52 protein-coding genes (2 of these 52 running past the window's edge) are annotated in these 57,671 nt (G+C 46.2%); 38 read left to right on the top strand and 14 right to left on the bottom strand.

Translation table 11 applies throughout. From position 1 onward, the window contains the following. The 3 genes in view from QZ371_RS03730 to QZ371_RS03720 are tightly spaced (at most 51 nt apart) and all read left to right on the top strand, a layout consistent with a single transcriptional unit that may run on beyond the window. Positions 1–690: the 3' portion of a pyridoxamine kinase gene (locus QZ371_RS03730; protein WP_295209641.1), read on the top strand. The gene continues 168 nt to the left of window position 1, outside the view; 690 of the gene's 858 nt are visible here — the last part of the coding sequence; its start codon lies off the left edge, out of view; it ends in the stop codon at positions 688–690. Between the two features lie 23 nt (positions 691–713). Next, positions 714–1,229 (top strand): tRNA (cytidine(34)-2'-O)-methyltransferase, encoded by a 516-nt coding sequence (locus QZ371_RS03725; RefSeq protein WP_295209639.1) that lies wholly within the window; start codon positions 714–716, stop codon positions 1,227–1,229. 51 nt (positions 1,230–1,280) lie between these two features. Continuing rightward, the gene (locus tag QZ371_RS03720) at positions 1,281–2,156 is read left to right on the top strand and encodes a DegV family protein (protein WP_295209636.1); all 876 of its coding nucleotides are present in this window, start codon (positions 1,281–1,283) and stop codon (positions 2,154–2,156) included. A 167-nt stretch (positions 2,157–2,323) separates the two neighbouring features. Here QZ371_RS03720 and QZ371_RS03715 read toward each other — a convergent pair whose 3' ends face one another. Further along, positions 2,324–3,943 carry a cohesin domain-containing protein gene (locus QZ371_RS03715; RefSeq protein WP_295209633.1) on the bottom strand — a complete coding sequence of 540 codons (1,620 nt, stop codon included), beginning with the start codon at positions 3,941–3,943 and terminating at the stop codon, positions 2,324–2,326. A 532-nt stretch (positions 3,944–4,475) separates the two neighbouring features. On the opposite strand from QZ371_RS03715, the gene QZ371_RS03710 reads away from it, so the two are divergent. Continuing rightward, complete coding sequence (locus QZ371_RS03710) at positions 4,476–6,248, top strand: SH3 domain-containing protein (protein WP_295209630.1); 1,773 nt, start codon at positions 4,476–4,478, stop codon at positions 6,246–6,248. 109 nt (positions 6,249–6,357) lie between these two features. Here QZ371_RS03710 and QZ371_RS03705 read toward each other — a convergent pair whose 3' ends face one another. Further along, a complete protein-coding gene (locus QZ371_RS03705) occupies positions 6,358–6,531 on the bottom strand; it encodes a hypothetical protein (RefSeq protein WP_295209627.1) in 174 nt (57 codons plus the stop codon). A gap of 416 nt (positions 6,532–6,947) precedes the next feature. Here QZ371_RS03705 and leuC point away from each other — a divergent pair, with 416 nt between their 5' ends. The 9 genes from leuC to QZ371_RS03660 all read left to right on the top strand — a co-directional run bounded on the left by leuC (position 6,948) and on the right by QZ371_RS03660 (position 15,779). Then, on the top strand, positions 6,948–8,210 hold the full coding sequence (gene leuC / locus QZ371_RS03700) for a 3-isopropylmalate dehydratase large subunit (RefSeq protein ID WP_295209624.1): 1,263 nt from the start codon (positions 6,948–6,950) through the stop codon (positions 8,208–8,210). 119 nt (positions 8,211–8,329) lie between these two features. Then, positions 8,330–8,719, top strand: coding sequence for a hypothetical protein (locus QZ371_RS03695; RefSeq protein WP_295209622.1), 390 nt, complete (start codon positions 8,330–8,332; stop codon positions 8,717–8,719). A 41-nt stretch (positions 8,720–8,760) separates the two neighbouring features. Next, positions 8,761–9,240 carry a 3-isopropylmalate dehydratase small subunit gene (gene leuD / locus QZ371_RS03690; RefSeq protein WP_295209619.1) on the top strand — a complete coding sequence of 160 codons (480 nt, stop codon included), beginning with the start codon at positions 8,761–8,763 and terminating at the stop codon, positions 9,238–9,240. Positions 9,241–9,309: 69 nt separating this feature from the next. After that, positions 9,310–9,984: a hypothetical protein gene (locus QZ371_RS03685; protein ID WP_295209616.1), complete on the top strand. Its 675-nt coding sequence runs from the start codon at positions 9,310–9,312 to the stop codon at positions 9,982–9,984. A 1-nt stretch (position 9,985) separates the two neighbouring features. After that, a complete protein-coding gene (leuB, locus tag QZ371_RS03680) occupies positions 9,986–11,068 on the top strand; it encodes a 3-isopropylmalate dehydrogenase (RefSeq protein ID WP_295209613.1) in 1,083 nt (360 codons plus the stop codon). A 56-nt stretch (positions 11,069–11,124) separates the two neighbouring features. Next, positions 11,125–12,126 carry a PP2C family serine/threonine-protein phosphatase gene (locus tag QZ371_RS03675; RefSeq protein WP_295209610.1) on the top strand — a complete coding sequence of 334 codons (1,002 nt, stop codon included), beginning with the start codon at positions 11,125–11,127 and terminating at the stop codon, positions 12,124–12,126. A gap of 51 nt (positions 12,127–12,177) precedes the next feature. Beyond that, positions 12,178–13,863, top strand: a complete 1,686-nt coding sequence (gene ilvB / locus QZ371_RS03670; RefSeq protein ID WP_295209607.1) for a biosynthetic-type acetolactate synthase large subunit — start codon at positions 12,178–12,180, stop codon at positions 13,861–13,863. 81 nt (positions 13,864–13,944) lie between these two features. Beyond that, a complete protein-coding gene (locus QZ371_RS03665) occupies positions 13,945–14,526 on the top strand; it encodes a hypothetical protein (protein WP_295209604.1) in 582 nt (193 codons plus the stop codon). A gap of 71 nt (positions 14,527–14,597) precedes the next feature. Continuing rightward, the gene (locus QZ371_RS03660; protein WP_295209600.1) at positions 14,598–15,779 is read left to right on the top strand and encodes an AI-2E family transporter; all 1,182 of its coding nucleotides are present in this window, start codon (positions 14,598–14,600) and stop codon (positions 15,777–15,779) included. Between the two features lie 92 nt (positions 15,780–15,871). On the opposite strand, the gene QZ371_RS03655 is transcribed toward QZ371_RS03660, so the two are convergent. Next, positions 15,872–16,525, bottom strand: a complete 654-nt coding sequence (locus QZ371_RS03655; protein ID WP_295209598.1) for an HAD family phosphatase — start codon at positions 16,523–16,525, stop codon at positions 15,872–15,874. 381 nt (positions 16,526–16,906) lie between these two features. On the opposite strand from QZ371_RS03655, the gene QZ371_RS03650 reads away from it, so the two are divergent. From QZ371_RS03650 to QZ371_RS03640, 3 genes are all read left to right on the top strand, one after another. Beyond that, positions 16,907–17,563: a hypothetical protein gene (locus tag QZ371_RS03650; RefSeq protein WP_295209596.1), complete on the top strand. Its 657-nt coding sequence runs from the start codon at positions 16,907–16,909 to the stop codon at positions 17,561–17,563. Between the two features lie 73 nt (positions 17,564–17,636). Next, entirely contained in the window at positions 17,637–20,258 is a 2,622-nt protein-coding gene (gene clpB / locus QZ371_RS03645) for an ATP-dependent chaperone ClpB (RefSeq protein ID WP_295209593.1), read from the top strand. Positions 20,259–20,635: 377 nt separating this feature from the next. Next, positions 20,636–22,978 carry a VWA domain-containing protein gene (locus QZ371_RS03640; RefSeq protein WP_295209589.1) on the top strand — a complete coding sequence of 781 codons (2,343 nt, stop codon included), beginning with the start codon at positions 20,636–20,638 and terminating at the stop codon, positions 22,976–22,978. Positions 22,979–23,249: 271 nt separating this feature from the next. On the opposite strand, the gene QZ371_RS03635 is transcribed toward QZ371_RS03640, so the two are convergent. Further along, positions 23,250–23,777: a nitroreductase gene (locus QZ371_RS03635; protein ID WP_295209587.1), complete on the bottom strand. Its 528-nt coding sequence runs from the start codon at positions 23,775–23,777 to the stop codon at positions 23,250–23,252. A gap of 248 nt (positions 23,778–24,025) precedes the next feature. Here QZ371_RS03635 and QZ371_RS03630 point away from each other — a divergent pair, with 248 nt between their 5' ends. The 12 genes from QZ371_RS03630 (at position 24,026) to QZ371_RS03575 (ending at position 33,623) form a co-directional block, all read left to right on the top strand. Further along, complete coding sequence (locus tag QZ371_RS03630) at positions 24,026–25,621, top strand: peptide chain release factor 3 (protein WP_295209584.1); 1,596 nt, start codon at positions 24,026–24,028, stop codon at positions 25,619–25,621. A gap of 117 nt (positions 25,622–25,738) precedes the next feature. After that, the gene (locus tag QZ371_RS03625; RefSeq protein WP_295209580.1) at positions 25,739–26,044 is read left to right on the top strand and encodes a type II toxin-antitoxin system RelB/DinJ family antitoxin; all 306 of its coding nucleotides are present in this window, start codon (positions 25,739–25,741) and stop codon (positions 26,042–26,044) included. 148 nt (positions 26,045–26,192) lie between these two features. Next, positions 26,193–26,942: an N-acetylmuramoyl-L-alanine amidase gene (locus QZ371_RS03620; RefSeq protein ID WP_295209577.1), complete on the top strand. Its 750-nt coding sequence runs from the start codon at positions 26,193–26,195 to the stop codon at positions 26,940–26,942. Between the two features lie 302 nt (positions 26,943–27,244). Continuing rightward, positions 27,245–28,087 carry an aldose 1-epimerase family protein gene (locus tag QZ371_RS03615; protein WP_295209574.1) on the top strand — a complete coding sequence of 281 codons (843 nt, stop codon included), beginning with the start codon at positions 27,245–27,247 and terminating at the stop codon, positions 28,085–28,087. Positions 28,088–28,111: 24 nt separating this feature from the next. Beyond that, positions 28,112–28,573, top strand: a complete 462-nt coding sequence (gene dtd / locus QZ371_RS03610; protein ID WP_295209571.1) for a D-aminoacyl-tRNA deacylase — start codon at positions 28,112–28,114, stop codon at positions 28,571–28,573. Continuing rightward, positions 28,570–28,911, top strand: coding sequence for an ArsC/Spx/MgsR family protein (locus tag QZ371_RS03605; protein WP_295209569.1), 342 nt, complete (start codon positions 28,570–28,572; stop codon positions 28,909–28,911). Before dtd ends, QZ371_RS03605 begins: the two co-directional genes overlap by 4 nt. Positions 28,912–29,031: 120 nt before the next feature. Further along, on the top strand, positions 29,032–29,832 hold the full coding sequence (locus tag QZ371_RS03600; protein ID WP_295209566.1) for an amidohydrolase family protein: 801 nt from the start codon (positions 29,032–29,034) through the stop codon (positions 29,830–29,832). Between the two features lie 40 nt (positions 29,833–29,872). Then, positions 29,873–30,514, top strand: coding sequence for an SH3 domain-containing protein (locus QZ371_RS03595; protein WP_295209564.1), 642 nt, complete (start codon positions 29,873–29,875; stop codon positions 30,512–30,514). A gap of 37 nt (positions 30,515–30,551) precedes the next feature. Continuing rightward, positions 30,552–31,058: a DUF6106 family protein gene (locus tag QZ371_RS03590; RefSeq protein ID WP_295209561.1), complete on the top strand. Its 507-nt coding sequence runs from the start codon at positions 30,552–30,554 to the stop codon at positions 31,056–31,058. A 2-nt stretch (positions 31,059–31,060) separates the two neighbouring features. Next, positions 31,061–31,441, top strand: a complete 381-nt coding sequence (gene acpS, locus QZ371_RS03585; protein WP_295209559.1) for a holo-ACP synthase — start codon at positions 31,061–31,063, stop codon at positions 31,439–31,441. Positions 31,442–31,444: 3 nt separating this feature from the next. Then, complete coding sequence (locus QZ371_RS03580) at positions 31,445–32,995, top strand: NAD(P)H-hydrate dehydratase (RefSeq protein ID WP_295209556.1); 1,551 nt, start codon at positions 31,445–31,447, stop codon at positions 32,993–32,995. A 109-nt stretch (positions 32,996–33,104) separates the two neighbouring features. After that, positions 33,105–33,623: a hypothetical protein gene (locus tag QZ371_RS03575; RefSeq protein ID WP_295209554.1), complete on the top strand. Its 519-nt coding sequence runs from the start codon at positions 33,105–33,107 to the stop codon at positions 33,621–33,623. A 71-nt stretch (positions 33,624–33,694) separates the two neighbouring features. Here the strand turns inward: QZ371_RS03575 and QZ371_RS03570 are convergent, their stop codons facing one another. The 5 genes from QZ371_RS03570 to QZ371_RS03550 all read right to left on the bottom strand — a co-directional run bounded on the left by QZ371_RS03570 (position 33,695) and on the right by QZ371_RS03550 (position 39,032). Next, the gene (locus QZ371_RS03570) at positions 33,695–34,573 is read right to left on the bottom strand and encodes a hypothetical protein (protein WP_295209551.1); all 879 of its coding nucleotides are present in this window, start codon (positions 34,571–34,573) and stop codon (positions 33,695–33,697) included. Positions 34,574–35,202: 629 nt separating this feature from the next. After that, positions 35,203–36,135, bottom strand: coding sequence for an NPXTG-anchored protein (locus tag QZ371_RS03565; RefSeq protein WP_295209548.1), 933 nt, complete (start codon positions 36,133–36,135; stop codon positions 35,203–35,205). 269 nt (positions 36,136–36,404) lie between these two features. Continuing rightward, positions 36,405–37,334: an NPXTG-anchored protein gene (locus tag QZ371_RS03560; protein WP_295209545.1), complete on the bottom strand. Its 930-nt coding sequence runs from the start codon at positions 37,332–37,334 to the stop codon at positions 36,405–36,407. Positions 37,335–37,547: 213 nt separating this feature from the next. Next, entirely contained in the window at positions 37,548–38,309 is a 762-nt protein-coding gene (locus tag QZ371_RS03555; protein WP_295209542.1) for an amino acid ABC transporter ATP-binding protein, read from the bottom strand. A gap of 12 nt (positions 38,310–38,321) precedes the next feature. Next, entirely contained in the window at positions 38,322–39,032 is a 711-nt protein-coding gene (locus QZ371_RS03550; protein WP_295209539.1) for an amino acid ABC transporter permease, read from the bottom strand. Between the two features lie 921 nt (positions 39,033–39,953). Between QZ371_RS03550 and QZ371_RS03545 the strand changes: the two genes are divergently transcribed. From QZ371_RS03545 to QZ371_RS03500, 10 genes are all read left to right on the top strand, one after another. Then, on the top strand, positions 39,954–41,483 hold the full coding sequence (locus QZ371_RS03545) for a MoxR family ATPase (RefSeq protein WP_295209535.1): 1,530 nt from the start codon (positions 39,954–39,956) through the stop codon (positions 41,481–41,483). A 119-nt stretch (positions 41,484–41,602) separates the two neighbouring features. Then, complete coding sequence (locus tag QZ371_RS03540; RefSeq protein WP_295209532.1) at positions 41,603–41,749, top strand: hypothetical protein; 147 nt, start codon at positions 41,603–41,605, stop codon at positions 41,747–41,749. Between the two features lie 226 nt (positions 41,750–41,975). Further along, positions 41,976–43,592 (top strand): ATP-binding cassette domain-containing protein, encoded by a 1,617-nt coding sequence (locus QZ371_RS03535; RefSeq protein WP_295209529.1) that lies wholly within the window; start codon positions 41,976–41,978, stop codon positions 43,590–43,592. 33 nt (positions 43,593–43,625) lie between these two features. Beyond that, positions 43,626–44,411 carry a methyltransferase domain-containing protein gene (locus QZ371_RS03530; protein WP_295209526.1) on the top strand — a complete coding sequence of 262 codons (786 nt, stop codon included), beginning with the start codon at positions 43,626–43,628 and terminating at the stop codon, positions 44,409–44,411. 27 nt (positions 44,412–44,438) lie between these two features. Further along, entirely contained in the window at positions 44,439–44,927 is a 489-nt protein-coding gene (locus tag QZ371_RS03525; protein ID WP_295209830.1) for a GNAT family N-acetyltransferase, read from the top strand. A 138-nt stretch (positions 44,928–45,065) separates the two neighbouring features. Next, on the top strand, positions 45,066–46,559 hold the full coding sequence (locus QZ371_RS03520; protein WP_295209524.1) for a sialate O-acetylesterase: 1,494 nt from the start codon (positions 45,066–45,068) through the stop codon (positions 46,557–46,559). Between the two features lie 191 nt (positions 46,560–46,750). Next, positions 46,751–49,729 (top strand): acyl-CoA dehydratase activase-related protein, encoded by a 2,979-nt coding sequence (locus tag QZ371_RS03515; protein ID WP_295209521.1) that lies wholly within the window; start codon positions 46,751–46,753, stop codon positions 49,727–49,729. Next, positions 49,729–50,994 carry a 2-hydroxyacyl-CoA dehydratase gene (locus tag QZ371_RS03510; RefSeq protein WP_295209518.1) on the top strand — a complete coding sequence of 422 codons (1,266 nt, stop codon included), beginning with the start codon at positions 49,729–49,731 and terminating at the stop codon, positions 50,992–50,994. Before QZ371_RS03515 ends, QZ371_RS03510 begins: the two co-directional genes overlap by 1 nt. 300 nt (positions 50,995–51,294) lie before the next feature. Next, entirely contained in the window at positions 51,295–52,293 is a 999-nt protein-coding gene (locus tag QZ371_RS03505; protein WP_295209515.1) for an aldolase catalytic domain-containing protein, read from the top strand. 185 nt (positions 52,294–52,478) lie between these two features. Then, positions 52,479–54,668 (top strand): right-handed parallel beta-helix repeat-containing protein, encoded by a 2,190-nt coding sequence (locus QZ371_RS03500; RefSeq protein WP_295209512.1) that lies wholly within the window; start codon positions 52,479–52,481, stop codon positions 54,666–54,668. 65 nt (positions 54,669–54,733) lie between these two features. Here QZ371_RS03500 and QZ371_RS03495 read toward each other — a convergent pair whose 3' ends face one another. The 5 genes in view from QZ371_RS03495 to ureC are tightly spaced (at most 45 nt apart) and all read right to left on the bottom strand, a layout consistent with a single transcriptional unit that may run on beyond the window. Next, on the bottom strand, positions 54,734–55,516 hold the full coding sequence (locus QZ371_RS03495) for an urease accessory protein UreD (protein WP_295209509.1): 783 nt from the start codon (positions 55,514–55,516) through the stop codon (positions 54,734–54,736). Next, positions 55,513–56,124 carry an urease accessory protein UreG gene (ureG, locus tag QZ371_RS03490; protein WP_294408944.1) on the bottom strand — a complete coding sequence of 204 codons (612 nt, stop codon included), beginning with the start codon at positions 56,122–56,124 and terminating at the stop codon, positions 55,513–55,515. The genes QZ371_RS03495 and ureG overlap by 4 nt, the downstream gene beginning before the upstream one ends. A gap of 42 nt (positions 56,125–56,166) precedes the next feature. After that, positions 56,167–56,841: an urease accessory UreF family protein gene (locus tag QZ371_RS03485; RefSeq protein WP_295209504.1), complete on the bottom strand. Its 675-nt coding sequence runs from the start codon at positions 56,839–56,841 to the stop codon at positions 56,167–56,169. Between the two features lie 24 nt (positions 56,842–56,865). Beyond that, positions 56,866–57,357: a hypothetical protein gene (locus QZ371_RS03480; protein WP_295209501.1), complete on the bottom strand. Its 492-nt coding sequence runs from the start codon at positions 57,355–57,357 to the stop codon at positions 56,866–56,868. A 45-nt stretch (positions 57,358–57,402) separates the two neighbouring features. After that, positions 57,403–57,671: the 3' portion of an urease subunit alpha gene (gene ureC, locus QZ371_RS03475; RefSeq protein WP_295209499.1), read on the bottom strand. The gene runs 1,444 nt beyond the window's last position; 269 of the gene's 1,713 nt are visible here — the last part of the coding sequence; the start codon falls outside the window, past its right edge; the stop codon is at positions 57,403–57,405.

Below are 57,671 nucleotides of genomic sequence, written 5' to 3'. Positions count from 1 at the left end.
CTTACGGACTTTATGCAGCCTGCCCTCGAGCATTACAAAAAGCTCGATATGAAGTTCGACTGCGTTTACAGCGGATTCCTTGCTTCAAGCGAGCAGATAGACCATTGTCTTGAATTTTTCAAGGCGTTCCCGAACGCTCTCAAGGTGGTAGACCCTGTTATGGGCGACGGCGGAAAGGCTTACAAGACTTACACCAAAGAGCTTTGCAGCCGTGTCAGCGAGCTTGTTGCCGTGGCTGATATTATCACGCCGAACCTTACGGAAGCGGCTATTTTGCTTGGCGAAGAGTACCCGATGTCTTCAATGCGCAGCTCGGAGATAAAATCTTGGCTGGTGAGACTTTCAAAGCAGGGCGCAAGGATAGTCGTTATCACAAGCGTTAATCTTGCGGACGGCGGAATGTCAACAGTTGGCTATGATAAGGAAAACAACAGCTTTTGGAAGATAAAGAACGACTATGTGCCTGCCCATTATTCGGGCACAGGGGATATGTTCACAAGCGTTCTTATCGGCGGAATACTCAAGGGCGACAGCCTGCCTATCGCAATGAACAGAGCCACGGCCTTCACAGAACTGACAGTCAAGACCACATACAGCTATCAGACACCTTGGACAGACGGACTTATGCTTGAGGGTCAGCTCCCTTGGCTCACAAGCTATCAGGAGCTTCGAGATTATACAAATTTGTAATTTTATAAAATAGAGTTGATAAGATGAACAAACTTAACAGACTTAATATCGTGCTCGTGGAGCCGCAGATACCGCAGAACACGGGGAATATCTCCAGAACCTGTGCCGTGACAGGTGCGGTGCTGCACCTTGTGAAGCCATATGGCTTTGAGATAAGCGACAAAAAGCTAAAGCGTGCAGGACTTGACTACTGGGATAAGCTGGAGATACACCAGTATGAGGATATGGACGACTTTTTCGCTAAGAATAAGGGCGAGTTTTACTTTTTCACCACAAAGGGCAGAAAAGTCCATTCAGAGGTGGATTATCCCCAGGACAAAGAGGTCTACATAATTTTCGGCAGAGAGGATAAGGGCTTGCCCGAAAAGCTTTTGTATGAAAACCCCGAAAGTTGCGTGCGCATACCGATGAGGAAAACGCTCAGGAGCCTTAATCTCTCAAACTCCGTGGCGATAGCCTGCTATGAGGTGCTTAGACAATGGGATTATCCCGACCTTGGCAGAGAGGGCAAGCTCACGCAATACACTTGGGACGAGTAGAATTGCGATATACAAATACATAAAAACAAGAATTTACAGGAGGGTGAACTAATGGCAAAGATAAAATTTATCACAGATTCAGCCAGCGATATCACGGCAGAGCAGGAGGCTCAGTTTGACATCAAGATAATGAATTTCAAGGTGGCGATGGGCGACAACAGCTATGTTTCAAGAGTTGATTTCGACAACGAAAAGTTTTACAAGATGATGGACGAGTTTGACGGCATTCCTGTTACATCGCAGGTGACGGCTTTTGAATACAGTGAGGTGTTTGAGCAGCTTTATGCCGAAAAGTACACGGACGTTATCAATATTACAATAAATTCTAAGGGCTCAGCCACATTCAACAATGCAGTTATGGCGGCAAATGAGTTTTACGAGAACCACCCCGAGGCAAAGGGCGTTTTCACCATTTACAATATCGACAGCGAAAGCTATACAGGTGCATATGGCTATCCTATCCTTCAGGGTGCGATAAAGGCGGCAAAGGGCGTGCCTGCGGCTGATATTGCGGCGTTCATCGAGGATTGGGTGAAAAATTGCGTTATATTCTTTGCACCATACACGTTGAAGTATGCAAAGAAGTCTGGCAGGATCCCGTCTGCGGCGGCATTTGTTGGCGAGGTTATGGGTCTCAGACCGATTATGAGGATACACGATCACGCAATTGTGACGGAGACGAAGGTCAGAGGTGACAAGGCTATCGTGCCGAAAATCCTCGATCTGACGGTAAAGGAAATGATACCGCAGACCCCGTACAGCATTGTTTACGGCAGCGACGAGAGCGTTCGTGACGAAATGGCGCAGGCTATGACCAAAAAGGTGGGCTATCCGCCTGCTGAGTGTTTTCAGATCGGTGCGGCTATTGCGATAAACGCAGGGCCAAAGGTAACGGGCGTTATTTTCAAGGCACGTTCGGGCAAATAAAAATCATATAGCATATAATTAAAAGGCGGCATATGTCGCCTTTTTTGTGCCTTTGAGAATTTATAAACAAACAAAAAAAGAAGGAAGCCTTTTGGGGAGGCTTCCTTCTTTTCGTATTAGAGGCTAATCAAATTGAAAAATTTGTTTGATCGCTTTGATTACTTGTATTAGTCGTTCTCTTTGTCTGCGACTTTGTTGTAAATAACAGAGAAAATCGAGAAGAGAACATAGCCAGCGGCGATAACTGTCAGAACGTCCATTGTGATGGTCACGCCTGTGTTCGGGTTAGCCGTTGAGGCGTCCTGAGAAGCCTGTGAAGAGGCCTCGTCCACGATCTGCTGTATCTTTTCGGTTGCCTGCGATGAGGTGAGCTCTGCGGAGCTGTCCTCGCTGACTGTTGTTACAACTGCGTTAGCTGTCTCGGAAGTTGTTGTGTCATCATTCTGTGAAGCAGAGGTGTCCTCTGTTTCCTTAACTGTTGACTGTGAAACAGGCTTTGTTGAAACCGCCTCAGTCTCGGAAACTGTCTCGGAAGGGTTTGTCTCAGCGGCAGCTGATGTTGTTACGGCCGATGTGCTTGCAGGCTGGTCAACAGGTGTGATCTCGATAGATGTTATCTCAAATGTTGAATTTGCCTTTTGATAGTAAAGCTGGAGGTAAACAAGGTCGCTGGAAGTGTTGGGGTCAAGATTTGTGTATACCCAACTGTCTGCGCCGCCTGTTGTCTTTGCGCTCTGAGCTGTCCACTCGTTGTTGACGAGCATTCCGATTGCTCCGCTTGCGCCCTGTGACTTTACGTTGACTTTGATATTGTAATTCTTGGAATAATCTGTTATGTAGTCTGAAAGATTGAAGCCGTACTGCAAAACCGTTTCGCTGTTGAAGTCCGTGCCCTCCTGCTCGTGAGAGAAGAGAACTTCGCTTGGTGCGGCCGATGTAGTTGTATCTGCGGTAGTTGTTGTGGCAGCAGTCGTTGTAGTAGCCTTAGTTGTGGTGGTTGTAGCCTTGGTCGTGGTCGTGGCAGTTGTTTCCTTTGCAGTCTGCTTTGTGACATCTGTTGCAGTTGCAGCAGAAGTTGTTTTCTCTGTTGCCTTTGTTGTTGCGGCGGAAGTTGTCGACTTTGAAGTCTCGGACTTGCTTTCAGTCGTTGTTGTGGCTTTAGTAGTTGTTGTAGCTTTGGTAGTTGTTGCCTTTGTGGTGGTCGTAGTCGCCTTAGTGGTCGTCGTGGTCTGAGCAGCGCCGGCGCTTACTTTAAGCGGTGAAGAAGCCGACGGAGCGGAGTACGAAACGGCCTTGTAGCTGCCGCTTGCCTCTGCAACCATTGTGTCAACGTCAACCCAGTAATTGATATCGCCCGTAACGCCGTCCTTTACCTTGAAAGTTGCAAGAGCAAGGTCGGTATTTGACTTGACGTTTGAACCCGTGAGGTTTGCGCCGACGATCTTGATAGTGCCCGATGAAGCAAGATAGTTCGTGATGACAGAGAACTTGCCGCCAACATTATAAGAGCTGTCCATTTCATCGTCAGTCGGAACGTAAACTGTTACCTTTTCTGGGTCGTAATGCAGATTGATGGTGAAGCCTGCAACGCCAGTGCTGTCAGGCTCAAGGCTTGCTGTGACGTTTATGGTGTCACCGGCGTTGACATTTGCAGCGCTGGTCTTGAGCTTTATCTCATTGCCCCCCGAGGCGGAAGCCGCCGTTGAAACTATGCCCGAGAGCATTAAAAACGCCGTTGCCACGGAAAGGGCTATCTTGTTGATCTTTAGTTTTTTCATTTTCCTCATTTGTTTCCCTCCATATCTGAGATATGCAGAATTATGCAGTAAAATTACACTTTTCTGACGTTTATTTAATTCACTTAACTATTATGTCGAACACTTGTTGTCTTTAAATTGTAACATTTTCGTTTAAAAAGTTACGAAATTTGTTACTTTTGTGTATTTAGGATTATAACATATTATAATATCACTCGTCAATAGTCAAAACAGCGAAAATAAGGGCGGTTTTTTGGATATATTTTTTTGCTGGAAATTATCCGCCACAATATATATGGTCGGGCGGCGCTGAAATACGCTAAATAGGCTGTAATAACTCTGTAACCTTTTGCAAGATACTGCGAAAACGTATTTGTAAACTTTATATGAACGAAAAAACTATTGACAAACGCCGCCAAAATGTTCTATAATAAGAGTGAATTTTTGTACTTAACATAGCCAAAAGAAAAATAAAGGCAGAAAATAGTACACTTAGCAGGACATTAAAATCAATTGTGTAAAAATGTAAAAAACGGCAAAGGTCTATTCTGAGGTGAAAGAGTTGGGAATCAAAATAAAGAGAAATATAAAGCATAAAATACTTGCGTGTGCGCTGTCGGCAATGCTGGCGGTGACGTCGGCTGGGGGCTGTTTTACGGCTTCGGCGGCTTCAAGCGGCGTTTGCAATGCAGATGTGCTGAACGTCCGCAGCGGCGCAGGCACGGGATATTCAAAGACTGGTACTGTCAGCTATGGCGACGAGCTCACCATTTTGGCCGAGGTCACGGACGCTTCTGGGGCAAAGTGGTATAAAATAAGCTGCGGCTCGCTGACGGGTTATGTGTCTGCGGCTTATGTGACGGTGGGCGCTTCGTCAAGCACGGGCGCAGGGCAGTCGGACGCAGATTTTGAAAGCTATATGACAAAGCAGGGCTTTCCCGAAAGCTACAAGCCATATCTGCGGACTTTGCACAGCCAGCACCCTAAGTGGATATTCACAGCGCAGAAGCTTGGGGTGGATTGGAATACGGCGCTGAAAGAAGAGTGCATCGTCGGCCGAAACCTTGTCCATTCATCGGCGCTGGCTTCGTGGAAGTCAATGGAAAAGGGCGCATATGACTTTGACGGCGGCTATTGGTACGGGCTGGACGGCTCTTGGGTGGCGGCTTCAAAGGAAGTCATTATGTATTATATGGACCCGAGAAATTTTCTTAATGATACATACATTTTTATGTTTGAAAATCAGTCTTATAATCCGTCCTATCAGACCGAAAGCGGCGTAAAGACCATTCTTGCGGACACATTTATGAAAGGCAATTACACCTGTCCTGATACAGGGGAGGTAAAAAGCTATTCGGCAACATTTATAGACGCTGCGAAAAAGTCGGGCGTGTCCCCTTATCATCTTGCTTCAAGGTGTAGAAACGAGCAGGGCGTAAACGGCGCTCCCCAGTCGTTGGGTACTGTCAAGGGCTATGCGAATTATTTCAACTTCTTTGACGTGCAGGCCTATGCCACTTCCACAATGACAGCGGCTGAAATGGGCTGCAAATACGCAAAGACCACAAATCCTACATATCTTCTCCCTTGGACGAACCAGTATAAATCTATCGTGGGCGGCTCGATCTTCCTTGGAACTGGCTATATCACAAAGGGGCAGGATACTCTTTATTTGCAGAAATTTGATATGGTGGACGGCGGAAACGGACTTTATTATCACCAGTATATGACCTGTGTTTTCGGACAGGCAAACGAGGCTATCAGCCTTAAAAACGCCTATTCGCAGGATATTTTGAACAGCGCAATGGAGTTTAAGATACCGATATATAACAATATGCCCGACAGCCTTTGTCCGAAGCCAACAAGCAGCGGCGATAACAACAACTATCTTAAAACGCTGAGCGTTTCGGGCACGAGCATTTCTCCGAAATTTAACAAATTCACCACAAGCTACACCGCAACTGTCAGCGCTGAAACTTCCACAGCGACCATTAACGCCAGCGCTCTGGGCGGAAATGCGAAAGTTTCGGGGGCAGGCAATGTAAAGCTCAAAGAGGGCGAAAACACGGTCAAGATCGTCTGCACGGCGGCAAGCGGCGTAAAGCGCACTTATACTGTTAAGATAACACGGAAAAAAGCTTCGCAGACTTTGCAGAAAGGCGATATCAACGGCGACAAGTATCTCACGGTCGTTGACGCTCTGCTTATCCTGCGATACAGCGCAGGCAAGACCACTCTTGACAGCGCACAGCTCAGCCGTGCGGATATGAACGGCGACGGCAATGTCGACGTTGTTGACGCATTGACCCTGCTCAAGCAGATAAGCCAGAGCTGATGATCTCAAATACGACAGAGGGGCGAACATTGTTCGCCCTTGTTTGTTTTGCGTAAGGTTATGTAGGGGCGACCTTAGGTCGCCCGTGACAATGCGGCATTTTGCGATGCTACTTCATCATCATTGAAATGCCGTCCATTACGTCGCCCATTGCACGCAAAGCTTTGCCCGTGCGGCTCTTGAGCATTTTCTTTTCCCTTGATGTCGCCTCCGTTACCGCATAGACCACCGTGCCTGCTGCGATACCCATTGATACGCCTGAAATGATCGACTTCATCTTCATTTTTCTTTGCCTCCTTTTCGCTTTCTGATATTATTATCTGCCCGATCGGCGGCGATATGTCAAGCAAAGATAGTCAGAAATAATGGCAGCGCAAGCTTTGAATGAGAATATCAGCAAATTTTTTTTACAATTGTATTCAAGCGGATAAAAATATGCCCCTTGGTGATAATATTTTTGTGATGATAAAATTATGAAAACGATTATCCTGCGCTGATACGCATTTTCTGATTTTTGTGTTATGATCAAAATTTTGATAACTAAAACGTTTCATATAAATATTATTCATAGATATATAATAAATATGTATTTGCATTAATGGGAAAAAGGTGTTATAATGTTTAGGTATGAAAATATAATGGGTTTAAAAGGCGGTATTTTGAGATATTCCTTTGCCCTAATGTAAGGAGTAATCTTTTATGGGTATGACAATGACTCAGAAAATTCTGGCGGCTCACGCCGGTCTTGATGAGGTCAAGGCAGGTCAGCTTATTATGGCTAACCTCGATCTCGTTCTCGGCAACGATGTTACATCTCCTGTTGCTATCAACGAATTCAACAAAGCAGGCTTCACCAATGTTTTCGATAAAAACAAGGTGACTATGGTTATGGATCACTTTACACCTAATAAGGATATCAAGTCGGCTACACAATGCAAGACTTGCCGTGACTTTGCCTCTAAATATGATATCAAAAATTATTACGATGTGGGCGATATGGGTATCGAGCACGCTCTGCTCCCTGAAAAAGGCCTTGTAGCTCCAGGCGACTGCGTTATCGGCGCTGACTCCCACACTTGTACATACGGCGCTCTCGGCGCATTCTCAACAGGTATCGGCTCAACTGATATGTGTGCCGGTATGGCAAAGGGCAAGACTTGGTTCAAAGTTCCTGCCGCTATAAAGTTCAATATCGTGGGCAAGCTTCCTAAGTATTCCGCTGCAAAGGACGTTATCCTTCACATCATCGGAATGATCGGCGTTGACGGCGCACTTTACAAGTCAATGGAATTTACAGGCGAAGGTCTCAAGAACCTTTCTATGGAGGACAGACTTTGTATGGCCAATATGGCTATCGAGGCCGGCGCTAAGAACGGTATCTTTGAAGTTGACGATGTTACACTTGATTACATCAAGGATAAGGTAGACAGAGAATACAAGATATACAAGGCTGACGATGACGCTGAGTATGAGGCTGAATATACTATCGACCTCAGTCAGATCAAGCCGACAGTTGCATTCCCTCATCTTCCTGAGAACGCAAGAACATTTGATGATATCCCTGAGATCAAGATAGATCAGGTAGTTATCGGCTCTTGCACGAACGGAAGGATTGAGGATATCAGATGTGCGGCTGAGATACTCAAGGGCAGAAAGATAGCTAAGCACGTTAGATGTATCGTTATCCCTGCTACTCAGAAGGTATATATGCAGGCAATGAAGGAAGGTCTGCTTGAAATATTCATCAATGCAGGCTGCGCAGTTTCAACACCTACCTGCGGCCCTTGTCTTGGCGGACATATGGGCATTCTTGCAAAGGGCGAAAGAGCCGTTGCAACAACTAACAGAAACTTTGTAGGACGTATGGGTCACCCAGAGTCCGAGGTATATCTTGCTTCACCTTACGTTGCGGCAGCTTCCGCTGTAACAGGCAAGATCTCACAGCCTTCGGAAATTATGTGATGATCTGAGAGAATAAGTCCTGCGGATAAAGTTTTAGGGGATTTCTTTTTGGGGATAATTTGATATCGGAAAGAATTTGGGGCTTTCCGTGTGATGATTAGATTAGGGAGAGATACTTAATGAAAAACTATCTTAGGGAAATATTCTCAGATATACTTCTCAGCATTGTAACAAAGAAGTACGGAACTTCGCTCAATGACAGCCAGCGTGAAGAAAAGGCGGAAGAGATCATTGAGGAGCTGCGTGAGAAGAACACCTTTACCGTGGAAATGACGCAGGCGCTTATCGACAAGAAGGGATTCAATGCCTTCTATCCTTCAAATATCGGAGGAAAGCCTGTTTATGCGCTGGTCAAAGAGGGAATGTTCCACAAGGTGAAGATCTGCTATTTTATAACAAGAAACAAGGACACCATAGACGGCGATTATCTTGACCTCATTTATGAGGAACTGAGAAAGCAGGCTATCGGTGAGAATGTTTTCGGCTCGCCTGAGTTCAAGAAGGGCTGATCGCCGACGATAACAAACTTATACGAAAGGAGTTTTCAATTATGAAAGCTTGCGGAAAAGTACATAAATACGGAGATAACGTTGATACAGACGTTATTATCCCTGCGAGATACCTCAACACTCCGAATATGGAGGAGCTTGCGCAGCATTGTATGGAGGATATCGACGTTGATTTTGCAAAGAACGTTCAGAAGGGCGATATAATGGTAGCAAAGTCCAATTTCGGCTGCGGTTCGTCAAGAGAGCACGCTCCTGCCGCTATCAAGGCAAGCGGTATCTCCTGCGTTATCGCAAAGACTTTTGCGAGAATTTTTTATAGAAACGCTATCAATATCGGCTTGCCGATAATCGAGTGCGAAGAGGCTGCTGAAAAGATCGAGGACGGCGACGAAGTCGAGATCGACTTTGACAGCGGTATCATCACAAACAAGACCAAGAATGAGACATACAAGGGTCAGTCATTCCCTGAATTTCTCATCAATATCATCAACAGCAACGGTCTGCTCAATTCGCTGAAATAATAGTATACCACGTTTTTAAGGGGGATACCGCAAGGTATCGCCCTTGAACCATTTAAAGGGGTGAGGCTTATGAAACTGAAAAAAGTGTGCGCCGCATTGACGGCAGGGGTAATGCTCGTTTGTATGGCAGGCTGTTCTAAGAAAGAGGATGACAGCAGCAGTAGATTTGAATACGACGCCGATGACTTTATGCCGTTTATGGTAATGGTCGACGGCTTCAAGGTCGATCTTCTTCAAAGCGCTGCCGATATCAACAGACAGCTTGGCGGAAATTTCGCCAGGGGACTGACCGCAGGGGATAACGTTGTGCTCAAAGAGACCAGCTCCGAGGACGACGGCACGGTAACAAAGCGTACCTTCGCCTGCAACAAGCCCGAGATAAACGGGGCGAAGTTCTCCACTTTCAACGGCCTTTGGGCGAATGTTGACGAAGCAAGCATTGACGGTATAACAGAGCCAGAAAGCATTAAAGTCAAGGGTTCGGACGGGCTTTCTTACTACTGGTCGTTTTATATGGACGGCGAGGAGATAGATTACAGCGAAGTAAATTTTGAGGGAACTGACACGGCGGACACCCTTATGCAGTATCAGCTAAAGGGCAAAATGGCGGAATCATATTGCAGGCAAAAGCTCGAGGACGGCGACTGTGAGGTCGTCACCAGCATTCTTTTTATGACGGCTGAACAGCAGAGCTATTCCTGCGAGATAACAGTTTCAACATTGGATAAACAGGAGGATAAATAATATGGAAAAGAAGATAACAGTTATCAAGGGCGACGGTATCGGTCCTGAAATAGTTACAGAGGCACAGAAAGTTCTTGACAAGGTGGCAGAAAAATTCGGTCACAAGTTTGAATATACAGATATCCTTATGGGCGGCTGTTCCATCGACGCCTGCGGCGTTCCGCTGACAGATGAGGCTGTGGAGATCGCAAAGAACTCAGACGCAGTTCTGCTTGGCTCTATCGGCGGCAACACCTCAACTTCACCTTGGTATAAGCTTGCGCCAAACCTCAGACCTGAGGCCGGTCTGCTCAAGATCAGAAAAGAGCTTGGACTGTTCGCTAACCTCCGTCCTGCAAATCTTTATCCTGAGCTTAGAGAAGCTTGCCCGCTCAAGGACGATATCATCGGCGGCGGTTTCGATATGATGATTATGAGAGAGCTTACAGGCGGACTTTATTTCGGCGCAAGAAAGACAGAGACAGTCGACGGACTTGAGACGGCTGTTGATACTCTTACATATAACGAGAACGAGATCAGAAGGATCGCTAAGCGTGGCTTTGATATCGCAATGAAGAGAAGAAAGAAAGTCACAAGCGTTGATAAGGCAAACGTTCTCGATTCTTCAAGACTTTGGAGAAAGATAGTAAACGAAGTTGCAAAGGATTATCCTGAGGTAGAGCTCGAGCATATGCTGGTTGACAACTGCGCAATGCAGCTTGTAAGAGATCCTAAGCAGTTCGACGTTATCCTTACTGAGAATATGTTCGGCGATATCCTTTCCGACGAGGCTGCAATGATAAGCGGTTCACTCGGTATGCTGGCTTCTGCTTCACTTAACGATACAAAGTTCGGTATGTATGAGCCTAGCCACGGTTCTGCACCTGATATCGCAGGACAGGACAAGGCTAACCCTATCGCTACTATCCTTTCAGCTTCAATGCTTCTGAGATTCTCATTCGATATGGATAAGGAAGCTGACGCTATCGACAACGCTGTCAAGAAAGTTCTTGAAGCAGGTTACAGAACAGGCGATATTATGTCAGAGGGTATGAAGCTCGTTGGCTGCAAGGAAATGGGCAGCCTTGTGGCAGATATGATCTGATAGACAATAAAAAATCATCCTACAAATTCAAATTTTGCGAAACGGTGATCTAAGGAATGTTTTACTATATTTATGGTGCTACTGACAAGGGCAATTACCGTGAACAGAACGAGGACTGTATTTTAATAGACCACGAGGTCATCAACAGCGGCAGCTATGAATCAACTGTCGCTGCTCCTTTTATTGCGGCGGTGTGCGACGGCGTCGGCGGAGAAAACGCAGGGGAGGTGGCTTCGGAGCTTTGCCTGCGGCATTTGTCTATCCTCGAATACGGCTCGGCGGTGGATATGAAAAAAGCGCTGCTCGATGTTCACGGAAAAATAAAGAAGCAGGGCGTGCGTGCGGAAAACGCCGCCAATATGCAGACGACCCTTTGCTGCCTTGCGGTCGATGAAGAGGGCAAGAGCCTGTGCGTGAACGTTGGCGACAGCAGAATGTACCGCTATGTGAATGGCACGATAAGGCAGATATCTGTCGACCAGTCCTATGCAAGATATATGTACGAGCACGGACGTATCGACGATGTTTCAGAGCTTGAACCCCAGTATCAGAATGCGATAATATCTTCTCTCGGCAGCACGCTCAACGACCCCGATATCGCTCAGACGCCACTTGTGGCGGATTTTGGCAAAGAACCTGACGATATGATAATAATAGTATCGGACGGTGTGTCGGATTATGTTTCTGAGGAAGAAATGGTGGTGGGGCTTGGCCTTGACTTATCTTTATCGGAAAAGCTGGGGGCTATTATGGAGCTTGCGCTTACAAACGGCGGCACGGACAATGTTTCTATCGTTGGCATAAAGCCTTATCTTGACGATGAGGAGCTTAAAACGCTGACGATGAAGAAGGCCGTTGAAAAGACCGTCAGCGTGCAGGATATGCTCGATAAGAAAAACGACGTGCAGGAAGAGGAAAATGTCCCACGAGCTGACGGGGATAAGCCGTCAGAAAAGGCTGAGGACAAGCCCAGCCAGCAGGCTTTGGAGTTTGAAAAGACAGTCGACGACCTTATGCGACAGGTCAATGAAAGTCTTGACTTTTTACGGCACATATAGTATAATGTTATATTGATATAATTTATTTTTGGTATTTTGGAGGAAAGTATAATGTTACTTAACGGTTCTGACGTTATCATCGAATGTCTGCTTGAACAGGGCGTTGACACCATTTTTGGCTATCCCGGCGGCGCTGTGCTCAATATCTATGACGCTATCTACAAATATTCTGATAAGATAAACCATATTATCACCGCTCACGAGCAGGCTGCCTGCCACGCTGCTGACGGCTATTCAAGAACGACAGGCAAGACCGGCGTTGTTCTTGCAACTTCCGGCCCGGGCGCTACAAACCTTGTAACAGGTATCGCCACGGCTTATATGGATTCTATCCCTATGGTCGCTATCACGGGCAACGTTACAAGAAATCTCCTTGGTCTTGATTCGTTCCAGGAAGTGGATATCTGCGGTATCACAATGCCTATCACAAAGCATAACTATATCGTGAAAGACCCAGACCAGCTTGCTGATATCATCAGAGAAGCTTTCTATATCGCAAACGAAGGCAGAAAAGGTCCTGTACTCATTGATATCCCGAAGGATATCACAGGCGCAATGATCGAATACGAAAAGAAAGAGCCTAAGAAGATAGTAAACCACAATCCTGAGGGAATCAATGATGAGATCGCTGCTGCGGCTGAGCTTATCAAGAAGGCTGAGAAGCCTTTCATCTATGCTGGCGGCGGTGTTGTATCTGCTGACGCAACAGAGGAAATGGCTGAGTTCGCAAGAAAAGTTGACGCACCTGTTTCACTTTCTCTTATGGGTCAATGCGCACTTGACAACACTAAGGATTGCTATATCGGAATGCTCGGTATGCACGGCACAAAGACCGCTGCAATGACCCTTGAAGAGTGCGACCTTATGATCGTTCTCGGTTCAAGATTTTCCGACAGAGTGCTTTGTAATGCAAGCACTTTCGCAAAGGGCAAGAAGATAATACATATTGAGATAGACCCTGCTGAGATCGGCAAGAATATCGACGTTTACAGCCACGTTACAGGCGATGTAAAGTACATTCTTGCAAGACTTAACGAGCTGCTGCCTGATATGAAGCACCCTGAGTGGATGGCACAGGTTATGGATTGGAAAAAGCAGTATGCCCTGAGAATGGTCCCGATCGAGAGCGAGGACGAAGTTCTTCCACAGGATGTTATTGAGGAGCTTGACAGACTTACAGACGGCAAGGCTATCATCTCAACAGAGGTCGGTCAGCACCAGATGTGGGCTGCACAGTATTATAACTTCAAGTGCCCAAGAAGCTTTGCTTCCAGCGGCGGACTTGGCACAATGGGTTACGGCTTTGGCGCAGGAATGGGCGCAAAGGTTGGCAATCCCGACAGAACTGTTGTAAATATCGCAGGCGACGGAAGCTTCTTTATGAACTGCAACGAGCTTTCATCACTTGCCAAGCATAAAATTCCGCTTATCGAGCTTGTTTTTGAAAACGACGTCCTCGGAATGGTAAGACAATGGCAGAGACTTTTCTATGGCAAGAGATTTTCTCAGACAAATATAGAAAGAGGTACTGACCTTATGAAGCTCGCCGACGCATTCGGTATCGAGGGCGTAAGGATAACAAGAAAAGAAGAGATCAAGCCAATGCTGGAAAAGGCGCTGAGCTGCGGAAAGCCTTGCCTTGTGGACGTTATCATCAACAAGGATATAAACGTTCTGCCAATGGTTCCTGCCGGGGCAGATGTTTCTGAGCCGATTATGAATATCAAGCTTGACTGATAAATATATAATAAATAACAGAAATATAATAGAAGATCATAGAGGGAAAGATTTCATTTCATTTTTATGGGGGTAATCATAATGGTAAGATATCCAAATGCTGCAAGCGGCATAAAGAAAGTGTTTTTGGCAAAGGTAATAGCGATCGTAGGCGTTGTGCTGGCGTTCATACCGCTGCTGGGCATATTCCTTGGCCTTGGCTGTTCGATAGCTGCCTGCATACTCAATATTATGGGTATTATGGAAGCTTCAAAGGACGATGAGGGTTATCATAGTGCGCTGGTGTTCACAGTCGCAAGCGTTATCGTAAGCGCTATCAAGGTGTTCGTTTCAAGCGGCAGCGCTTTTGCAAAAGTGCTTTCCTATGCGGATGATATTTTCCAGATACTTGTGCTTTTCTATGTTTGCACAACAACGGCAAGACTTCTCGGCAATGCTGGCAATATGGCGCTTTCAGCTAAGGGCGACAGGGTTTGGAACATAAACAAGACCTGCCTTATCATCATCGTGGTTTGCGCCGTACTGGCTTTCATTCCGCTGGTGAATATCCTTGCGGCTCTGACTTCTATCATCGTTGCGCTGGTAATGCTTTACGCTTCGATAGTTTATTTGGTATTCCTTTATCAGAGCGGCGAATATTTGAGCCTTAACACTAATTTCTAAAAAAGTCTAAGGGCTGTACGGCGATCGGCTGTGCAGCCTTTTGTGTAATGTCCAACATTTAAGGAGACAAAATGAAATTCACAAAGAAATTCAAGGAAAACGCCCTGCTGGTCATACTTGGCGTGGCACTTTTTTGGGGGCTGACCAATTATGCAATGCTGCTGAAAGTTCTCGGCTACTGCATAAAGATCTTGAAGCCTGCCATATTCGGTGCGGTGATAGCCTTTATCCTCAATGTGCCGATGTCGGGCATTGAAAAACGGCTTTTTAAGACCCCGAAAAAGGGAAAATACAAGGGCACTGTGGAAAAGTTAAAGCGCCCTTGCTCGATCGTTTTGACGTTTTTGCTTTGCCTCGGCGTGGTGGCGCTTGTGTGCTGGCTTATTATCCCGGCGCTTATCAAGACTTTCTCGCAGCTTTCGGATGATATCCCCGTGCTTGTGAACTCAGTCTCAGACAAGCTCCGCAACAGCCCAGAGATATCCACTTGGCTTGAGCGTGTGAACCTTAACGCTGACGATATCATAAAGAAGATAACAAGCTGGCTGAAAGACGGCGTTGTCATACTCAACACGCTGAATTCAACTGTAAGCTTTGTAAGCTCCCTCTTCTCGGGCATAATAAACTTCTTCTTGGGACTTTGCTTTGCAGTTTATATGCTTTCCGCAAAAGAAAAGCTCAAAAGTCAATGCAAGCGCATCAGCACGGCGTTCCTCCACGAGGGCATTACAAGGCGCATAAGCCGCATTTGCAGACGAAGCATTGACACCTTCGGCAACTTCCTTGTGGGACAGACCACCGAAGCGATCATTCTCGGAACGATGTGCGGCGTCGGAATGGCGATATTCCGCTTCCCGAACGCCATACTCATCGCCATACTTGTTGCCTGCACGGCGCTTATCCCGATAGTGGGCGCATTTCTCGGCTATGTGGTGGGCTTCCTGCTCATCTGCGTGACGAACTTCAAGCAGGCGATACTTTTCCTCGTGTTTATGTTCATTATACAGGCTATCGAGGGCAATTTCATCTATCCGAAAGTCGTGGGCAATTCTGTGGGACTGCCGTCCCTGTGGACGCTTTTCGCCGTCACCATCGGCGGAAATATGTTCGGCATATTCGGAATGTTCATCGCCGTGCCTGTATTCTCGGTGATATACTGCACGGTTGGCGAGATAGTGAATTATCGCAATGAAAAAAGAACATCAAAGCCGACTGCGGCGGAGCTTCCCGAAAGCGAGGACGCTGACAGTTAGGGCGAAAAATCATAGACATAAAAAATGGACTTCGTGATAAAAGTGATATCACGGAGTCCGTATTAGTTTGTGAAAATTTGTATGTGCGATGGTCACATCAAGTTTTTTATAACGTCGATCACCTGCGAAAGATCATCACAGCAGGCGAAAAGCAGCTTTTTCGTATCTTCATCGGGCTGGGAAAGATCGGGTACCATCACAGGCATTGCCCCTGCGTCATAAGCCGAGCGTATGCCGTTGGGCGAATCTTCAAGAGCTATGCACTCCCTTGGTGCAAGTTCAAGAGCCTTTGCGGCGGTAAGGTAGATATCCGGCGCAGGCTTGCCGTTCGTTATCATATTGCCGCATATGACCTTATCAAATCTGTCAAAAATATTTATGGACGAAAGATACATTTTCGTCCGCTGAAGATCGGTTGCGGTGGCAACGGCAAGCTTCAAGTCGGTGGAAGCAAGATAATCAAGAAGCTCATCAAGTCCTTTTTTCTTTTCGATACCGTTCGCTTCAATGTATGCGTTCATAAGCTCAATGCGCTTGCGGCGCACTTTCTGATAATCAAAATCATCGCCGAAAATGCCTTTCAAACGTGGCTCTGCGTACTTTGCCGCAAGGGAGCGTATGCCTAAAACGTGCTCCTTTGTCATATTGAAGCCGTAAAAAGCGGCGGCCTCGCCCCAAAACCTTGTCAGAAGCTTTTCGGTATCCACCATAAGCCCGTCCATATCAAAAATTATGCCTTTGAGCATTTTTATCACAGCCTTTTTGTGTTTTTAATTTTTTATCATTGGTAATGCTATTATATCATATCGTGGGGGATTTTTCAAGATAATTATAGTCCGACAAATGTAGGGGCGACCTGCGGTCGCCCGTGGCTCGGCGGCTTTTTGTATAAAAATATTGGTCTTGTTGACCCTTTTACGAGTTTTGCACCTTTTAGGGCAAAATAAGGTCAAAATATATTGCAAAGTGCACAAATTGGGGTCTTGTCAAAATAATTTCTTTGTATATGTATATGATTCGTAATTAGAATTATATAATCCTATTGACAAATTATTTAAACGTGGTATAATAAGTTACAGTAAGAAAAGTGAAAGTAAAAGTACAAGCGGAAAGGACTGAGGACAAAAATGAACAAGAACGTTTATAGCCTTGTGCTGGCGGACGATGTTGTGGAGGCGGTGGACAGGCTGGCTTATACGCTGAACACCAGCCGTTCAAATCTTATAAATCAGATATTGGCTGAACACGTTCAGCTTCTCACCCCCGAGAAGCGAATGAGGGAGATATTCTCAAGGATAGAAGAGCTTATGGACAGCAGATTTCAGTTGCTCGATCAACCTTCGGACGCTATGATGTCCATAAAGAGCCCTTTGAAATATAAATACAAGCCTACCATAAGATACAGTATCGAGCTTTCGAGAGATTTTCACGGCAAGGTGGGCAGGCTGAAAGTTTCGTTCAGAACCCAGAGCGCACAGCTCATCTCAATGCTGGACGGATTTTTCAGACTGTGGGCAGCGCTCGAGCACAAGTATCTTGCCAAGCTTTTCACAAACGGCGTGCCTTATGAAATAGCAGAGGGGCGCTTTACAAGAGATTTTTATGCACCTTCTCAGTCGGAGCTGACCGATGAGGAGATTGCTAATGCAATAGGCGTCTATATTCAATGTATGGACAGCTGTATTCAGCTTTACTTTGATAACGCCGATGAGCCTGAAACTGCGGCTCGCAAGGTGTCGGAGGTATACACCTCTTATCTGAAAAAGGGCGTTGTCATTCTTTAACAGGCGACCATGGGTGTATTGCTCATAGTCGGCTGACAAATATAGCTTATGGATTATGCAGGGAGGTAATTTTATGAATGCACAGAAATTGACACAGAAATCATTGGAAGCTTTGCAGGAAGCGCAGAGCATTGCCTCGAGAAATTCAAATCAGGCGGTCGATCAGGAGCACCTTATGCTGGCGCTGCTTTCACAGGAAAACGGCCTTGTGCCGCAGCTTTTTGTTAAAATGGATATATCTCCCGAAAGCGTTGAGGCTGCGCTCACAAGAGCGGTGAACGATATCCCGAAAGTAACTGTCGGCGGAAGAGAGCAGGGCTCTGTATATATTTCAAGCGACCTTGACAAAGCCTTTGCCGAGGCTGAGTCGGAAGCTTCACGAATGAAGGACGAATATGTTTCCGTCGAGCACCTTGTTATGGGCATTATGGATAGCCCAAACAAGGCGATGAAGGAAATTTTCAAGACCTTTGGACTTAATAAATCAAAGTTTCTTAAAGTTTTGCAGTCGGTAAGAGGCAATGCGCAGGTAACGAACCAGAACCCAGAGGAGACCTATGACGTGCTGAAAAAGTACGGTCAAGACCTTGTTGAGCTGGCAAGACAGAACAAGCTTGACCCTGTTATCGGCAGAGACAGCGAGATAAGAAACGTTATAAGGATACTTTCAAGAAAGACCAAGAACAACCCTTGCCTTATCGGTGAGCCTGGCGTTGGTAAAACAGCCATTGCCGAAGGCCTTGCCCAGCGTATCGTCAGCGGTGATGTGCCTGACAGTCTGAAAGACAGACAGGTGTTCTCTCTTGATATGGGTGCCCTTATCGCAGGCGCAAAGTACAGGGGCGAATTTGAGGAAAGGTTCAAGGCGGTCGTTGAGGAGATAAAGAAGTCAGAGGGCAGGATAATCCTGTTCATTGATGAGCTTCACAATATCGTAGGCGCAGGAAAGTCAGACGGCGCAATGGACGCAGGCAACCTGCTCAAGCCAATGCTTGCAAGGGGCGAGCTTCATTGTATCGGTGCGACGACACTTAACGAGTATCGTCAGTATATCGAAAAGGACGCAGCCCTTGAAAGACGTTTCCAGCCTGTAATGGTTGACGAGCCGACTGTCGAGGACACTATCTCTATACTGCGTGGACTGAAAGAAAGATACGAAGTTTTCCACGGCGTAAAAATTCAGGATCAGGCGCTTATTGCGGCGGCTGTCCTTTCAAATAGATATATCACGGACAGATTTTTGCCTGATAAGGCTATCGACCTTGTGGACGAGGCTTGCGCACTTATCAGAACTGAAATGGATTCAATGCCGACCGAACTTGACGAGATAAGACGTAAAATTCTCCAGCACGAGATCGAGGAGACCGTGCTCAAAAAGGAGAACGATAAGCTTGCCGTTGAGCACCTCCACGAAGTTCAGAAAGAGCTTTCGGAAATGCGTGAGAAGTTCAACGAAATGAAGGCAAAGTGGGAGAACGAAAAGTCCGCTATCTCGAAAGTTCAGAAGCTCCGTGAGGATATCGAGCAATGCTCAAAGGATATCGAGAGGGCAGAGCGTGAGTACGATCTCAATAAGCTTGCCGAGCTCAAGTACGGCAAAATGGCCGATTTGCAGAAGAAGCTTGCTGACGAAGAAGCTAAGGCCGAGCAGTCAAAGACGAAGAACACGTTGCTTAGAGATAAGGTAACGGAAGAGGAGATAGCAAGGATAATCTGCCGCTGGACGGGTATCCCTGTTGCAAAGCTTATGGAGGGTGAGCGTGAGAAGCTGCTCCACCTGCCTGATATCCTCCACGAAAGAGTTATCGGTCAGGACGAAGCCGTTGAAATGGTATCAGAAGCCATTATGAGGTCTCGTGCAGGCATTGCAAATCCAAACCAGCCGATAGGTTCGTTCCTGTTCTTAGGCCCGACAGGCGTTGGTAAAACTGAGCTTGCAAAGACTCTTGCGCAGGCGCTTTTTGACGACGAGAACAACATCGTTCGTATAGATATGTCGGAGTATATGGAGAAATTCAGCGTAAGCCGTCTGATTGGAGCGCCTCCGGGATACGTTGGCTATGAAGAAGGCGGTCAGCTGACGGAAGCTGTCAGAAGGAAGCCTTATTCAGTCGTTCTGCTGGACGAGATCGAAAAGGCGCACCCGGACGTTTTCAATATCCTCTTGCAGGTGCTTGACGACGGACGTATCACCGATTCCCAGGGCAGAACTGTTGACTTCAAGAACACTATCATAATCTTGACCTCAAACCTTGGTTCGCCGTATATCCTCGATGGCATCACACCCGAGGGCGAGATATCGCAGGAAGCAAGGGACAAGGTTGACGCTCTGCTGAAACAGCAGTTCAGACCGGAATTTCTCAACCGTCTTGACGAGATAATCTACTACAAGCCCCTTATGAAAACTGAGATCTACAAGATCGTTGATCTTATGATCGGCGAACTTGCAAAGAGACTTGAGGACAAGCGTCTTGGTATCGAGGTAACAGACGCCGCAAAGGAAGCCATCGTAAATCAGGGCTACGATCAGAACTTCGGCGCAAGACCTTTGAAGAGATTTATCCAGCGTAAAGTGGAAACACTTATCGCAAAGAAGATAATCGCTGACGAGGTGGAGCCTGATTCTATCCTTCAGGTGGATTATGACGGAGAATTCAAGATAAACGTTATCTATCAGACACAGGTGGAAGAATAAACCATAGAACTTGAATGATATGCAAAAATCTGAACAGGCGCTTAAATGCGTCTGCTCAGATTTTTTTTGCACATTTGCTGAAATATGTCAGATTATGTGTTATATTGACTTAATCGGTTTCGTAAAGAGAGAGTAAATGTATATTGGTTAAATGATTTAGTGTGAAACGCTGTGTGGAACACAAAAAAGCAGGGCTGATTTTGTGTATAATTTTGTGGATTTTTACTTGCAAAAAGGGTGCGAATATGCTAAAATATTAATATCATACTGTGGATCAAAATTTCAGGTTAAACGTTTAAGCTATAACACCAAACGTTCATCTGGAATAGTATGAGGAAGGTAATATATGTGATAGATACGGGGGATAATCAATAACTATGAAGTCAAATTTTGCTGACACTAATGCCTTTATCGAAAGTATGAACAGAGGCAAGCGAAAAAAGAAGATAACTCTGCTGGTGCTTTGCATAGTGCTGGTGGTGCTTGTTGCCGCCTGCGTTATCGTGGGACTTAGGATAAGAGAGAATAACCGTATCGCTATGGCGAAATCTGTTATTTCAAAGCTCGATATCAGCACCACTTTCAAGGAGTCGGAGTTTGCCGATGATCATGACTGGGACGGCGACGGCATTAAGAACGCCGACGAGATAAGAAACGGCACAAATCTTCAAAGCGAAGATACAGATAACGACGGCATAAGCGACGGCGATGAGATAAAGCTTGGCACTAACCCGCTTTCCGCCGATACCGACGGCGACGGACTGCTTGACGGCTATGAGCTTATGGCAGGCACGAACCCAAGGCTTCCAAAGTCTGACGGTGAGACTAACGACGCTCAGCGGATATTGACTGTTGAGAAAAAGGCTGGGGACTGCACACTTGAGATCAAGGGCGACGCAAATGCCGCAAGCGCAACGCTTGTGGAGCTTGACCTCTTCGGTATCTCTTCAAACGCTAGTATCGTCACAAAGGCTTATGACGCTTATTCCGATTATAAATATAACTCGGCTGTTATGACTTTCAAGATCGACAGCGACAAGCTCAGCAAAATGGGCTATTCTTTCGACGATCTGACAGTTCTCAAATTCGATTCACGTTCGACTAATTACACAAAGGTGGAGTCGAAGGTCAACAAGAGCAAAAAGACAGTTTCCGCTTCTTTGACAGAGCTTGGCACTTATGTTGTCGGCGTTGAAAAAACTGTCAATGACGACGCAACCACAAGAATTGCTTTCCTTGTTGATAACTCGGGTTCGATGTATTCGAAGGAGCAATGCGTGACTTCATCTGAAAATGACGTTGACTTCAAGCGACTTGACTTTGCGCAGAGCCTTATCGACAAGTTAGAGGACAGCTATCAGATAGGCATTTCAAAGTTCACAGGAACTTACACAAAAATGGTGGATTTCACCACAGACCGCTCAAAGCTCAGCGAAGCCCTTGCCAAGATCAAGAGCGATGCAGAGGTATTTGACGGAACCCACAGCCAAACAGCTTTGAAAAAGTGTATGGACGAGTTCAAAGCAACTTCCGCAGGCAAGTACAGAAACATTATCGTAATGCTCACAGACGGCGAGTCGGACGAGTTCAATCCTTCAAGCGTTGAAACGCTGGCAAAGATCGCTGACGATAAGAATATCATCATTCTCACAGTCGGCCTCGGCAGAGAAGTTGACAGAGAATGGCTGCAAGAGCTTGCTTATTCCACAGGCGGAAAGTATTATTCAGCCTCCGACGCAAACGCCCTTAACGACGTTTACAAGCAGATAGTTACCACCCTTAATTACGATATAGTTTCCTATTCAAACGCCGATGACAACGTGAGAGGTTATTCTCTTTACAACACAGGCTTTGATCCAAAGGTAAACGGCTTCTCGTTCAAGAATTTCAGAACCACCACCGCCGCAAGCGTTGACTTCGGTATGGCGATTATGGCAAGAGACTGGTATCTCGGCAACGTCAAGACAAAGCTTGGCAGCATAAAGCCTTCCGATTCAAGCGAGCTCAAGGTCAATGCTGAGGGCTATGACATCAGCAGCACAGACTTCGGCAAGGAATATGAAAACAGAACGCCGCTCAGCAAGATTACTTCCGACCTGTTCGCAGGCACTTATGCGGACGTTACAAAGTATCTTGATTATTCAGGCGACGGCAATGTGCTGACCCTCAATGACGATTACAAGTATGACAGCAAGAACAAGGGCTGGAAAAAGACCCCGACAAAGATCTCGGGTGGCAATCTCCGCTGGAAAAAGGTCGATTTGCTCAACCTTGATATCGCAAACAGCTATGATAAGATAGCAGGCGGCTATTCAAAGAATGACGCTGAGTTCGCAAAGGCACTTTACAGGCTCAACGCCCTGCAATGGGACGATTCATCATCTGAATACAACCTCAACAACGACAGCAAGGGCTTTGAAAAGCTTGAAAACCAGCTCAGCCTTGGCATACCGGTCGTTACAACTATTGACGGTACGCACACAGTAAACGCTATCGGACTTATCCAGGATTCGGATTGCCACAGAAAGTATATCTTGCAGATATATGACAACAACTATCCGGGCGAGACAAAGCAGCTTTATATCGAAAAGCTACCAAAGTGTACACTTGAAGTTGACGATGACGGCAACGCAAAGGTAACAGGCACGACCTTTGAATACTCAGCAACATATGAGGGCAAGCAGGTCGGAATCGAATTTTCTGACGTTGACGAGCATTGATTCTAAAAAATAAAACGCAAATAATAAAGGCAGGCAAATGTCAATATGTTTGTCTTGGTTTATCGAAAGAAGTAACGGGCGAACGCTGTTCGCCCCTACATATAATTATGTGTAGGGGACGGCGTCCTCGACGTCCCACTTGTTTGGGACAACTCGATATTCAAAAGACTATGTATATCACATTCGCCTGTTTTATTTTGCGCAAAAATAGAACGCCGCACAAAGCATAGCAGCCTTGTGCGGCGTTTTTATAAGATAAAGGAGTGAAAAATTATTTGATGTAATATACCCAGTTGGCTTTCTTGTCGTGAGGCTTCGGATAATCGCCGTCAGCATAGCCAAGTGCGCAATGGCCGATACCCTCGTAATCGCCCTTAATGCCAAGAGATTCAAGGATAGCCTTGCCTTCGTCAGACTGGAACTCTTCCTTTGCACGATGTATCCAGCAGCTTCCAACTCCCTCGTTATGTGCGGCAAGCATAAGGTTGCCCATAACAAGGCTGCCGTCATAAAGATACGTCGGGCAGGATTTATCTGCCAGCACGATAAGCATTGCAGGTGCGCCATAGAACGGGTCAAAACCCTCTTCCCAGCCGCCGATCTTTCTGTTCATCTCGGCGATCTTATCACGCATTTCCTTGTTTGTAACGGCTATGATGATAGGAGACTGCATATTTCTGCCTGTCGCCGAATAAGTGCCTGCGGCGATGATACGGTCGATAACTTCCTGCGGTATCATATCGGGCTTATATTTTCTTACGCTTCTGCGTGTTTTCATAAGTTCAAGCAATTCTTTCATAATACAGACCTCCTTTAAGGTTTTGTTCGATAATTTGTGATAATTTGTTTATCTTTTCGATAAAACACACATTTTGTTTACAAGATAATTATAACACATATCCGTCCCATTGTCAATGGAGAGAAAGCTGACATAATTAATAAAATATCTATTGTATCTTTTGGCATATTGTGATACACTAATTGAGTATGTAAACATATAAATAGTAAAAATTCAAATCAAATATATGGATATATGGAGGAATCAATTTGGGCAAGCTGGAAGACGAGATCAAACGACGCAGGACATTTGCGATCATTTCGCACCCTGACGCGGGTAAAACCACACTTACTGAGAAATTTCTGCTTTACGGCGGAGCTATCGCCCAGGCAGGCGCAGTAAAGGGCAAGAAAAATTCACGCCACGCTGTTTCGGACTGGATGGAGATCGAAAAGCAGAGAGGTATTTCAGTCACTTCCTCTGTTATGCAGTTCCAGTACAAAAATTATTGTATTAATATCCTCGACACCCCCGGTCACCAAGACTTTTCCGAGGACACATATCGTACCCTTATGGCGGCGGACTCTGCCGTAATGGTCATCGACGCTTCAAAGGGTGTCGAGAATCAGACGAGAAAGCTTTTCAAGGTCTGCGTTATGAGGCATATCCCGATCTTTACTTTCGTCAACAAAATGGATAGAGATTCGAGAAATCCTTTCGATCTTATGGAGCAGATAGAGTCTGAGCTGGGTATTCAGACATATCCTGTCAACTGGCCTATCGGTTCGGGCAAGGATTTCAAGGGCGTTTACGATCGTGACAAGAAGCACATCATTTCATTTGAAGCAAGCGGCGGACAGCACCAAGTCGCAGCCACAGAGGTCGATCTTTCCGACCCGTCACTTGACAGCCTTATCGGCGAGGATCTTCATTCAACACTTTGCGACGATATCGAGCTTCTTGACGGCGCAAGCTATGAGTTTGACATCGAAAAAGTCCGCAAGGGCGAGCTTTCACCAGTATTCTTTGGTTCTGCGCTGACAAATTTCGGCGTTGAGCCGTTCCTTGAAAACTTCCTTGAAATGACAACATCGCCGACGCCGAGAAATTCATCTGAGGGCATAATCGACCCATTCGACCCTGAGTTTTCAGCATTTGTGTTCAAGATACAGGCTAATATGAATAAGGCGCATAGAGACCGTATCACGTTCCTGAGAATTTGCTCGGGCAAGTTTGACAAGGATATGGAAGTGCTCCACGTTCAAGGCAACAAGAAGCTGAGACTTTCCCAGCCCCAGCAGATAATGGCACAGGAAAGAGAGATTATCGACGAGGCATATGCAGGTGATATCATCGGCGTGTTCGACCCTGGTATTTTCTCCATCGGCGATACTATATGCTCGCCAAAGAAAAAGTTCGAGTTTGAGTCGATACCGACATTCGCCCCCGAGCACTTTATGCGAGTAAGGCAGAAGGACACTCTCAAGAGAAAGCAGTTCGTCAAAGGCACAACGCAGATCGCACAGGAAGGTGCTATCCAGATTTTCCACGAGCCGGACAGCGGTATGGAAGAAGTTATCGTCGGCGTTGTTGGCGTGCTCCAGCTGGAAGTTTTTGAGTACAGAATGAAGAATGAGTATAACGTTGAGCTTTTCAAGGAAGGCCTGTCATATTCATACATTCGTTGGATAGACAACAAGGACATCGACCCTAAGACATTGAAGCTTTCCAGCGACACAAAGCTTGTGAAGGATTTCAGAGACAATTATCTGCTGCTTTTCACCAGCGAATGGAATATCCGCTGGGCGCTTGAGCGTAACGAAGGCTTGCAGCTCTCCGAGTTCAACAGGGGCGATCTGCAATAATTTTACTATGGATCTCAAAGCCGCACTTTCGGGTGTGGCTTTTTTCTTGACATTTTAACGCAAATGTGTTATAAATGTATTAGAAACGTGATACAATATCTGAAAGGAGCGATTGATATGGCAAACACAAAAACTGAAACTCTGCATATCAGAGTAAATGAAAATGTTAAGGAAAACGCTGAAAACACCCTTGGTATGCTGGGAATTTCCATTTCGGAAGCGGTGAATATGTTCCTCTGTCAGGTCAATTTGGTGGGTGGTATCCCATTTGAAGTGAAGCTGCCTGCGCCTGAGCGTGTTATCGTCAGAGACAAGGCGGAATTTTATGAAAAGCTCAAGCAGAGCCGGCAGGATATAGCCGAGGGCAATTGCACCCCAGCAGAGGAAGCTTTTGACAGGCTGGAGAAAAAGTATGGCTTATAAACTTGCGTAGGGGAGATTGTGTCAAAAAGTTTGCGATAAAAAATGTAAATGCGTTGTTTAGGTTTGCTTGCAGTAATAAAAATGATGTTGTCCGCATAACTTGTACAAAGAGACAAGGTTTGTTCTCAAAAACAAGGAGGCTGGGATAATGTTCAGAAGATTGCAGAGTTTATTGTGCTGTGCGGTCATAGGCGCTTTTGCGGTGATATGCTGGTACGGCAGAGAAAGCGGACAGGCGGTTATGACGGCGGCGAAGGTTGGAACTTCTATGGAGAAGCCCGTCGTGGTCATCGACCCAGGGCACGGAGGTATGGACGGCGGCTGCGTTTCGGTGGACGGCACGGCGGAAAAGGGTATCAATCTTGCCATTTCCGAAAGCCTGCGTGATAGCCTGCGCCTGCTGGGATATGACGTCATTTGCACCCGTGAAAGCGACGTTTCGATATACGACAAAGGCACGGAGGGCTTGGGCGAGCAGAAAAAGTCAGATATGAAAAATCGTCTTTCCATATTCTCGAAATATTCCGAGGGCATTTCCGTTTCCATACACCAAAACCAGTTCACCGACAGCAAATACAGCGGTGCGCAGATGTTTTATTCGGCGAAAAACACCGAGGGTCAGCGCCTTGCAGGGGTTATGCAGCAGCAGTTCGTTTCGCTTTTGCAGCCCGACAATATGCGTGAAACAAAGCCCGTCGGCGACGAACTTTACCTGCTCAACAACACCGACAATCCTGCGGTGATGATCGAGTGCGGCTTTTTATCCAATCCCGAGGAAGCGGCAAAGCTTGAAAGCGCCGAGTATCAAAAGCAGGTGGCTTTCACGGTGCTCACGGGCATAACCGAATATCGTGGGCAAAGTGCGGATAAGTCGGCAAATTCAGCGGCGGAAGATTGACCCAAAAGCAGCAAATCAACGGGCGACCACAGGTCGCCCCTACAAAAAAGCTACGTATTTACGAATTTGTAGGGGACGTCGACGTCCCCTTGGATGGCGTCCTCGACGCCCCACTTATATCGAACTGCTGAAAATTAGACCACTAATGTCTGTTTATATTTTTCAACACCAAAAGTGCAGATCATTCCGACCTGCACTTTTTTTGACAATATGCGAAATATATGCTATAATAAATATGTATGCAGACCGATCGGGACGCTTTCTGTCGGTCGTAAAAACTGAGATCATTGGAGGTCATCATTATGTTATATGAGATAAAAAAGGGCAATGTTTCCATTTCTGCCGACACTTTCGGCGCTGAGCTTCATTCTATCAAACTGGACGATAAGGAATACCTTTGGCAATGCGGCGACGCTTGGAAGCGTTATGCGCCGATTCTTTTCCCTTTCATCTGCTCGCCAAAGGACAGAACTTACAAGGCTGACGGCAAGGAGTATCACCTCAAGGCTAACCACGGCTTTGCAAGGGACAGCGAGTTTGAGTTCGCAGGCAAGACAGATAATTCCATTAGCTTCACCCTCAAGGACAGCGCTGAAACTCTTGCGCAGTATCCATATCACTTTGAGCTGACTGTTACATACACAGTCGAGGGCAAAAAGGTCATAGTCAAGAATTCTGTCAAGAACACCGACAGCAGGGATATTTATTTCTACCTCGGCGGACACCCTGCCTTTATCTGCGATATTCAGGGCGGAAAGTGTGTTGTTGAATATGAAAAGCCTGAGACGATCGTCCAGCCAACGCCAAATGGCGACAGAACTGTCCTCGATAACGAAACAACTTTGCCGCTTAACAGAGCGCAGTTCGACTTTGACGTTATTATGAAGGACAAGCCGAATTCAAAGGCCGTTACCCTTAAAAAGTCAGACGGCGGATATGTAAAGCTGTCTTATCCTCAGTCTGAGTGCATTGCGGTTTGGACTTCAACAGGTGATGAAAGAGCGCAGTTTATCTGCCTTGAGCCTTGGACGAGCGTGCCTGTTTATGAGGACGACGCTTTCGAGGATATCGAAAAGAAGCCCCATGCTGTTAAGCTTGGAGCTGGAAGCACATTCGATTACAGCTACACTATCGAGATCGGCTAAAAAATTTATCGAAAGGAACAGCATATGAAAGCAGTAATTCAGAGAGTTACCCACGCAAAGGTGGAGGTCGAGGGCAATATCACGGGGGAGATCGACAAGGGTTATATGATACTTTTCGGCGTTGGCCAAGAGGACACCGAGGCCGACTGTATTAAGCTTGCGGACAAGATATCAAAGCTGAGGATTTTCGCCGACGAAAACGGCAAGACAAATCTGTCGATCAACGACGTTGGCGGCGATATCCTTTGCGTTTCGCAGTTCACACTTTATGCGGATTGTCACCACGGCAACCGCCCGTCATTCATCTATGCAGGCAAGCCCGATGAAGCAAACAGGCTTTACGAGTATTTCTGCAAGGTGTGCGAGGAGAAGATATCGGGCAAGGTCGAAAAGGGCGTTTTCGGCGCAGATATGGCGGTATCGCTTGTTAACGACGGCCCGTTCACTATCGTCCTTGAATGTAAGAACGGAGAGTTTTTGGTATGAATATACAAATATTCGGCAAGTCAAAGTCCTTTGATACTAAAAAAGCGGAGCGGTATTTCAAAGAGCGTGGGGTCAAGTTCCAGTCTGTTGACCTGCCCACAAAGGGTCTCAGCAGGGGAGAGCTTAATTCAGTCCTTGCGGCGGTTGGGGATATCGAAAAGCTTATCGACCCAAAAGCAAAGGGCGAGCAGGCAATGCTTATAAAATATCTCGGCAGCCGTGATGAAAAGATCGAAAAGCTGCTTGAATACCCTGAACTTTTTGCGGCGCCTATCGTGCGAAATGGCAAGAAAGCCACGGTGGGTTATTGCCCCGATGTGTGGAAAGAATGGGACTAGGACGATATTAGCAGCGCTTTGCAACGTGAAAATGGTGTGAAATTTAGCCCATTGTGTTGAAAATCGGCGCAGAATGTGGTAAAATAGACTTGAAAGATTATCGGAAAGAGATGTATTTTAATGGTTATTGATTTTCACGTTCACGCTTTCAATCCAAAGATAGCAGAAAAAGCCGTCGGCAAGCTGGAGCAGGTCAGCGGCATAACGCCTTTCACAAGAGGCCTCACGGAAGAGACCATCAAGCGCTTCGACGAATGGGGCGTTGACAAGGGCGTGCTGCTTTCTATCGCCACAAAGCCAACTCAGCAGACTGTCATAAACGACTGGGCGGCGGAGCAGGACGGCGGAAGATTTATCAGCTTCGGCAGTATCCACCCCGACGCTGAGGATATCGAAAGCGAGCTGGAGAGGATAAAAAAGCTGGGACTTCACGGCATAAAGCTTCACCCCGATTATCAAGGCTTTATGATAGATGATGAGAAAATGGACAGCGTTTATGACGCTGTCGAGCAGACAGGTCTGCCCGTCATATTTCATTCTGGCTATGACTGCGTTTCCCCTGACCTTATCCATTCAACCCCCGAAAGAGCGCTGAAAATGATAAAGAAGCACCCGAAGCTCAAAGTGGTGCTGGCTCACCTTGGGGCGAATATGATGTGGCAGGAAGTGCTCGACATTCTTGCAGGCGTTGACGGCGAGGTCTATTTCGACACGGCTTTTACGACCGAATGTCCAGACGATCTAATGCAGCTTATTATCCAAAAGCACGGCGCCGACAGAATACTCTTCGCAAGCGATTGTCCTTGGGATAGTTCCTACCTTATCAAGGAAAAAATACTGAAACTCAGCGGCATATCTGAGAGCGATAAAGAAAAAATACTGGGGCTCAACGCTATGCGCCTGCTGGATATCAAGGAATAAAATGCAAATTGTGTAAAAATCAAGAGGAATGATAAATTATATGCAAAGTATACAAAGCATACTTAAAAAGATTTTGGCTGCGGCTGCGGCGGCTCTGCTGACGGCAGGAATGGTATCTTGCGCATTTTCGGCGGAAAGCTCCGTGGCGGATACCACCACCACAAGGGCGACAACTGAGCAGCGTCTTATCGAGACCACGAAAACTGCCACGCAAAACGGCAAGTATGATGAGGACGACGAGGATTACGAGGGCTACACCACCACCTCTTCGGTGACGGCGGGCACGCTGGAAAACCCCGACGTGAGCATTGACGACGGCTACGATCAGGACATAATCGCAACGGCAACAAAGCGAACCACCACCACGACCACCACAACAACGGCGGCCACCACCACAAAAAAGATCACCACCACAAAGTTCAAAAAGGACGCCCTCAACCCATTGGCGGACGAAAACAAGTACCCAGATTCGATACCATTTCTCGTCAAGTCGGATACTACATATCTCAATCTGCGCTATGGTCCATCGCAAAAATACGATGTCATAATGAAGATACCGAACGAGAAAAAGATCGAAGGCTATGGCGAAAAGCTTGACGGCGACGGCAATATATGGGTGTATGTCAAGTATGACGATCAGAGCGGCTGGGTGATGAAAGAGTTGCTGGGTGCGGTGGAATAATAAATAGTAATAGTAAAAAATCAACGGAGGATAAATAATGGACAGCTTTAAGGAACAGATAGTTCGCAAACTTCCAACACAAAATGACAAGCTTCAGAAAATTTTCATAATGATCGGCAGCGTTGCGCTGGCTGCGCTTTGCTTTATTTTCCCATTCGGAACGCAGTTTTCCGTGATCGGAATTTTTCTTGCGGCGGCTGCGCTTTACGGCGGATATTATCTTATAACGAAGCTCGATGTTGAGTATGAGTATATTTTTACCAATGGCGAGATCGACGTTGACAAGATCACGGCGCAGCGTTCAAGAAAGCGCCTTATCACGTTCAGATGTGGCGCAGCAACAGATTTTGGCGTTGCGGACGACAATTTCGAGGTGGAGGACGGCAGAACACAGGTGCTTGCCTGCGCCTGCAACAGCGAGCTGACGGACTATTATATCAGCTTCAACCACAAGAATTTTGGCGAAACAACGGTGATCTTCACCCCCGATGAGGATATGCTCGCACTTATCAAGCCTGCACTTCCAAGAACGCTGAGGAAATAAAAATGAAAATATTTGTCGGAACGGATATCATAGAGATCGAACGGATCAAAAAAAGCTGTCAGAGCCGACGTTTCTGCGAAAGGGTTTACTCCGAAAAGGAGCTGACCCTTTTTTCACAGAAAAAGAACCCCTACGAGTCAATGGCGGCAAACTGGGCGGCAAAGGAAAGCTTCGGCAAGGCGCTTTCGACAGGTGTGGAGGGCTTTGGGCTAAATGAGGTCAGCTGCCTGCGTGATGAAAACGGCTGCCCGTATCTTGAGCTGACGGGCAACGCTTTGCGCATAGCAAAGGAGCGTGGGCTGACTTTTTCTGTTTCATTATCCCATATAAAGGATATCGCTACAGCGGTAGTGATCGCATACAAAACAGACAGCGAGGTGTAAAAAATGAGATTATTGACAGTTGAACAAATGACTTTTTGCGAGCACGATGCCGAAAATTACGGCGTTAGCCTCGGTGCGCTTATGGATAACGCAGGGGCAAAGCTTGCCGACACGATACAAACGGCGGCGAAAAAATTTGGCGATAATGTAAAGATCGTCCTGCTTGTGGGTAAGGGCAACAATGGCGGCGACGGACTTGTTGCGGCGCAGCGGCTTTTTGAGCAGGGCATTGCTACTGAGATAGTCCTCTGCTGCGGCGAGCCTGACACCGATCTTTCGTCGGCGGCGTATAAAAATCTTGACAAAGCCGTGCCAGTCATAAGCGACAGGGAGCAGGCTCTCGAGAAGATAGCAAGCGCTGATATCATCGTGGACTGCATTTTCGGCACGGGCTTCCACGGGGCGCTTCGTGATAACGTCAAGCTAATTTTCGCCGCCTGCGCAAAGTCAAAAGCCTATAAGATTGCCTGCGACCTGCCCTCGGGCACAAATGCACGCAACGGCGAGGCGGACGAGCTGAGCTTTAAGGCGGACGAGACCATAACTTTCCATATGAAAAAGCTTGGTATGTCGGTATCGCCTGCGAAAAATTTTGTGGGCAATTGCCATACTGCTGATATCAACATTCCAAAGGAGTGCTCAGAAAAGTTGTCGTTAAACATACAAATGCTGGATATCCACACAGCGGCGGGTTATCTCCCAAAGCGACCAAGTGACGGACATAAAGGCACGTTCGGCAAAGTCGTCAGCGTATGCGGCTCGGAGCGCTATATCGGTGCGGCAGGACTTTCAGCACTTTCGGCAATGCGCACGGGAGTAGGGCTTTTCGAGCTTTGCACGGCAAAAAGCGTTGTGAACTCCCTTTCATCAAAAATCTTGGAGTGTACCTATGCCGCAATGAAAACCGATGATGACGGCTTTATGACCTCTGTCAACGCCGAAACTATCCTTGAAAAGTGCAGGGGAGCGAAGTGCCTGCTTGTCGGCTGCGGACTTGGCCACACCGCCGAGACCGAAAAGCTTGTGGCGAAGCTTGTGGCAAATGCCGAAATTCCGCTGATTATTGACGCCGACGGAATAAATTCACTTGTCCCGAATATAGATGTACTGTTGAAGAAAAAAAGTCCTGTTATATTGACCCCTCACCCGGGGGAGCTTGCAAGGCTTTGCGGCGTGACGGTGCAGGAAATCAAGACGTACAGGTTCGGCTATGCACAAAAACTTGCGGAAAAATACGGCGTGACAGTTCTTGCCAAAAGCGCCGAGACCTTTGCCATCGACCCGACCGGTGAAGCCTATGTCATCGATCAGGGCAACACTGCGCTTTCAAAGGGCGGTTCGGGGGATATGCTGGCAGGCATAACGGCGAGCTTGACGGCACAGGGCGTTCAGCCTGTCAAAGCGGCTGCGCTGGCGTCATTCCTGCTTGGATATACTGCGGAGCTTGCGGCGTCTGAACGTTCTGAGCGTGGAATTATCGCACAGGATATTCTTGCGGCGCTGCCCGATAGTCTGTACGTTCTTGAAAATATCGCAGGCAGAAAACAGGGCTGACAGGCTTATTAAAGGCAACAAAAGGACTTTCTTCAACTGAGGAAAGTCCTTTTTAATTTTTATTAGTAATTTTAATATTAGAAATTTAGGGAACGAACGGAGGAAAACTATGAGGATTTGGGCTGCAATAGGGAAGCTGACCGCCTGCGGAGCAATTCTTGCACTGAGTTTGGGAATGTTCACAGGCTGCGCAAAGAAGGGCAAGGACACGGAGCTTGTGAAGGTGGACGAAAATTTCAGCGGCAAGGCGGTCATAACCGTTGACGGCACGGAGTATTCGGCGGATATACAGCGTGGCGGTTCGGATATGTGGCAATGGGAGTTTTCCGCTCCGCAGACTGTTGAGGGTATGGCGATAAGTTGCTCGGGGAATAGCGCAAGGCTGGAATTTATGGGGCTGAGCTATGAGACCGACAGGGACAATATCCCCGAAAGCTCCGCCGTTACGCTGACCTCTGCTGCTATCGACAAGCTTATCTCGCAAAAAGGCTGTACGGCGGTGGTGAATGACAAAGGCGTTACCACAGTCAGCGGACAGGTGAAAGGGCAGGACTTCTATGCAAAGTTCAAAGGCGACAAGCTGCAAAGTCTTGACATCTCCACAGAAGTGTCTGTGAAGTTTAAATAGTAAATTTTGCATACAAAAAAGCCTGTACAGCAAATACTGTACAGGCTATATGTACATCAAATGATAAGAGCTTACTGGAAGTTCTTGAGAGCGATAACATTACCGTCCTCATCTTCAAATCTGATGTCAGCGATGTAGAAGCAAGCATCGTTAGGAATGCTCCATCTCATAAGTGTGAGATACTGTGAAGATGTTGCGTCAACGAACTGAGCTGCTGGCTTGATGCCAGGTCTCATAACGAGCTCATAAGAACCCCACTCAGATGTCCATTCAGCCTCACCGAACTCATAGAGCTGGTTCCAACCAAGATTGTCAACATCAGCGCCAGGCTGTGTAACGAAAGCGCCCATAAAGTTACCAGGAACAAGTGACTCTGTGCCGTCGTCAGCTGTGAAGTTGCCAACTGCCTTTGTTACAACGTCCATCTTAACTGTGAAGATCTTAGGAAGATCCTCTGTCTGACCCTCGAAGAGCTTAGACATATCAAATCTGATCTTAGGGATCTTGTAATCGCCGTAATCGTCCTGATCGAGAACTGTTACCTTCATCATTGGTACGCCGGCAACTTCCTCAACTGTGAATTCACAATGGGACTCGTCTGTGCCATCGAAATCATTCTCTGCCATACAAGCAAGACCGTAATCTTCAGCGGTCTTATCTGTTGAGAACTTGAGCGAAGCGTCAGCATAGTTAGCGAGTGTCTCAGGCATCTCAGAGATGTCCTTAGCAACAGCGGCGTCAGAAGAATCGCCAGCGCCAGACTCAGTAGCTGTGGAATCAGCGGCAGACTCAGCGGCAGCGGTTGTAGTTGTAGTTGTCTCAGGGGCAGCTGTTGTAGTTGTAGTAGTTTTTGCATCAGCCTTTGATGAAGAATCATCAGAACTTCCGCAAGAAGCGAACATAGCACTTGTAAGTGTAAGTGCAAGAGCGCAAGCTAAAAGCTTTTTCATTTTAATAACCTCCGTTTATTGTACGGAACCGTTTAACACGGTCCTACTATATTTACCTTTGTATTATAGCATAATATCCAGCTATTTTCAATATCCTATTTGCACAATTAAAACACACTTTTTAGTACATTTTACACAGAAAACGATTACAGAATAGTGCAGTATATACAAATAAGTTAGATGTAAAATAAACAAACCAAAGAAAGTAAATAAAGCATCTCTTGACTAAATCATCAGCCAAGGGGCTATTTTAGTATTTTAAATGAAAGAGCTTTTCGTAAATTACGATTAGTCAGCGTTTGGCTCGTCAACAGTTACCTTAGTAGCAGCCTCAATATTGTAAGTGAAATATAAGTTCAATATTAAGTATATTAACTTTATTACTTGTCTATCGTAACATATTATTGATATAAAAACAGTAGATTATTTGCAACAATTTGTGCCAATAATTATTCATACGCTTTTGACAGATAACGATTACTTCTCCGTGAAATGACAAAAACGGAGCCTCCCACACTTCTGCGGAAAGCTCTGAAAAATCCGTATATCAATTTTTTACTCAACACTTAATTGAGAAGATCACTTCTCAGGGAAATTTTCTAGAAAGAAATTACTTTCTCGAGAGAAATTTATTTTCTCTTTGATACTACAACAGCAGCAGCGCCAGCGAGAGCTACGCCTGCAAGAGCAAGACCAGCTGTTGCGCCTGTGTTAGCTGTGTTGTCAGAAGCAGCTGTTGAAGATGTGGCAGCTGTTGAGTTAGCAGCCTTTGAAGTAGTAGCAGCTGTTGAGTTAGCCTTAGAATCTGTCTTTGAATCGGACTTGCTGTCAGTCTTTGAGTCTGTCTTGCTGTCAGTCTTTGAATCTGTCTTAGAATCTGTGTTGCTGTCAGCCTTTGAATCATTGCCGCCGAGAGCTGATGTGTCGAGGATACCTACACCCTTCTCATCAACTCCAGAGAATGGGATAACGGAATCGCCGTCAGCAGTAATGTTCCAAGTACCATTCTCAAAGTGACCGAACTGAATGTTAAAACCAACGTTGTAAACAGTCTTTGTTGACTCGTCAGCAAGAGTTACTTCTTCTTCGTTGATCTGACCGCTGCCAGCTTCAACCTGTGCCTTGATGTCAGAACCCTTCACCTTGATCGTATAAACGCCATTGTCGTTTGTGCAATCATAGCCGCCAACATAGTTGCCGTCTTCATAGATAGCCTGTGTTGTGTAGTCTGTTTCATCAGCATTGTTGATTCTGAGTACGCAGTAAGAACCGCTCTCGTTAAGAGCAACACCATCGTCGCCAGCTTCCCAAACAGCGTTTGTTGTGTCAACTGTGAATGTGAGTGTTACATCAGAGAGTGCAGCGTCTGTTGAGTAGAACTGTACCCAGCAGCCGTTCCATCTTGAAGCTGTGTCCATATTGTCGAATGCGAGGACTTTCTTCTGCTCCTTTACTTTCCAGTCCTGAATCCAAACTCTTGAATCTGCTGCAGATACGGACATTACTGTTGTTGCTGCCATTGTCAGTGCAGCAACGCTTGCCAAAATCTTAGAAATCTTCATAATCTAAAATCTCCTAAAAATATATTTTTAAGTTAGCTAACTTGACCAAGATCGTATTAGCTAAACTTAAATTCTTAAATTATCCAATACTTAAATTAACTTTGTCTAAAAACAAAGATATCGCAGAAAGACCTCAACATAACAAAAAATGATGAAGAATGTCTCTCTGCGATAGTTCTACGGGAATCGACTAACTTATATGTATATTAGTCAATACAATTTTAAAAATTACTTCCTCAAAGAGAAATTACTTTCTCAAAGAGAAAATATTATTTTCTCTTTGCTACAACGATAGCAGCACCAGCGAGAGCTACGCCTGCGAGTGCAAGACCAGCGGAAGCGCCTGTGTTAGCTGTGTTGTCAGAAGCAGCTGTTGAAGATGTAGCAGCTGTTGAGTTAGCAGCCTTTGAAGTAGTAGCAGCTGTTGAGTTAGCCTTAGAATCTGTCTTTGAATCGGACTTGCTGTCAGTCTTTGAGTCTGTCTTGCTGTCAGTCTTTGAATCTGTCTTAGAATCTGTGTTGCTGTCAGCCTTTGAATCATTGCCGCCGAGAGCTGATGTGTCAAGGATACCTACACCCTTCTCATCAACGCCGGAGAATGGGATAACAGAATCGCCGGAAACTGATACGTTCCAAGTAGCCTTATCAAAGTGACCGAACTGCATATTGAAACCAACGTTGTAAACTGTCTTTGTTGACTCGTCAGCAAGTGTAGCTTCTTCTTTGTTGATCTGAACTCCGCCTGTTTCTACATCAGAAACGAGCCAGCTGCCAGGAATTGTTACTGTGTAAACGCCGTTGTCATTTGTGCAGTTGAGAGCGCCAACAGAGTTGCCTTCCTCAAACTGTGCGCCGTGACCAGTTGTTTCATCATCTGTGTCGCCGGCTCTCATAATTGTGTATGTACCGGACTCGTTCATTGGAGCGCCGTCGTCACCTGTCTGCCAAGTAGCGTTTGTTGTGTCGATTGTAAATGTAACATTTACATCAGAAAGGTTTGCGTCTGTTGAATAGAACTGGATCCAGCAGCCGTTCCAAGCAGTAGCAGTATCCATATTATCGAATGCGATAACCTTCTTCTGCTCCTTTACTTTCCAGTCCTGAATCCAAACTCTTGAATCTGCTGCAGATACGGACATTACTGTTGTTGCTGCCATAGCAAGAGCAGCACAACCAGCCAAAATCTTTGAAATTTTCATTGTGATCTCCTCCATATTAGGTTAATTTAAGTATTGAGTATGAATTGTTATTCAATCCTAGTTATATTATAACAGACTTTTGTCCGAAAATCAAGTGGTTTTTGCATTTTTTATTCCAAAAAGTGTTGAAATTTCTAACAATATTGTCATAGGCTTTTTGTGTATTTATCACAGAAAACGTTATCATTTTTTGTTACCAACAACAAAATGCCACTATCTGTCATTAAATCTCTGCAAAAATTGCTTCGTCCTCTCGTTCTGTGTCTGACCGAAAACCTCTTCGGGCGTGCCCTCTTCAACGATATAACCCTCGTCCATAAAAATGACGTGGTTGGCAACGTCTCTTGCAAAAGCCATTTCGTGGGTGACGATGACCATTGTCATTTTCTCTTTCGCAAGCTCCTTTATGACCTTGAGTATCTCACCCGTAAGCTCGGGATCAAGTGCGGAAGTCGGCTCGTCAAAAAAGAGTATCTGCGGCTTCAAAGCCAGCGCCCTTGCAATGGAAACACGCTGCTGCTGACCGCCCGAAAGTTCGCAGGGGTAAGACTTGCCCTTTGTTTCAAGTCCCATTTTCTTGAGAAGTTCCTCGCAGTTCTTTCTTGCCTCAGCCTTTGATCGTTTCAAGACGTGCACAGGGGCTTCGATGATGTTCTGTTCCACAGAAAAGTGTGGAAATAAATTAAAATTCTGAAAAACAAGACCGATCTTAAGGCGGATATCTCTAAGCGTTTTCGCAGGGGCATAAACAGCCTTGCCGTTTTCGGTGTGGAACATATTCACACCGTCAACGTTTATCTCGCCGCCGTTTGCCTTTTCAAGCTGGTTTATACATCTGAGCAGAGTAGATTTACCGCTGCCTGACGGTCCGATAATCGCCACAACTTCGCCCTTTTCGACGTTGAAAGAGATATCTTTGAGAACCTTTAGGCTGTCAAAGCTTTTGGAAATATTTTTAACTTCAAGAATAGCCATAAGAGTTCCTCCTTATTTATAATAGTCGAATTTCTTTTCGATAACAGCAAAAATTATCGTCACGATCGCATTGAGCACGAAATAGAAAGCGCCTGCGATAAAAAGCGGAGTTATCGAGCTGTAAAGGTTCATCTGCTGCTTTGCTTTCATCGTTATCTCCGCAAATGCGATAACATTGGCAAGGGAAGTGTCCTTTACAAGAACGATAACTTCGTTAGCCGTCGCAGGGACAACACGCTTTGTGACCTGCGGCAGGATAATTCTGAAAAAGGTCTGAACCTTCGTCAAACCGAGCATAGAAGCAGCTTCGTATTGACCCTTTGGGATAGCCTCGATACCGCCTCTGAAGATCTCGGCAAAGTACGCCGCATAGTTGAGGACGAAAGCCGTCACAAGGGCGATGAACATATAGTTCGGGTTGTTTTTTACGTTGGTGAGAATGTCATAAATTCCGCCTGTCTTGCCGCTTTTGGCAGCGCTTGCAATAATAAGCGGCACAGCATAATAAATAGCAATAATTTGCAGCATAAGCGGCGTGCCACGCATAATAAGTATGTAAAGATTAGTCAGCCAAGAAATTGGCTTGAAGCGGCATTTTTTCAGCATAGTCACAAGAACGCCGACAGGGATAGATAAGATCAGCGTCCAAGCGAAGAGCTTTAGGGTGTTGGGGAGAAACTCGAGTAAGATCTCGGTGACCTTTTTAACTTCCTCAAATGTCATTGAAATTCATTCCTTATAAAATAGTATAGTTATTTTTGTCTGCTTTCATAGTATCATTTTAGCATATTAGTACATTATACTACACTTTGGTGCATTTGTCAATGCAAAAGTTAAGTGAGGAATGAGGAGTGAGGAATGAGGAATTAAGGTATCGCCTAACGGCGATATTTTTGTAGGGGCGCACATCGTGCGCCCGTGATACCCGTTGTACATTTGACAATAAAAATACTCAATGTGGTTTTAACAAACGGGCGAACACTGTTCGCCCCTACATAAATTAATCATAAACGATTGTGCAATCTCGATAATTTTGCAAGCCACAATTTGTGCAAACAAATGATTTATTATTTAATTTGGCAACAATTAAGCAATTATTGCATTTTTTATGCAACTTTTCGCCGATTTTTCGGGATAAGTAGAAAGACATTTGCAGAGTGGCAAGGGAAACTTGTTGGACGGGCGGTGATGGCTCCGAGGTGAAGAGTCGGCTGGCGCATCTAAGGACTTGCACCCAAATGTTGAGACGAAATCATAAAAATGCGTGTGCGCATAATTTTAAAGCGCAGCTTTGTGACGTAGCCTCCGCACGGAAACTTGACAATTGAATATTTACAGAAGAGGAGTCGTTAAGGTCATTTCGCCGTTTTTATAAGCTATCAGAAAACGATTAAGCCCAACATTTTCAAATTGCTGCTATACTATGGCTATAACTGCATTATTTCGATGTTAAAAAATATGACTTTGATACAGAATAACTAAAAAAATCAGCAATGATTGTGTATGTTGCCAAAACTGAAAGGGGCTATTGACTTTAAATTGGAGATAGTATATAATGAAAAAGTAAGATGTTTTAAGATATGCAGGGCGTTTGTTCATATTTTCGGAATCGTTTTTCGTGCCTGCATAAAGGGAGAATTGACTATGAATATTAAAGAAGCAAAGCAGCAGATACTCAATGCTATACAGGCTTACCTTATTAAAGATGAGTTCGGCGATTATCGTATAAGCATTGAACATCAGAGACCTGTTTTCCTGCTGGGTGCGCCTGGTATCGGTAAAACAGCTATTATGGAGCAGATCGCTCAGGAAACAGGCGTCAGCCTCGTTACTTACTCTATGTCTCATCATACGAGAGAGTCCGCATTGGGTCTGCCTGTTATCGTACATAGAAATTATACCGGCGCTGATGTCCAGATATCAGAGTATACGATGAGTGAGATCGTGGCTACGCTTTATGATACTATCGAAGCGACCGGCATTAAGGAAGGTATCCTATTCCTCGATGAGATCAACTGCGTGTCGGAGTCTCTTGCCCCTGCAATGCTCCAGTTCTTGCAGTATAAAGTTTTCGGACTTCATCAAGTCCCTGCCGGCTGGGTAGTCGTTACCGCAGGTAACCCACCTGAGTTCAATAAGTCCGTTTCTGAGTTCGATATCGTTACACTCGACCGTGTTAAGAGAGTTGAGTGTCAGCCTGATTTCGGCGTTTGGAAAGAATATGCCTATTATGCAGGCGTTCACCCTGCTGTTATTTCTTACCTTGAGCTCCACCCAGACCATTATTATATGGTAGACGCAAGTGACAAGAACAATTATCGCTTTGTTACTGCCCGTGGCTGGGAAGACCTTTCGGAAATGATGCAGCTTTATGAGGAGAGCGGTATACTCGTTGACCACGCCCTCGCTGCTCAGTATGTACAGAACCCTGAGTTCTCAAAGAGCTTTGCCGAGTATTACGACAGATTTAACTACTATCGTGAAAAGTATGACGTTGACGCTATCCTCGAGGGCGGCATAACAGAGCAGAACGTTGCCGACGCAAAGGCTGCCGATACAGAAGAAGCCGTCGCTCTTATGAACCTTCTTATGGACGGTATCACATTTACGATGAGAAGCTGTATCCAAATGGAAAAGATGATAAGACAGATACACCCAAGAATGGAAGATGTTATCGTCAAGATCAATAACGGCCTCTCCTGCCGTCAGATCATAAGTGAGCATATTATGGACTGCAACAAGAGCCTTGACAAGGCTGTTAGAGCTAGAAATATCTCACCTTCAAATAAGAAGATACAGCATTGGATAATCCACAATCTTGAAGCATACCTCGACAAGTGCACAAACGAGGGTCGTGACAATAAGAACCGCTGCACGGTCATCTTGCAGAACGCTTTCAACAACCTGCTCCACGGCGCAAAGAACGTTACACAGCAGGCAATGACAGGCCTCAAGTATTCGCTGGATTTCCTCGAAATGTGCTATGGCGCAGACAGTCCGATTATGAAGAAGTTTATCGAAGAGCTGAAGATCAACTGCCACACCACAAGCTTCATCGAAAAGTACGGCTCAGAGCAGTATTACAGACTTGCAGGCGAGCCTGCAAAGCAGCCTACATACAATAATCTCTATGAGCTCAATCTTGCAGATTGCCTTACAGAGGACGAACAATAGTATATCAGAGAGACGGCTTCGGTCGTCTCTTTTCTTTTAATTCGCGTAGGGCTGGATTTTATCTGTGAATTGTGTTATAGTGAACATATTATAAATATTGAAACGGAGATAGGTCAATAATGAGTAATGAAACATGTGAAAAAGAGATCGTCTCTTCTGAAATATTGGAAAAGCTAAAATCGGCACAAGCACAAATAGATAATGGCGAGGGCGTTGACGGCGATGAGGTGCTGAAAGCTTTAAGAGAAAAATTCGCCGCCCGCTAAATATGCGCTTAAACACACAATATAATGTAGGGGCGACCTTTGGTCGACCGCAAACCGTCGCAAAAGCAGCAAAACAACGGGCGAACAATGTTCGCCCCTACATCAGATGTATTTGGACCCGTTTGAATAAAATTTAAGAATATTATTTACATTATCCGCTGGACTTTGCGCTTATACTGTGCTATAATAAAATAGTATGTATAAATATTGAAATAGGAGAGTTAAAATGATAACAGTTTCAAACGTTAGTCTTTCATTCGGCGGTCAGCTTCTTTTTAAGGACGTTGATCTTAAATTTACCAACGGCAACTGCTATGGCATTATCGGTGCCAACGGCGCAGGAAAATCTACTTTTCTGAAGATCATCTGCGGCGAGATCGAGCCGACAACGGGCGAGGTATCTATCTCCAAAGAGGACAGACTTTCTGTGCTCAGACAGGATCACTTTGCCTTTGACGAATACACAGTTCTTGAAACTGTGATTATGGGCAATAAGCGCCTTTATGAGATCATGAAGGAAAAGGACGAGCTTTACGCAAAGGAAGATTTCTCCGAGGAGGACGGCGACAGAGCAGGTCAGCTTGAGAGCGAGTTCGCAGAGCTCAATGGCTGGGAGGCTGAGTCGGACGCTTCTAAGCTTATCCAAGGTCTGGGACTTTCTGAGGATATCCTTTATTCGCAGATGTCAACTCTTTCGGGTAATGAAAAGGTCAAGGTGCTTCTTGCGCAGGCGCTTTTCGGCAACCCTGATATAATTATGCTGGACGAGCCTACGAACCACCTTGATATCGACGCTATCCGCTGGCTGGAGGACTTTCTTGCGGATTATTTCGGAACAGTTCTTGTTGTATCTCACGACAGACACTTCCTTAATAATGTGTGTACTCATATCGTTGATATCGACTATACAAAGATCAAAATGTATGTTGGTAACTATGAGTTCTGGTATGAGTCATCACAGCTTATGCAGCGAATGATGAAAAATCAGAATAAAAAAGCTGAGGAAAAGATCAAGGAATTGCAGGAATTTATCAACCGCTTCTCTGCAAACAAGTCAAAGTCAAAGCAGGCGACTGCAAGAAGAAAGCTTCTTGATAAGCTCACAGTTGAGGAAATGCCTGCTTCATCGAGAAAGTATCCTTTCATCGGCTTTAATATGGATAGAGAGCTTGGCAAGGACGTGCTGAAGGTCAATGGTATCTCAAAGACTGTTGACGGCGTGAAGCTGCTGAACAATGTGTCTTTCACTCTTGGCAGAACAGATAAAGTCGCATTTATCGGCGAGTCTGAACAGGCTATCACAATGCTTTTCAAGATACTTGCGGAAGAGGAAGAGCCTGATGAGGGCTCTATCAAGTGGGGCGTTTCAACTTCACGTTCTTATTTTCCTATTGACAACTCGGCGTACTTCAACGACAATGACGAAAGCATTGTTGACTGGATAAGACAGTATTCAACTTCCGAGGTAACAGACACCTATCTCAGAGGTTTCCTTGGCAAAATGCTTTTCTCGGGCGATGAGATATACAAGCCTGTAAAGGTGCTCTCGGGCGGCGAAAAGGTTAGATGTATGTTCAGCCGTATGATGCTCTTTGGCTCAAACGTTATTATGCTTGACAGACCGACCAACCACCTTGACCTTGAATCTATCACAGCGGTGAACAACGGCCTCAGAGATTTCAAGGGCGTTGTAATATTCGCTTCCCACGACCACGAGATCGTGCAGACTGTTGCCAATAGGATAATCGAGATCACACCCGACGGCTGTATCGACAGACAGGGCACTTATGAGGAGTTCCTTGACTGGAGACGTGAGCGTGGTATGAAGTCATTTATCGAATAATTCATTCGTTTCTTATATTTCGGAGATGATAGTATGGAAAAATTCGGCTGGAACAGCAGCACATATCTGAAATTCAAAGAAGAGCGCACTCAGCCCTCGAGAGACCTTGCAGCGGCGATAAAGCTTGAAGCGCCCAAACGCATTGTCGATATCGGCTGCGGCCCCGGAAACAGCACGGCGGTGTTAAAAGCAAAATATCCCGAGGCGGAAGTTATCGGCGTGGATAATTCTGAGAATATGCTTGAAAAAGCAAGGGTGAATCATCCCGATATAACTTTTGTTTACTGCGACGTTTCAAAGGGCTTTGAGGGCGTGGAAGAGCTTGAGGGCGGTTTTGACGTGGTGTTCTCAAACGCCTGCATACAATGGGTGCCAGATCATCACAAGCTTATCCCGAATATGCTGGGGCTGCTCAAAAAGGGCGGCGTAATGGCAGTTCAAGTGCCGCTGACCGAGCGTCAGCCTATGCACAAGGCGCTTAATGATATTGCAAAGCTTGGCAAATGGCAGGGCAGATTTCCCGATCTTGGCAGCTATCACACGCTTTCGGCCGAGGAATATTACGATATTCTCACGGAGCACGCAGACTATTTCAGAATGTGGGAGACCACATATTATCACAGGCTGAACGGCTGCGAGGGCGTTATCGAGTGGTACCGTGGTTCTGCGCTGAGGCCTTATCTTCAGCGGCTTGACGAGGTCGAGCAGAAAGAGTTTAAAGCCAAGCTTCTTGAAATGATAAAAGACAGCTATCACGTTCAGAAAAACGGCGAGATAATATTCAGATTTCCGAGACTTTTTTTCACGACTTCGGTATAAAGAGAGTAGGCTGTTAAAATGGCAAAGATGAAAAATGTTACTGTAAGAGGTTACGATATCGACGACGTGCCTGCAATGTCGGAAATTTGGAACGAGGTCGTTACCGAGGGCAACGCATTTCCGCAGAAAGATACCCTTGACTATGAGGGCGCTGTAAAGTTCTTCGCTTCGCAGACATTTTGCGGCGTTGCGGAATATGACGGCGAGGTCGTTGGAATGTACATACTTCACCCCAACAATGTTGGCAGGTGCGGACACATTGCAAACGCAAGCTACGCTGTCAAGAGCACTTGCCGTGGAAAGGGCGCAGGCAAGGTGATCGTTGAGCATTGCTTATTTATGGCAAAGCAGAAGGGCTTCAAGGTCTTGCAGTTCAACGCTGTTGTGGCTTCAAACGTCAAGGCGATAAAGCTTTACGAGACTTTGGACTTTGTGAAGCTCGGTACTGTTCCGGGCGGTTTTGAGAATAAGGACGGAGTTTTTGAGGATATCATTTTGCTCTATCACACGCTTTGAACTCTGTTAGTGAGGAATGAGGAATGAAGGTATCGCCTGCGGCGATCTTATCCTTGTTGCGAACTTCGTTCGCTTTGACCTCTCGGTCGCTTTTGTTGATATTCTTTAGATAAATTATAGAAAGGTGTAGAAAATAGTATGTTGAAAGTTGCTAATATTTTTTCCAATGATATGGTGCTCCAGCGTGATAAGAACATTGTTGTATGGGGTCTTGGCGATGAAGAGAGGACTGTTACTGTAAGCCTTAACGGCGTGACAGTTACGACGCAGGTGCGTGACGGCAAGTGGGTCGCTATCCTGCCGCCGATGAGTGCTGGCGGAGAGTACGAGATGACCGTTACTGACGGTTGCACGGAGAGAAAGTTCTGCCGTGTTATGATCGGCGAGGTTTGGTTCTGCGGCGGTCAGTCAAATATGGAGCTTGAGCTTCAAAACGCAAAGGGCGGCAAGGAGATACTTGAGACCTTGACCACCGACTGCAACGTCAGATTTTACTACACTCAGAAGCGTGGAACACTTGACGAGATGTTCTATGAGGACGAGAACAACACCGCTTGGGCGCAGGCTTCAAAGGACAATTCGAGAGCTTGGAGCGCTGTTGGATTTTTCTTTGGCCGCAAGCTTGCCGCTGACCTTGGCGTGACTGTTGGTCTTATCGGCTGCAACTGGGGCGGAACTTCCGCTTCTGCTTGGGTGGACAGGGCGACCCTTGAGGGCAGCGAGGAGCTTAAAAGCTACGTTGAAGAATACGAAAAGCGCAACGAGGGCAAGACTGTTGAAGAGCAGATCAAGGAATACAAGGCTTATCAGAAGTTCGAGCGTGAGTGGGACAGAAAGTACGGCGAGCTTCTTAAAGACGACCCTTCAATGAGCTGGGAGAAGGCAAACGAGATTCTCGGCGACAAGAACTGGCCGGGCCCGATCAACTGCGTGAACCCATTCAGACCAAGCGGACTTTACGAGACAATGGTTATGAGAGTTTGCCCATACACTATCAAGGGCTTCCTTTATTATCAAGGTGAGTCGGACGACCACAAGCCCGACAGTTATTACACCCTGCTCACATCGCTTATCAAGCTTTGGAGAGAGAAGTGGGGCGATGACGAGCTGCCGTTCATCATCGTTCAGCTGCCGATGTTCAAGTACGCAGCCGACCCCGATTACAAGCATTGGTGCAAGATAAGAGAAGCGCAGATGAGGGCTTTCAAGACGGTGAAGAACACGGGGATAGCTGTTATTTCCGATTGCGGCGAGTTCAACGAGATACACCCGAAGGACAAAGTTCCTGTCGGCGAAAGACTTTGCTTGCAGGCTGAAAAGCTTTTCTATAGAATGGACGTAAAGGCGTTCGGCCCTATCTACAAGTCCCACATTTTCAGAGACGGCGGCATTGAGCTGAGCTTTGACCACGCCGAGAACGGCTTTGTTGTAAAGGGCGAGGCGCAGGGCTTTGAGATCGCAGGGGCAGACGGCGAATTCGTCACCGCTGATATCACTATCGACGTCGGAAAAATTTTCATCAAGTCTGACAAGGTTTCGCAGCCGCTCCACGCAAGATACAATTGGTTCAATTATTGCGATGTGACCCTTTACAATGAGACGGGAATACCCCTTGCACCATTCAGATTTTAATATATTTGATATTTTTTGACAGACAAAGAGACGGACAGCGGGTTCGTCTCTTTTTTGTGGCGATATCGGATATATGCAAAATATAAATGTTATCAATTATCAAATAATTATTACCCGAAAGCACTTGTAATTTGCAGAAAAGTGTGTTATAATCATTATGTATATTTGAATTTAAGCAGAGAGGATCGACTATGAGTAAGATTTATGACCTTGGTATCGACGTAGGCTCAACGACTGTCAAGACGGTCATTCTTGACGACGGTGAGTTTATTTATAACAAATATGAAAGACACTTTTCAAAGGTAAGAGAAACGGTGGCGGAGCAGCTTAAAGCTATCAAAGCGCTTTACCCCGATGATAAATTCAAGATAGCTATAACAGGCTCGGCTGGTCTCGGTATCGCCGAGGCAAGCGGCATTTCATTCGTGCAGGAGGTTTTCTCTGCATTTATCGCCGTAAATAAGAAATATCCAAAGGCCGACGTTGTTGTCGAGCTGGGCGGTGAGGACGCTAAGATAATCTTCCTCACAGGGGGCGTTGAACAGCGTATGAACGGCTCCTGCGCAGGCGGCACCGGCGCATTTATCGACCAAATGGCAGGACTTTTGGGCGTTACTCCAGACGAGATGAACGACTTGGCGCTCAAGGCTGAAAAGACTTATCCTATCGCTTCAAGATGCGGCGTTTTCGCAAAGTCAGATATCCAGCCGCTTCTTAATCAGGGCGCAAGAAAAGAGGATATCTCTGCTTCTATCTTCCAGGCAGTTGTAGATCAGACGGTTTCTGGTCTTGCACAGGGCAGAAAGATAGGCGGACAGGTGCTTTTCCTCGGCGGACCGCTTACATATTTGAGCGCACTCAGAAAGGCTTTCAGGACTACGCTGAACCTTGATGAAGAACACGCTATTCTTCCAGATAAGTCCTCCTGCTATATGGCTTTCGGTGCGGCGCTCCACGCTGACACGCTGGCTGAGGAAATGACTATCGACGAAGCTATCGACAAGATCACCCACGCAAAGGCAAACGACAATATCGTTGTGGGCAAGCCACTTTTTGCCTCCCGTGAGGATTACAATGAATTTGTGGACAGACACAGAAAGTCTGACCTTAAATATGAGGATATAAGAACTTACAAGGGCGACGCTTATCTCGGTATCGACGCAGGCTCGACCACCACTAAGCTTGTTCTTATCACCCCCGATGGCAAGCTGCTTTATCAGCATTACTGCTCAAATAAGGGTCAGCCGCTTGATATGATCGCTGCAAAGCTTGAAGAGATATATGACCTTGCAACGCCTGAACTGAACATCAAGGCTTCCGCTGTAACAGGTTACGGCGAAGATCTTATCAAGGCAGGTCTCGGCGTGGATTACGGTATCGTTGAGACTGTTGCACACTATAAGGCAGCGGCATATTTCTGTCCCGACGTTGACTTTATCATAGATATCGGCGGTCAGGATATCAAGTGCTTTAAGATAAAAAACAACGCTATCGACAGCATTATGCTCAACGAGGCCTGTTCATCGGGCTGCGGTTCGTTCATTCAGACCTTTGCAGGTGCAATGGGTTACGATATCGCAGAGTTCGCAAGGCTGGGACTTTTTGCAAAAGCACCTGTTGAGCTTGGTTCAAGATGTACAGTATTTATGAACTCTTCTGTTAAGCAGGCGCAGAAGGACGGCGCTTCCGTTGAGGATATCTCCGCAGGTCTTTCATCGTCGATCATCAAGAATGCGGTATATAAAGTTATCAGAGCAAAGTCTATCGACGAGCTGGGCAAGAATATCGTTGTTCAGGGCGGTACGTTCCTTAACGACGCCGTGCTGAGATCATTTGAAATGGAGCTTGGCAGAAACGTTATCAGACCAGCCATTGCAGGACTTATGGGAGCATTTGGCTGTGCGCTTTTCGCAAAGGAAAAGTCAAAGGGCAGCCTTGAAAATTCAAAGGTGCTCACAAAGGCGCAGCTTGAAGAGTTCGCATATAATTCAAGAGCCGTTCAATGCGGCGGCTGCGGCGCTCATTGCAATCTGACGATCATAAGATTCAACGACGGCAGAAGGTTCACATCGGGCAACCGCTGCGAAAAGGGCGCAGGCATAAAGATAACAGACAGAACTGAAAATATGATCGAGTATAAGTATAACAAGATACTCGCCTATGCGGAAAACAAGCCTAAAAAGGCTATCGCAAAGGTGGGTCTGCCGCTGGCGCTGTCTTATTACGATCTTATGCCGTTCTTCTCAACGCTGCTCACAAGCCTTGGCTTTGAGGTGGTGCTTTCTGAGGAGTCAACGAGAGATACATATTACAAGGGTCAGCAGACTATCCCGTCAGACACGGTATGTTATCCTGCAAAGCTTTGTCACGGTCATATCGAGAGCCTGCTTGACAAGGGCGTGGACTTCATCTTCTATCCTTGTATGAGCTATAACGCTGACGAGGGTCAGTCGGACAATCACTACAACTGTCCTGTCGTTGCGTATTATCCCGAGCTTTTGAAAGCTAATAATGACAAGCTCAACGACGATAATTTCGTTATGCCTTATCTTGATATCAACATCAAAAAGCACGTTGCAAAGGCAATGGCTAGGGCGCTTTCAAAGTACGGCATTACGCCAAAGCAGGTAATGGAAGTTCTCAACAAGGCATATTCCGAGCAGGTAAGATACCGCAGGGATATCGAAAACAAGGCGCAGGAGATAATCGTAGAAGCCCGTGAAAAGGGACAGAAGATAATCGTCCTTGCAGGCAGACCTTATCATATCGACCCAGAGATTAACCACGGCATACACAAGCTTATCGCATCTCTTGGCTTTGCCGTTATCACCGAGGACAGCGTTGCGATGAAGGTGGATACTCCAGCACTTGACGTCCTCAATCAATGGACTTATCATTCAAGACTTTACAGAGCGGCTGAGTACGTTTGCGAAAATGATGATATGCAGCTTGTTCAGCTTGTGTCATTCGGCTGCGGTATCGACGCCGTTACGACCGACGAGGTCAGAGCTATCCTTGAAGAGAAGGGCAAACTTTACACACAGCTCAAGATCGACGAGATCACAAACTTGGGCGCTGCAAAGATCAGACTGAGATCATTGGCGGCAGCCCTTGAAGAAAAAGAAGCCAGCGCAAATGCTGAAAAGAATATGGACAAGGAGGCAATGTAATGGCTGAAAAAGAGATAAAGCATTCGGGTTCGGACAGGGTAAAGAGATCGTATTTTGACAAGTCAAGACGTGAGGAATACACTATCCTTATCCCTGATATGCTGCCTATACACTTCAAGCTCATTATGGCGATATACAAGAAGTACGGCTATAATATGGAGCTTTTGCAGAACTGCTCGAGAAACGTTATCGACGAGGGTCTGAAGAACACTCACAATGACGCTTGTTATCCTGCGCTGCTGGTCATCGGACAGTTTATGGACGCACTCAAGAGCGGAAAGTACGATCTTGAACACACGGCTCTGCTTATGTCGCAGACAGGAGGCGGCTGTCGTGCTTCAAATTACATACATCTTATAAGAAAGGCACTGTCAACGCAGTTCCCTGAAGTGCCTGTTCTGTCGCTGAATTTTAGCGGACTTGAGAAGGACGCTTCGATAGATATCACTCCAGGTATTGCGATGAAGCTTATCTATGCTGTGCTCTACGGCGATATGCTTATGCTGCTTTACAATCAATGCAAGCCTTATGAGATAAACAAAAATTCCACGGACGAGCTTTTGGCAAGGTGGCAGCACAGGCTGGGAAAGCTTTTTGCGACCCCGAGCAAGTATATGCACACAAAGAGCATTTACAATGCAATGCTCAAGGACTTTGCGGCTCTGCCGAGGACAAAGGAAAAGAAGCCAAAGGTGGGTATCGTTGGCGAGATATATGTAAAGTATTCGCCGCTGGCAAACAATCATCTTAATGATTTTCTGCTTTCAGAGGGCTGCGAGCCTAACGTGCCGGGACTTCTTGACTTCGTGCTTTACTGCGCTTCTGACGCCATCAACGACGAAAAGCTTTACGACAAAAAGACGAGCCGCACCCTTATGTACGGCATTGGCTATGACGTGCTTTACAAGTTCCAGAAGCAGCAGATAAAGATTATCAACGAACAGGGGATTTTCCAGCCGCCGCACGATTTTGAGCACCTTAGAAAGTGCGCTGACAAGTACATCAGCCAAGGCGTAAAAATGGGCGAGGGCTGGCTCATCACCGCAGAAATGGCTGCCCTTGCTGAGACAGGCACAAAGAACATCATCTGCACTCAGCCATTCGGCTGTCTGCCTAACCACATCGTTGCAAAGGGAATGTCAAGGACTATCAAGCAGGCATACCCAGATGCAAACATCGTTGCCATCGACTACGACCCAGGCGCAACAAAGGTCAATCAGGAAAACCGTATCAAGCTTATGCTTGCCAATGCGGTTATGGATTGATAGGGCCTTATTTTGATATTATTTACCGCCCCTTGGAGTGTGCTCTGAGGGGCGTGTTTTTATAGTTTGACCCATAAAATCGCACAAAAATATCCCCACACGCCTTGAAAATATAATAAAAATGTAAAAAAACTTTTATTTCGCCCTTTAAGCCTTGACAAGTGGGAAAGATAGTGCTATACTTTAATACATAAAAGCTTAAAAGCATAAAATCTTTAAAGTATTGAAATTTATTCCGAGTGAAAGTTATAAATTGGTAAGAAAGCTTTGCTGTCGGGATATGGAAAGGAAGTTTTGTAAATGGCAAACCAGACAAAAAATATAAATCAGAAAGGCGACCTTATGTCTTATCGTCCCGATATAAGACTTCTTGACGCCACTATCCGTGACGGCGGACTTGTAAATAACTTCGGCTTCTCCGATGAATTCGTAAGAAAGCTCTATGAGACAAACATCAAGTCGGGCGTTGAATATATGGAGTTCGGCTATAAGGCCTCTAAGGAGCTTTTTGACGTCAAGGAATTCGGCAAGTGGAAGTTCTGCAACGAGGAAGATATCAGAGCAATAGTCGGCGAGAACGACAGTCCGCTGAAGCTTTCCGTTATGGCGGACGTTGGAAGATGCGATTTCAAAAAGGATATCCTGCCAAAGAGCGAAAGCGTTATTGATATGATAAGAATTGCGACCTACACTTATCAGATGCCCGGCGCGATCGAAATGATAAATTACTGCCACGATCTTGGTTATGAGACAACTATCAATATTATGGCTGTTTCTGCCAGCCGTGAGGACGATATCGCACAGGCTCTGGAGCTTATTTCAAAAAGCCCTGTTGATGTTATCTACCTTGTTGACAGCTACGGTTCGCTTTTCCCTGAGCAGGTCAGACGTCTGACAGCGCAGTATTGCGAGGTGGCAGAGGCAACAGGCAAAAAGGTGGGCGCACATATGCACAACAACCAGCAGCTCGCTTTTGCAAACACTATCGAGAGTATCTCCCACGGCGCAAGCTTTGCCGACGCAACGATGGGCGGTATGGGCAGAGGCGCAGGCAACTGCTTTATGGAGCAAATGCTCAGCTTCCTCAGAAACCCGAATTACAAGCTCACTCCAACACTCAAGTTCATTGAAAAGTACATCGCAGAGGAGAAGGCAAAGGGCTCAGTTTGGGGCTATGACGTGCCTTATATGCTCACAGGCGCACTCAATCGTCACCCTCGTGCGGCTATCGGCTTCCTCAAGGATAACAGAACAGATTACAACGAGCTTTATATGGATCTGCTCAACGAGCTTAGCTAATTGTTATTACACCAATAAAGATCAAAATATCTTTTCATACAATACTTTCCAATAAAGAACAGCACGGAAGCTTCTGTGCTGTTTCTTTTTTATCCTGTTTATGGCTGTGAGATATTGACATTATGGGCTTTGCGTGGTACAATGGTATTGTAAACTGTTATATAAAAATTATGGGAGATGAAAAAATGAAGAAGATCATATTGACGGCGTGTATCGCCGTGCTGGCTGCGTTTTCCCCTATGGGTTCGGGAGCTTTTGCGGCGCAGGATATCAGCACTTATTCCCAGAGCTGCAATGTTTCTGACTTTGGCGCAAAGGGCAGCGATAAGCTTGACGACTCTGGCGCCTTTCAGCAGGCTTTGGATAGCTGCCGAAATTCAGACAGCGTCACGACAGTCAACGTTCCTGCGGGCACATATTATCTCGGCAGCGAGCTGAGGATATACTCGAACACCTATCTTAAACTCAGCCCGAAGGCAAAGCTTATTAGGACCAATGACGAGAATTATTTCTTTATAAACGGCTCTGACAGCGACAACAACGCTGGCGGATACACACGCTCTCACGATATCACTATCGACGGCGGCGTTTGGGACGGCAATGTTACGAACACAAAGATAACCAACGGCCTTGTGAAAATTTGGCACGCAAAGAATATCAAGCTTATCAACACCACCTTCCAAAACTGCTGCGGAACGCATTTTATTATCCTTGACGGTGTTTCGGATATCACGGTGAACAACACGAAATTCTCCGATTTCAAGGAGTTCACAGGCACGGCGGAGTCTTATAAGGAGCAGACTGGCGCAGATTTCACATATCGCTGCACCGAGGCGCTTCATATCGACTATATCCCAAAGGGCAAGGCTGATTCGCTCCCCGGTGACGGCACGCCTTGCAAGAACGTTTCCGTTACGAACTGTACTTTTACACGCTGCACAACAGGCGTGGGTACTCATCACGTTTATGAATATATGCGTGCGAACAATGTGAATATCAGCAACAATACTTTTAACGATTGCTATTTTTACTGCATTGACGCCGCAGGTTTTACCAATTTCAAGGCATACGGCAACAAGGCCAACAACACAGGCGGACTTATCTTCGCCGAGCGCACCAGCGGAGCGGTATATAACAACACGCTGACTTCACGGACGAATTTGTCGGGTTCGATCTTCGCAAGGGATAACTACAACGGCAATTCTGAACGCTTCCTCAATGCGGTGAGAGTTTCGGACAAGAGCAATTTGGAAATTTACAACAACACTCTGAAAAATTCCACAGGCAACGGCATTTACGTTCTTGAAAACTCAAGCTTCACTATCAAGGACAACGCTATTTCAAATGCGAAAATGAACGGCATAATGGTATATGACGGGGCAAAGGGCAAAATTTATCGCAACAGCATAAACACCACAAAGCTCAACGGCATTTCTATCAGAAAGAACAGCACTCTTAACGAGCTTGGTCGCAACACCATTAAAAATGCCAGCGAAAACGGCATTTTTGTCACCGATTCTAATATTGTTTCATCGAGATACAACACTATTTCCACGATGAAAAAGAACGGCTACTATCTCTCGAATTCAAAGGCTTCCTGCGACAATAACGACATTTCGGGCTGCAAGGAGCAGGGCTTTTACGTTGCTTCGGGGGCAAATCTCACGGCTTATTCAAACTACGTCCACGGCAATACAAAGTGCGCTTTTATGGTAACAAAGGGCGCAACGGGCAAGATCACGAACAACAATATCCTCAAAAACGGCAGCCTTGATCTTTATGTCAGCGCAAACAGCAGGGGCATTGTATTCAAAAACAACGGCTCTGACAAAAACAAGACCAAGGTTGAGGGCGGCTGTTCCGCAAGCATCAGCGGCACGAAAAAGTGCCTCAAGGCGTACAATTTCTCTATCGCTTCATCAAGGGCCTATACGGGCAAGCAGATCAAGCTGGCGGTGACTTCAAAGCTCAAGAAAAACACCGATTACACCGTTTCATACGGCAAAAATGTCAGCACAGGCGAGGGCACAGTTAAGATAACGGGCAAGGGCAAATACACAGGCTCTTTCACCCTGCGTTTCAATATCGTGCCGAAAAAGGAAAGCCTTTCAAGCGTGTCCGCAATTTCAAAGGGCTTCACCGCAAAGTGGAAAGCTGACAGCCAAGCCACAGGCTATCAGATCGGATATTCCACCGACAGCAAGTTTTCAAAGAGCTCCAAAGTCAGCGTTTCCGACAAGAACAAGACCTCGGCGACTGTAAATAACCTCACAAAGGGCAAGAAATATTACGTCAGAATGAGGGCTTACAAGAACATCAACGGCAAGAATTATTACGGCGCTTGGTCGGCTGTTAAAAGCGTTACTGCGAAATAAAATCAAAATCAAAAAAACTGCACTCACTATTTTGTGAATGCAGTTTTTTATTTTGCAGTATAAATTCATTCGGGCGTTTTATCGCTTTCGCTGCGCACTTTTTCGGCGATAGAAAGGAACTTTTCATAAATCTCCTCGCCCGAATATCCCAGCCCACGAATGGCAATGCCACGCTCGGTGTGGGTAGAACAAAGCTGTATGCTGGCATCTTCTGCGGCGCTTTCAAAAATGCTGTCAAGCAGTCCTTTGTCGGGGAAATATATGTACATAAACCCCGTGTGGGTGAAGCCCTCGAAAAAGCCTTTTTTGCGTATGGGCAGTAGCTCGGGGTCGATGAGGGTGTTGTCGATAAAATCCGCCTTGCCGTCGATAGAAATTTCCGTCCGTGAGCGAAAGCGCTTCAAGCCGAACTCCTCGCCCATTGCCGTTCTGCCGCAGCAGTAAATTTCCGAGAAAACAAGGGTGGAGCTTTCGGCGATACTCACTCTGCCCGATGATATGTGATCGCAGCCTGCGAAAGTCATAATTGGGTGGGGGATATAGCAGAGCTTGCCGCCTTTGCGAACGACCAGTTTGAGGCTTTGCTTTGAAACGCCGCCGTTTGTGTTGAAAAGCTTTTGATAGCCTTGATCGGTGAAAATGACCTTGCAGCCCTCGCCGACATAAAGCTTTGTTTCGTTTTCGTCCCCAGCCAAAACACCTGCCGAGCCGCACATCGAAATGTACTTCGCCCAGCCACTGCCGTCATAAAACGGTGAATAGACCTTGAAAGGCGACGCAAAATACAAGTCCTCCGTGACGGTTTTCGAGCTGTCAAAAACCGTGGAAAGGTGCAGTCGGCCGTTCATTTGAGATCCTCAAAGAGGACTGATTTCTTTATCCAGTCGATGACCTGCGCAACACCCTCACGGCTCATAAGGTTCGTGAAAAGAAACGGTCTTTCGCCCCTCATTCGCTTGGAATCGGAAGCCATTACCTCGAGGGAAGCGCCTACCAGCGGCGCAAGATCGGTCTTGTTTATCACCAGAAGATCGGAACGTGTCACGCCCGGGCCGCCTTTTCTTGGAATTTTTTCGCCTTGTGCAACGTCGATAACATAGATAGAAGCGTCCGCAAGATCGGGGGAGAATGTGGCGGATAGGTTATCACCGCCGCTTTCAATGAACACGATTTGGGTGTCGGGGTGCTTTTTCACCATTTCGTCAACGGCTTCAAGGTTCATCGAACAGTCCTCTCTTATGGCCGTGTGAGGGCAGCCGCCCGTTTCAACGCCGACTATCCTATCCGCCGGCAGGCAGGAATTTTTCGTCAGAAACTCGGCGTCCTCTTTGGTGTAAATATCGTTTGTGACAACGCAGATCGAATATTCCTTTGACATTTCTCTTGTAAGGCGTTCGATAAGTGCGGTCTTGCCCGATCCGACAGGCCCGCCCACGCCGATCTTTACATAACTCATTTTCGGTTCTCCTTATTAATTTGATAAATTATAGCTTGTGGTTTATGACATATATTGCCTTGAATAAAGTCGCTCGTGCTGCATAGCCCGAAGGTCAAAACCTGCGCCGCTTATGCCGATATCGTCAAGGGACGTGTCGAGGGCTTTTTCTGCGGCGGAGGATATAAGCTCAAAGCTTTCTCCGAGGATTTTTTGCCCTGCAAGCTGGCTCAGCGGCACAAGCTTCACGCAGTTCGTGACTATGGCAGAGCATATCGAATAGCCATACACCGCCAGCCCTTCCGACAGTTCAATGCCGTTGTCACGCATATAAAGCCCGTAGGCGATACATTGATGACCCTTGCAAACACCCTCTCCGGTGAGCTTTTTGTACAGTCCTGTGAAGCTGTTTTCGCCCTTTTCGCAGATCTTGAAAAATCGCCTTGTGACCTTTTCCGAACCGCTGCGTATCTCAAAGGGCGCTTTAGCCGCCGAGTAAATCTCATCCAGCCGACAAAGCTCTTTTTCCTCCGCTGAATAAGCCGCCGCAGCAGCGCCAAGCTCGTTAAAAGGCAGCACGGAAATGTAGGAATGAAGATACTCTTCAAGCCCTTGGGGCGAAGTGATGATATCACGCTGAACGTAGGTCTCAAGGCCGTTTGAAAGTGTGAACGCACCCACGGGGAAAAGGCTGTCGCATATCTGCAAAATGTGCAGAAGCTTTGCGGTATCGGTCATTTTTATCACCTCAGTATGCTGCATTTAATGATGATGTTCGTGATGTTCGTGGCTGTGTTCGTGCTGGTGGGAATGGCTGTGTGAATGTCCGTGAGCCTTGCAGACGATGAAATCATCGAACTTGCCGATTATCTCCTCGCAGTCAAAACCGAGATTTTTAAGGTGTTTTTCCGTTGGCTCGTCACGGGGGATAAGCACGCTGTCAGCCGAAATTTTCAGCGACAAATGCCTGTTGCCGATCTCAAAACAAAGCCTGCCCATTTCCTCCATTGTGTGAACGTTTATCTTGATAAGCGGACAGCTTGTGAGCTTTACCGCAACGCAAAGCTCGTCGTCAAGGTAAATAACATCGCCGTCCTTTAGGTTCTCGTCGATCGCAATGCCGATGTCACGTCCGCCGACAGTCGTCTTGCGGATACGCTTTTTCTCTGCCTCGAACCAGTCGAGTTCAACTGTGTCTATTGGCACGGCAGGGGAGAGCTCCGACAGGTTCCCGATTATTTTTTCAGCAATCATTTTTACTTCCTCGCTTTTTATCTTTTATTGAAATCGATCATTATATCAGAACATAAAATATCTCTGTGCAAGTGCAAGCTCGTCAAATGGCTCGCAGGTTATTACCTTGCCGTCAACTGTTACTGTGTAAGTCTCGGGGTCAACTCTGATATCGCCGCAAACATTGTTGTAGACCATATCCGCCTTTGAGATATTGCGGCAATTCTTGACGGGGAGAACCTGTCTTTTAAGTCCAAGCTTTTCCTTTATGCCGTCCTCATATGCGTATTTTGACACGAACGTGATGCAGGTGCTTGACAGCGCAAGACCGTGGC

It is taken from the genome of Ruminococcus sp., from assembly GCF_019423705.1.
Taxonomy (GTDB): Bacteria; Bacillota; Clostridia; order Oscillospirales; family Ruminococcaceae; genus Hominimerdicola.
The sequence above is the reverse complement of the archived record's forward strand: the minus strand, read 5'-3'. Positions and strand labels throughout refer to the sequence as shown.

Bases quoted from the DNA above. Each gene is read 5' to 3' on its own strand.
- QZ371_RS03725 (WP_295209639.1), top strand. From the start codon at position 714: ATGAACAAACTTAACAGACTTAATATCGTGCTCGTGGAGCCGCAGATA.
- QZ371_RS03720 (WP_295209636.1), top strand. From the start codon at position 1,281: ATGGCAAAGATAAAATTTATCACAGATTCAGCCAGCGATATCACGGCA.
- QZ371_RS03715 (WP_295209633.1), bottom strand. From the start codon at position 3,943: ATGAGGAAAATGAAAAAACTAAAGATCAACAAGATAGCCCTTTCCGTG.
- QZ371_RS03705 (WP_295209627.1), bottom strand. From the start codon at position 6,531: ATGAAGATGAAGTCGATCATTTCAGGCGTATCAATGGGTATCGCAGCA.
- leuC (WP_295209624.1), top strand. From the start codon at position 6,948: ATGGGTATGACAATGACTCAGAAAATTCTGGCGGCTCACGCCGGTCTT.
- QZ371_RS03695 (WP_295209622.1), top strand. From the start codon at position 8,330: ATGAAAAACTATCTTAGGGAAATATTCTCAGATATACTTCTCAGCATT.
- leuD (WP_295209619.1), top strand. From the start codon at position 8,761: ATGAAAGCTTGCGGAAAAGTACATAAATACGGAGATAACGTTGATACA.
- QZ371_RS03685 (WP_295209616.1), top strand. From the start codon at position 9,310: ATGAAACTGAAAAAAGTGTGCGCCGCATTGACGGCAGGGGTAATGCTC.
- leuB (WP_295209613.1), top strand. From the start codon at position 9,986: ATGGAAAAGAAGATAACAGTTATCAAGGGCGACGGTATCGGTCCTGAA.
- QZ371_RS03675 (WP_295209610.1), top strand. From the start codon at position 11,125: ATGTTTTACTATATTTATGGTGCTACTGACAAGGGCAATTACCGTGAA.
- ilvB (WP_295209607.1), top strand. From the start codon at position 12,178: ATGTTACTTAACGGTTCTGACGTTATCATCGAATGTCTGCTTGAACAG.
- QZ371_RS03665 (WP_295209604.1), top strand. From the start codon at position 13,945: ATGGTAAGATATCCAAATGCTGCAAGCGGCATAAAGAAAGTGTTTTTG.
- QZ371_RS03660 (WP_295209600.1), top strand. From the start codon at position 14,598: ATGAAATTCACAAAGAAATTCAAGGAAAACGCCCTGCTGGTCATACTT.
- QZ371_RS03655 (WP_295209598.1), bottom strand. From the start codon at position 16,525: ATGCTCAAAGGCATAATTTTTGATATGGACGGGCTTATGGTGGATACC.
- QZ371_RS03650 (WP_295209596.1), top strand. From the start codon at position 16,907: ATGAACAAGAACGTTTATAGCCTTGTGCTGGCGGACGATGTTGTGGAG.
- clpB (WP_295209593.1), top strand. From the start codon at position 17,637: ATGAATGCACAGAAATTGACACAGAAATCATTGGAAGCTTTGCAGGAA.
- QZ371_RS03640 (WP_295209589.1), top strand. From the start codon at position 20,636: ATGAAGTCAAATTTTGCTGACACTAATGCCTTTATCGAAAGTATGAAC.
- QZ371_RS03635 (WP_295209587.1), bottom strand. From the start codon at position 23,777: ATGAAAGAATTGCTTGAACTTATGAAAACACGCAGAAGCGTAAGAAAA.
- QZ371_RS03625 (WP_295209580.1), top strand. From the start codon at position 25,739: ATGGCAAACACAAAAACTGAAACTCTGCATATCAGAGTAAATGAAAAT.
- QZ371_RS03620 (WP_295209577.1), top strand. From the start codon at position 26,193: ATGTTCAGAAGATTGCAGAGTTTATTGTGCTGTGCGGTCATAGGCGCT.
- QZ371_RS03615 (WP_295209574.1), top strand. From the start codon at position 27,245: ATGTTATATGAGATAAAAAAGGGCAATGTTTCCATTTCTGCCGACACT.
- dtd (WP_295209571.1), top strand. From the start codon at position 28,112: ATGAAAGCAGTAATTCAGAGAGTTACCCACGCAAAGGTGGAGGTCGAG.
- QZ371_RS03605 (WP_295209569.1), top strand. From the start codon at position 28,570: ATGAATATACAAATATTCGGCAAGTCAAAGTCCTTTGATACTAAAAAA.
- QZ371_RS03600 (WP_295209566.1), top strand. From the start codon at position 29,032: ATGGTTATTGATTTTCACGTTCACGCTTTCAATCCAAAGATAGCAGAA.
- QZ371_RS03595 (WP_295209564.1), top strand. From the start codon at position 29,873: ATGCAAAGTATACAAAGCATACTTAAAAAGATTTTGGCTGCGGCTGCG.
- QZ371_RS03590 (WP_295209561.1), top strand. From the start codon at position 30,552: ATGGACAGCTTTAAGGAACAGATAGTTCGCAAACTTCCAACACAAAAT.
- acpS (WP_295209559.1), top strand. From the start codon at position 31,061: ATGAAAATATTTGTCGGAACGGATATCATAGAGATCGAACGGATCAAA.
- QZ371_RS03580 (WP_295209556.1), top strand. From the start codon at position 31,445: ATGAGATTATTGACAGTTGAACAAATGACTTTTTGCGAGCACGATGCC.
- QZ371_RS03575 (WP_295209554.1), top strand. From the start codon at position 33,105: ATGAGGATTTGGGCTGCAATAGGGAAGCTGACCGCCTGCGGAGCAATT.
- QZ371_RS03570 (WP_295209551.1), bottom strand. From the start codon at position 34,573: ATGAAAAAGCTTTTAGCTTGCGCTCTTGCACTTACACTTACAAGTGCT.
- QZ371_RS03565 (WP_295209548.1), bottom strand. From the start codon at position 36,135: ATGAAGATTTCTAAGATTTTGGCAAGCGTTGCTGCACTGACAATGGCA.
- QZ371_RS03560 (WP_295209545.1), bottom strand. From the start codon at position 37,334: ATGAAAATTTCAAAGATTTTGGCTGGTTGTGCTGCTCTTGCTATGGCA.
- QZ371_RS03555 (WP_295209542.1), bottom strand. From the start codon at position 38,309: ATGGCTATTCTTGAAGTTAAAAATATTTCCAAAAGCTTTGACAGCCTA.
- QZ371_RS03550 (WP_295209539.1), bottom strand. From the start codon at position 39,032: ATGACATTTGAGGAAGTTAAAAAGGTCACCGAGATCTTACTCGAGTTT.
- QZ371_RS03545 (WP_295209535.1), top strand. From the start codon at position 39,954: ATGAATATTAAAGAAGCAAAGCAGCAGATACTCAATGCTATACAGGCT.
- QZ371_RS03540 (WP_295209532.1), top strand. From the start codon at position 41,603: ATGAGTAATGAAACATGTGAAAAAGAGATCGTCTCTTCTGAAATATTG.
- QZ371_RS03535 (WP_295209529.1), top strand. From the start codon at position 41,976: ATGATAACAGTTTCAAACGTTAGTCTTTCATTCGGCGGTCAGCTTCTT.
- QZ371_RS03530 (WP_295209526.1), top strand. From the start codon at position 43,626: ATGGAAAAATTCGGCTGGAACAGCAGCACATATCTGAAATTCAAAGAA.
- QZ371_RS03525 (WP_295209830.1), top strand. From the start codon at position 44,439: ATGAAAAATGTTACTGTAAGAGGTTACGATATCGACGACGTGCCTGCA.
- QZ371_RS03520 (WP_295209524.1), top strand. From the start codon at position 45,066: ATGTTGAAAGTTGCTAATATTTTTTCCAATGATATGGTGCTCCAGCGT.
- QZ371_RS03515 (WP_295209521.1), top strand. From the start codon at position 46,751: ATGAGTAAGATTTATGACCTTGGTATCGACGTAGGCTCAACGACTGTC.
- QZ371_RS03510 (WP_295209518.1), top strand. From the start codon at position 49,729: ATGGCTGAAAAAGAGATAAAGCATTCGGGTTCGGACAGGGTAAAGAGA.
- QZ371_RS03505 (WP_295209515.1), top strand. From the start codon at position 51,295: ATGGCAAACCAGACAAAAAATATAAATCAGAAAGGCGACCTTATGTCT.
- QZ371_RS03500 (WP_295209512.1), top strand. From the start codon at position 52,479: ATGAAGAAGATCATATTGACGGCGTGTATCGCCGTGCTGGCTGCGTTT.
- QZ371_RS03495 (WP_295209509.1), bottom strand. From the start codon at position 55,516: ATGAACGGCCGACTGCACCTTTCCACGGTTTTTGACAGCTCGAAAACC.
- ureG (WP_294408944.1), bottom strand. From the start codon at position 56,124: ATGAGTTATGTAAAGATCGGCGTGGGCGGGCCTGTCGGATCGGGCAAG.
- QZ371_RS03485 (WP_295209504.1), bottom strand. From the start codon at position 56,841: ATGACCGATACCGCAAAGCTTCTGCACATTTTGCAGATATGCGACAGC.
- QZ371_RS03480 (WP_295209501.1), bottom strand. From the start codon at position 57,357: ATGATTGCTGAAAAAATAATCGGGAACCTGTCGGAGCTCTCCCCTGCC.